Origin of the sequence: Paenibacillus camerounensis (assembly GCF_000723885.1) — a bacterium.
Taxonomy (GTDB): domain Bacteria; phylum Bacillota; class Bacilli; order Paenibacillales; family Paenibacillaceae; genus Paenibacillus_AQ; species Paenibacillus_AQ camerounensis.
In genome coordinates, this window is sequence record NZ_CCDG010000070.1 from 1 (window position 1) to 57,671 (window position 57,671).

Genomic DNA, 57,671 nt, shown 5'->3' on the forward strand with positions numbered 1-57,671 from the left:
CGCCGGTCCACTTTCGGCGGAATCAGAGGCATTTGTGCTCTTCATTCCGCCCGCCGATCCACTTTTGGCGGAATCAAAGGCATTTTTGCTCTTCATTCCGCCCGCCAGCCTACATTTGGCGAAATCAGAGGCATTTGTGTTCTTCATTCCGCCCGCCAGGCCACTTTCGGCGGAATTAGTGGCATTTGTGCTCTTCATTCTGCCCGTCAGCCCACTTTCGGCGGGATCAGAGGCATTTGTGCCTTTCATTCCGCCCGCCAGCCCACTTTCGGCGGAATCAGAGGCATTTGTGCCTTTCATTCCGCCCGCCAGCCCACTTTCGGCGGAATCAGAGGCATTTGTGCCTTTCATTCCGCCCGCCAGGCCACTTTCGGCGGGATCAGAGGTACTTTTGACCTTCATTCCGCCCGCCGGTCCACTTTCGGCGGGATCAGAGGCATTTTTGCCTTTCATTCCGCCCGCCAGCCCACTTTCGGCGGAATCAGAGGCATTTGTGCCTTTCATTCCGCCCGCCAGCCCACTTAAGGCGGAATCAGAGGCACTTTTGCCTTTCATTCCGCCCGCCAGGCCACTTTCGGCGGGATCAGAGGCACTTTTGACCTTCCTTTCAGCCGCCAGACCGCCTTAGGCAGAATCAAAGCTCTTCCTCCCCCGCACCAATAGCAAAAGCCGCCCAAAGGGCGGCTTCTATCTATTCAACCCATTTCACTCCAGCCCAAGCTTCTTCACCGGCCGCAGCACGGCATAGCCGTAGCCCTCCGGAAAATGGCGCTGGTAATCCTGCTTCTCTTCCTCATCCCAGACGTAACCCATCTGCTTCGGATCATAGTTCCAGGCTACCTCCTCGACCGTGCGCATGACTGCACCGTTATCCTGCAGATAATCAAACGGCGGGTGGAAAAAGACCAGATACTCCGAAGCCGGAATCTCCCGGCACTCCATTCCCTCCGGGATCTCACCGGTATAGTCAGCCGGTACCGGGATTCCGTACAGATAGCCCTTTTGCCCGTTCTCGTAGAACCAGCCGGCGGTCTGTCCAAGCTGCCCCTCCAGCGTATGGTGTGACATGCTCTCCAGTGTGCCCGACACCTCATCACAATCATGCCCGTTCTTCCAGAAACCTCCGTAATTGATTGAACCCGGATCACGGATGCCGATAAACTTATGGGCCGGTATGAACTCAAGCTTAATCTCCGCCGGCTGCAGATGAACCTCTCTCATCTTGTTACGCTCCTTCATCAGATAGTGATAAGGAGAGAAGACCTCGGCACGAATGGCGAGCGGAATGGGGCTGCGGGCTGTACGATACGCTCCGGGCGTCAGCTTAAAAGCCTTCATAAACGCCCGTGAGAACGCCTCCTGCGAAGAAAATCCGTACTTTACGGCTATATCCAGAATGCGGTCATCCGTATCGCGGAGCTCCAGGGCGGCACGGCTGATCCGCCGCAGCCGGATATAGTCCCGCACCGTCATTCCGGTCAGCGTGTGAAACTGCCTGGTGCAGTAATACGGCGAATAGCCAAGCTGCTCCGACATCCGCAGCAGCGTAGGCGCGTCCGTAAGATCCCTGTCGATCCAGTCAATCATCAGCTGGACCATTTCGTTCCATTCGTACATCGGTGCCTCTCTCCTTTCACTATGAAGCATAGCAAAGGCAGATTACGCAGATTTGACTTGAGTTGCAGTTAGGCTCTGTACGCCGCCGCCATCAGTTGGGCTGCTGCACAATCATTACAACAATCAGCCTGCCCTTAACCGGCTATATTTCCAGATCCAGCACCAGCACACTGACCGAGTTCGCCGGCAGCTTCAGGACCACCGGATTGCCGTCTATGGTGAGCTGCCGCTCCTGAGGCACGATCCGCTCATTATTCTTCTGATTCACATTAGGTACATGAACCAGCGCGGCATCGCCGGTCAGGGTAATCAGCTTCGCCGCTGCTTTTACGTTCAGATTCTGCAGCTGCAGTGCGGTCGCTTTTGCCACGGCATCCGGGTTGACCAGCTTCACATACACATGCTCCGCATCTTTAGTTACCGAGTTGAACACCTCGCTGTTGTAGGCCTCCAGCTTGTAATCCAGCACTCTGCTGCCTGTCTGCCCGTCTGTGTACGAACAGCTCAGCCTGCTGCCGTCCGCGCCGCCGTAGTTCACTGTAATCGTGTAGTCTGTGTTGTTCTCAATCTCTTCATAGCATGCCGCCCGCAAATTTCCAGCTGCCGTGCTGGAGGAGTAATCGCCAAGCGTGTACGCCTCTACGCCCTGCTTGAACACCTTAAGACCCGTAGCGTTTCCGCCGTAGCCGACAGCATACTCCAGAACATTCTTTGTCTCCGCAGCAATATCTGTTAAACCCACACCGACATAGAAGCCGTCTTCACCTTGTCTCCGGGATGCCTTAACCTCTACAGTATAATCTGTCCAGCTGTCATCCAGGAAATAGAGCCCGCTGCGGCCGCTGCTCTGCCCCTTCAGCAGCAGACCTTCGCCGCCCGGCACTACATGCTCCGCCGAACCGGGGATAATCTGCCAGCCGGGATGAAGCTCCCCGGTGAAGTCCTGCTCCAGCAGCACCCTTCCGTCCTTATTCGAGGTTACCTTGGCCTCTTTTACCAGAATATCCGCGCTGCCCGCAGCAAGCTCGATCCCGCCATGCGGAATGAGTGAAGACGGTTTGCCCTTCGCATACGCAGAGAAAGAGGTCGCAAGCACCTTAGTGCCCAGATATCTGGCGTACAGCTGCTGCACATAATAGTTCGGCGTGAACCAGACGGTCTCATCGTCAAACCAGATACAGTCCGGGGTCCAGCGGTAGGTTCCGTCGGTCAGCACTTTGTTGAACAGCGGGGCGTAGGCGGCCAGCCGCACAACGTCAGCATTATTCTCGAATCCGGTCATTACTGCGGCTTCGGCAACAGCGCCGGCCAGGGTGTTTTTATCCGTGGAAGCATATTCCCCAACGAATACCTTAGAGGTTGCTGTCCAGTCTATGCTGCCGTCCGCCTGATACGCCCGGTAGTAATAGTTGTAACGGTCCGCGTTCTTAAGCAGATATTCATTGGAACGGTAGTAATGCTCATCCGCAATGGTATCCATGTAGTCCGGCTGATTCCGGTACCAGGTCACCGTTTCTTCGATAACATTATGGCCGTCGGCAAAAGCCACCTCCGCCGTGCCGTGCAGATTGCCGCTGAGGAATTTCCATCCCTGCTGATAGGCATCATCGTCCGCCTGGGCGCCGACTGTCGAAATAATATGCAGCTCATAGCCCGGATAATGCTGCTCCATATACGCATCAATAGCCGCCTTGAACACCTCAAAGTTAGCAAAAAACTCCGTGCCCCAGTTCTCATTCCCGACGCCCAGATAACGCAGGTCAAACGGTGCCTCATGCCCCATCGTTCTCCGCATTTCAGCCCATTCGTTCTGCTCAAAATCCATGCTGAGCGCAAAGTCGATCAGATCGGTAAAGTTCTTAATATAATAGTCACGCAGCTCCCCGCCGGCCGGATGGGCGTAGTCTGACCGGGCCTGACAGAGCACACCGCAAGCCATAACCGGAAGCGGAACCGCATTCAGATCCTCAGCCAGCTGAAAATATTCCATATAGCCAAGGCCCATAGTCATCATGTAGCCCCAGACGTTAAAATTCTCCTTACGCAGCTCCACGCTGCCGACGGAATCTTTCCAGTCATAGACATTATCCCAGATGAAGGAGCCCTCGGAAATACAGCCGCCCGGAAAGCGCAGGAATTTGGGATGCATGTCCGCGAGCGCGTTCACGAGGTCTTTTCTCAGCCGGTAGTTAGGGTTACCCAAGTAATTGGCATGAGCCGTCTGCGAGCGTTCTTCTTTCCCGGCCCCCCATACCTCACGCGGCATTAGCGAGACCATATCAATGGAAATCTGACCGCTGAAGACCAGCTCCAGCTGAGCTAATACAGTAGCTGTTCCTGTCAGCACAACTTCCGGCCGGACTCCATACTTCTTCCAGGTGCTCCCGCCTTCCACCGTTACACTAACCTCATCACTGACCGGCCTTCCCTCGGCATCCTGCAGCTGCAGCACAATCGTCCCGCCAGCCTCCGACTTGGCCCAGACGGTAAAATCGTACCTTCCGCCCTGCTTAACCGCCATGGCACAATACCCGTTCGAGTCGGCAAAGCCGCGGTTACGGATGACCGCTCCGTCAGCTACTGTCACATATGTGGCGTTCACATCCTGATCGGTAAGGCCAAAAAATTCATTTAAGCCGCCCTGCTGCTGTGGTGCCATTTTGTCCGTATCTCCAGACCAGGCGAACAGCGGCTCACGGTTCCTTCCGGTTGAGCAGCCGCATTCGCCGGAGACCTGTGAGTATGTATCAAAAGCAAAAGACTCAAACGAACGGTTCTGCACCAGCTCTGCATAAATGCCTCCGTCAGCCGCATTGTTGATATCCTCATAAAATAATCCGTACATCACCTCACTGACATCCAGCACCTCACGGTCACCGTGGATCGTCAGCGTGTACGGGGGCAGATGCTCCGGCAGCACGGAGAGCTCAAAGCTTTTGCGGGCGGATACAGTGCCTTTGCTCAGCACCGCCGTTAGCGTTACCGCTTCAGCGCTGTCCAGCTGCCGGATTGCGCCCTGTTCAGACAGAACCTCAGGCTTGTCCGAGGTCCAGGCCACCTCTACGTTTCCGCCCATCAGCGCTGCCGGCAAGGACAGATCCTGCGTAACAATGGCAGTCGGCAGTGATAAATATTTGTCTGCTGCCAGCTGCACGATCTCGTCATCCGTCAGCGACTCGCACATCACCTCAATGACTTCATCCGCCGACAGGCCGGCTGCGTAGATCCGCAGATCGGACAACGCCCCGGCAAAATCAGAATCCACCGTATACTGCGAACGTCCGATATAGTTCCTGCTGTAGTTATCCGGATCGGTAAAGGTAGCAAACCATTTACGCAGCTGGGCGTAATTGCCGCTTGCCGTCTGGCTGATGGAGCCGTCGGCCGCCACCTCACCGTTCACATAGACCACCGGACCGGCGCTGCTCAGCGTTCCGCCCTGTGTTCCGGTAATGGACAGGGCAAAATGAATCCACTCCCCGTTCGCAAAGCCTCTCCCCGGATCAGCCGACAGGTCGCCTCCGGCCGTAAGCGTACCGCGTAAGCCCCGGGTCAGGAACAGATACGGCCCGGCTTCGCTTTTGCCAAAATCAAAGATGCGCTCCCATACATTCGTCCCCTTGCTGAAATTCACCCAGGCAGATACCGTCAGGCCGTTGTTGTCGCTTACATCTGTAAGCAGGCCCGCAGGCAGCTGAATATAGGAAGTACCGCTTGGCCCGCCCGCGAAGCTGGCAGCAGTCCTTCCCGCCACCTCGCATACCACTGGTACACTTTTGCCGGAAGCCGTGCCTTCCCGTTCATGTCCTGAGCTGTCTTTACCGGCATTTGCTGTGTTATCGAACTTATAATGGGCAATAAGCTGATCACGAAAATTTGTCATTGCGGATTCTCCCAACCTTTTATTTAATATTAATATAAATCAATTCATATAAATAAGTACTATAATGCTATACTACTCTATCCTGCGCCCATTTCTCAACTGTTATTTGCTGACGATGATATACCGCATAGCCGACTCCCTGCAAAAAAGCTTGCAGGCGTATACACATCCGCACAAGCCGTATCCAAATCCCTGTGTACTATAGTAGTAAACAGGAAGGCGAGGTGATCCTTGATGGGAAATTCGGCAAAGGTGCGCAGGCAGGCCAAGCAGTTAAAGGGCCGCAGGGTCTGCATTACGCTGCATGACGGACGGACGTATGTGGGATGGATAACCGGTTATGAAAAAGAAGCGGTGGTCCTCTCCGTCGCACCGCGCGCCCGCAAAAAAGCGGGAAGAGCCTCCACTGCCCGTACCAGGCAGGCGGAGGTATCCGCATTTATGCCGCTGCTCGGGCCGCTGCTGGGCGGTCTGGGCGGAGCAGGCGGCGGAGCTGCAGGACTCGGCGGGCTGATGGGCGGCGGAATGGGCGGACTGCTGGGCGGGGGCTTGCGCTTCTTCGGCATGGTCCGCAGGGCGATGCCGGTTATGAAGATGGGCTACGGCATGATTAAGCAGATCCGGCCGTTTATGACCGGTCTGCAGGGCTTAATGAATAAGGAATAACCGCCGCAGGCGGACACAACCCCAGAAAGGAGAGGCGCACACCTGCGCTTCTCTTTTCTATAAGAAATCCCTGTTCCCTTAAGCGGAACGCAGCTGATCTCCATGCCTGTGTTCTCGCTAGGATATATGGCTGGAATGGTCTGGCCGGAGCTGTCCTTTCACACCCTCGTTTATGCGGATATTGCCGTCAAGCTGGCCTGGGGCACAGCACTGCTTACTTCCGGCCGCCCGCCAGCTGCCGGAGCTTCTGCAAATGCTGCAGCAATAACCAAATGAACGATAACCGGACAACACAAGCAGAAGAATCATTTATCGCGCGAAATTTTTGAATGCTTATATCTCAAAAAAAAGACACCCTCAAGGTGTCTTTTTCTGAATGAGCAGCAGTCTTACTTCATGTACGTATTGACCAGCTCATAGCTTCTGTCCTTCGTGGTGCTTGCCAGCACAGCCACATATTCCAGCGGCTGCATCGTGCCGCCTTCATATTTAGCTGCTGCTTCCTCCGCTGTTTTATCCCGGTAGGTGATCCATTCCAGCTGCTTCTCCTTGAGGCCGTCCATTTCACTCTCGGAGAGCACGCTCTTGAGCGCAGTGTAAACCTCATTCAAAGCCTTATCCCAACGCTCGTATTCCTTAGTGGCAGCCTCGGTCATGGAGGCCGTTACTCCGGAATCATATTGCTCCTTCAGATCGCTGAGCCCCGCTTCCACAGCATCCAGCTTATCCAGATATTTTTGTTTAACAGAGGAAGCCGCAGGCGTCTGTTCAGCGGCAGGTGTAGCCGCCGGGGCTGTCGTTGCCGCAGCTGCCGTTTCTTCCGGTGCAGCAGTTACCGGAGCCGTTGCTGCCGGCGCAGCTGTCTCCTGTGCAGCCGGTTCAGAGCCGGCCGAATTGGTATTCTGCTGTGCGTTATTACCGCAGCCGGCCAGAGCAAGGCTGCACATTATTGTTGTTAGAAGGATTGCTTTTTTCATGTTGCATTCATCTCCCTTTAAGTTGTAGTCAGGTTGCCAGATTCTAAGCAGCTGTATATCTAAGACGGAACCGGGAGCCGGATAGTTGCTTACTTCTATATTAACCAAAAATAGCAGCAGGCACTCGGCTTCCGCCCGAGTGCCTGCTGCTATTATGCCTGAGAAGGCGCTGCGGCCTTATCCTACACCTGTTTAAATTCGACTGATTCCACCTGCATTCCCGGCTTCACGTGCTCAAGCGTCAGCTCATAGAGCCCTGCTTCCAGCTGCGCCTTAACCAGCTTCAGCTGAATCAGGCGGCCTTCGGTCCCGTTGGTCTGGACGGTTGTAACGGTCCGTCCGTTCAGGTTCAGATTGCAGGCGCTCTGCGCCAGCTCGGTATCCGGAGACTTCACGCGGGCGAACAGCCGGTACACTCCGGCCTGCTCTACGTTCAGCACTACCTTGGCTTCTCCAGCCAGTGTGACCTGTCCTTGTGCGGACAAGGCCTGCGCCTGTTCTGCTGCCAGCGACGGATTGGCGGTAAAGGATTCCACTGCCTCTTCAATGACCTGCTCCCTGGAAGAGACCGGCGCCTGCAGGATGAACTCCAGAATGTTAACCGCGCTGCGCTGCAGCTCTCCGCGGGTCAGCGTGCCGTTCGCCAGCGCTTCGATAGTATTGTCTCCGTAAGCATTAGTTTCCGCACCGAAGTTGCTGACAACCATATACAGGTCATTCTGGGCACGGACCATCCAGTTGGTCAGCTTGCGGTCTGCCGGCCCGCCCTCCGCACAATCGTTCATCACCGCCCACCAGTCGGTCATCACGATGCCCCTGAAGCCCCACTCGCCGCGGAGAATTGTTGTGTTCAGGTCATAATTGGAGGCTGCCCAATGTCCGTTGACCGGGTTATAGGAGGTCATAATCGAGTTCGCCCCGCCCTCCTTGACCGCAATCTCAAAGCCCTTCAGGTATATCTCGCGCAGAGCGCGCTCTGATACAACCGCATCAACCTTGCTGCGGTATTTTTCCTGGTTATTGCAGGCAAAATGCTTCAGCGTCGCACTCGATCCGCCCTTGCGTATCCCGCGTGTGCAGGCTGCGGCGAACACGCCGGAGACCAGCGGATCTTCAGAGAAATACTCGAAGTTGCGCCCATTCAGCGGACTGCGGCGGATGTTGAGGCCTGGACCCAGCAGCGTGTCAATGTTGTTACGCAGCAGCTCCTGACCTTCCATTACATACAGCTCTTCTACCAGATCCGCATTCCAGGTTGCCGCAAGCAGTGTTCCGATGGCGACCTGGGTCGCCTTCTGTCCGCTGTCCATCCGGATGCCGGACGGGCCGTCTGACGTACAAGCTACCGGAATACCGTAGCTGTACAGTGAATCCGTTACCCCGCCAAAGGCCGAAGCCGTTCCCGGCGTAACAAGCGGGCTGCTCATCCCTTCCCCTCTAACCAGTGCCGCCAGATCCTCATCACTGAGCTGGGCAATGAACGCCGCCAGGCTGACCTTGCCCTCCTGCACATCGCGCAGCTTATAGCCCCGGTCGCCGGTCTGCTCCAGACTTTGCGGCAGGTTCTGCTCTATCCGCCCGGCCAGATCAATCTTCCGCTTCGGCGCTTCAACGTAAGTCAGTTCATACGAACCGTCTGCCCGGCGGGTGCCCGGCACGATTCTGGTGAAGCTCTCTGAAGGTGCCAGCGCCTCCTGCAGCTGCTCCACTACTTCGAGCGCTTCCACGATATAGCCTTCTTGTCCTTCAAAAGCGATCGCCTGAGCGTTCCTCACGCTGGTTCCCGCATATAGACGGTACGTTCCTGCTTCCAGCACATAAGCGGATGGATGCCCTGTTACACCGGCGTCATCATAAGAAGCCATAGTCTGCAGCTCGAAGCCCAGTGCAATGGTCTCCGATTCACCCGGATACAGCACTCCGGTCTTTGCGAAGGCTGCCAGCGCTTTAACCGGCTGGCCCAGCTTGCCCTGCGGCGCTTCGTAGTAAGCCTGTACAACTTCTTTTCCGGCATAGGTACTGCCTGTATTGGTTACGGTTACGTCAATCCATGCATAGGTCTTCTCGTCCTTGGTAAACAGCCTAGCTTCACCCGGCTCTACACTAAACGTGGTATAGGACAGCCCGTAGCCGAATTCAAACTGGACCTTGTCCGGACAAAACGTCTCGAAATACCGGTAGCCCACATAGATATCTTCCTGGTATATATTCTTAAACTCATTACCATAGTTGACTGTCGACGGATAATCATCAATGGAATAAGCAATGGTATCAGTCAGTTTGCCGCTAGGCGTAACCTCTCCAACCAGCACATCGGCAATCGCATTACCGCCTTCCATTCCGCCCTGCCAGGAGTAGAGCACACCGGCAACCGGGTTGACATGGCTCTGGTCGTTCAGCCAGCTCATATCAATAATATTCGATACGTTCAGCACAACAACCGTCTGCTCAAAGGTGGCTGTAACCTGCTTCAGCATCGTCTTCTCATCTGCGGTCAGCTGGTAGCTTCCCGCCGCATCGGCATTGTCCTGATCTTCTCCGGCTGTGCGCCCGATAACAACGATAGCCTTGTCTGACCGGCTTCTGGCCTGCTTCACCAGCTCATCGGTCAGCGGCATCTCCTTCTGATGCCAAGGCTCAGCTGCCCAGCCGCCTCCGCCGTTGTCGAACGGATTCTGCTGAATCCACTCTTCATATATAGCCGCCAGCTCTTCATTGACCTTAATATTCTGTTTGCTGCGCAGCCCGTCCAGCAGATTAGTTGTATATGCCACATTCACGCTGCCGCCGGAACCCGTACCGCTGCGGTAGTAATTCACCTGGGTTCTGCCAAAAACTGAAGCGGTTTCGTTTTCACGGAGCGGCAGTACATTTCCTTCATTTTTCAGCAAAACTGCACCTTCTGCAGCCACTATTCTGCTGAATTCAGCAAAGCCCTCTAATGGAACGCCAATCTTATCTGTGCTCAAGTGTGCTTCCTCCCGTTTATCATATCTATATCTCTGGCAGACTCTAACCCTACTATAAAGAATACCCTTACAAGAATCAAAGGTTTGAGCTAATTTAATAACGTTTTCTGCAAAAAAAAACAGCCTTTCCAGTCCTGCAGGACCCGAAAGGCAGATAAATAATTATACCGCAGTCTTGTCCGGCCAAACATGAGCACGGCCGGAATAAATAAGAGTAGAGCTGCGTCAGCTGTCTGCCAGCAGCCCTGTTTAAGTAAGCCTGCTCCAGCTGCTGATCCCGCTAATGATGCCGGAACTGCCGGCTTCAGGCTCCTGGTCCAGCAGCTGAAGCGAGAGGTGGTCCGGCGCAAGGCTCAGCCGGAAGAGCTGCTCCAGATGATGAATCCCCGGCTTGTTATGCCCCTCCTGATAGATCGCTGCGGCCACAACAGCAGCCACGCGGGCGGTAATTTCCGCTTCCTTCAGTCCCTGAATAACATATTCGGAGCGGGCCGCAGCTCCGTCCTTCAAGCCGGCGGCCTCTATCTTGACAGCATAACGCTCTGTACCCCAGCGGACGCGCCCGAATGAGGCTATAGCGAGCTTCCGCAGCCGCCTGCCCTTCAGCAACCGGAGTGCCCCGAGCTTCTGCAGCAGCGCAATGCCTGCCGTGGCGGCTCTTGAATCAAAGCAAAGCCTGGTTGAGACAGTCGGGATACCCAGGGTCCGGGCCAATGTCTGCTGGTCCGCGAACGGGAAGCGGTAAGCCCTGCGGCGGCCGAGATCCGCGCCCCAATCCGTCAGCAGGCCGTCCGTATAGCTGTCCACCCTGGTGTTCCGGCCTTTCTGCATCACCTCAAACTGTGCTGACAGATTGTCCACCGTCCATTCAATGGCTGCCTGTCCGTGGCTGTCACCGAGCCCCAGCAGAATGCCGATATCCAGCTGCGTCACCTCATCCATGGAACGGACGGCTTCGCCCGCCAGCAAGTTCGTCAGCCCGGGCGCCAGCCCGACGCTCATAACTGCAGCAGCAGTATAGCTGCTGCCCGGGTTAAGCTGCGCCATTTGCCGGAAAAATTCAATATTTGCGGTAATATCAATGTAATGAATCCCCTCCCGGAGGCAGGCCTCAGCAAAGGAGGTATCCTGCTGGTCCAGACACATCACGATAAGCTTCACCTTACGCAGCCGCTGTGCAGGGAAGGCCTCAGCCGCATCGATCCGCATGGGCTTCACCCGTCCTCCGGTGCTTTGGCTGAACTGCTCCGCACGCGCGGCATTGCGGCCCGCTGCATAGACCGCTCCCGGAAATCTTTCACTCAGCAGCGTGCAGATCTGGCCTCCTACATGGCCGTACCCGCCGATTACAACAATCTCTGTCCTCATCCCGTTGTGCTCCTTATACCCGTATGTGTAATTAATCCGCTTCTCCATACTATGCAAGATTCTCCCTGAACCTCAGGGCTGCCTGACTGCTGTCCATCCATTAATTAGAAAAGAGCCGAAGAAGCCGGATAGCTGCGTGAATCCGGCTTGCTTCAGCAGCAGCTCCATTTCCGCTGCCGGAAGCGGATGGGAAGTCACTCCGAAGGAAGCCGCGAACTGCTCCCAGTCGCTCAGCTCTACACCCCCCTGCAGCATATGCACCTTCCAGCCGGCCATCTGCAGCTGCCAGGCCTGTGAAGCAGGGTCGCCATTAATGGCTGAGATAAACAATGGGGCACCGGGCTTCAGGCGGGCGGCAATAGCCTTCAGAAGAGCGAGCTTACTCTCCCGTCCCTGTACAAAATGCAGCACCAGCATACAGGTTGCCGCATCATATTGCCCGCCGCTGCTCCAGGAGCAGAGGTCCGCATGATGCAGGTGCACCCGGTCTGTAAGTCCGGCCGCAGCAATCCGCTGGCCGGCAGCCTCCAGCATGCCGGCGGACGTATCCAGGCCGCAGAACCGCCAGTCCGGATGGCTTGCGCCCAGTGTAATGATCTCCTGGCCGCCGCCCGCGCCGACGACCAGCAGTTCAGGACGCTCCTGCTTATCCAGCAGGGCTGTAAGCAGCTTATCTATCAGCTCATACTGCAGCTGGTAGCCGGGTATTTTGCGGCTGATATTACGCGTGTACCGGTCCGGGTCCGCCTGCTCCCATGGATTAACAGTTCCGTTCTTGCCGTCCTTCATAGAATCTCCTCCGTTTGATGATCTGCTCCGATCAGCTATAATTAGAACTATTCTTTATTATCCGGACTGCCGGTGTGTCAGACCATCCCACATCTATGGGATTTATAGCGTCGATCAGTAACAATCATTCACATACAACGAAAGGAACGGACTATGAAAGAGGCATTTGCCGCAGTAACGAAACTTCTGCAGGGGCTGGATCAGGAGCAGAAGCTGTCTTCGCTTATGTACCGGGAAATTATGCTGACGCGGATCAGAACAGCTCTCGGCTTCGATGCCGCCTGCTGCACAACCGTCGATCCGTCCACCTTACTGACTACAGGCGCTGTTACCGAGCAGGGGCTGGAGTCCATTCACGGCTCTCTTCTCGACAATGAATATTTGCAGGATGACTATAACAAGTTCACTGAGCTGGCCCGGTCTGCCGCGCCTGTGCGGTCATTACGGGAAGCCACAGCCGGACGGCCGGAGCTGAGCCGGCGTTACCGCGGGGTGCTGCAGCCTGCGGGATTCGCAGACGAGCTCCGGGCTGCGCTAACGGCAGGAGGCGCCTGCTGGGGCTTCCTGATTCTGTTCCGCAGAGAGGGGAATAAGCCCTTTCAGCCCGAGGAGCTGCAACTAATCAGCAGCATCGCGCCGCTGATTGCCGGCCGTCTGAAGGCTATGGCACTAAGCCCGGCCTCTCAGAATGACTCCGGTGTCCAGCCGGAGGAGGGAATTATTATCCTGGATGACCGGCTGGAGCCGGTAAGCCTTAATACGGGAGGACGCTACTGGCTGGAGCAGCTGCAGCAGATGGAACAGCAGCCGAAGCCCGGCCTGCCCGGTCCGGTCAGAGCGGTCTGCCTTAGGGCGCTCGGCGGGAGTTCGCCAGGCGGGGGTATTCCAGCCGAGGGTATGCCGGATGGGGAGCAGCCTGCCGTTAACGGACTGCCGCACGAAGTGCAGCCCGCCAACGGCAACTCTTCGGCGGCAATGCTGCGCTTCCGCGCTCTGGATGGCCGCTTCATGAACGTCACAGCCAGCAGACTGGAAGGCCCGTCCGGTCTGGTCCAGCTGGCCGTATCCATTACGGCAGCCAAGGCAGCTGATCTGCAGCCCCTGATTACTGAAGCCTACGGCTTCACGGACCGCGAGAAGGAGATTATCAGCCAGCTGTCCATGGGGCGGTCAACCAAAGAGCTCGCGCAGCTTCTGCATATTTCCGCCTACACGGTGCAGGATCATCTGAAGTCGATCTTCGCCAAAGCCGGGGTCAGCAGCCGCCGGGAGCTCATCTGGCTGCTCTACTCCAGGTACCAATAATCCCGTATCGCTGTTAACCGCACAAAGACGCCCGCAAGTAAGCCGTAAGACGGCTGCTTGGGGCGCTTTTTAGGATTACCCGGACAAACATACAAAAAAGAAACCCCTCTTAGATAATCCGGAAGCCGGCCAGACTGTTGCCAGCCTATTCAAAGGAGAGGTTTGCTTGCTGATAATTCTTAATAAAACCGTTTTATTTGCGCCTGGTCGCCTTCATCATCCGGTTGTACATAATCAGCGCAGCAATAATCATCGCAATCATCGCAATGCTGCCAGCCGACTCCTCTGTCATGCCGAACAACAGGCAGACTGTAGTTACCAGTGATCTCGTCACGAAGACAACCAGAATCAGCATAATCGGCCGCCAAATATTATATTTCCTCATTCCCGCAACACTCCCATTCTAAATGTAATCAAGCTCATTTTCTCTCTGTTAGTTGCTATTATAGCATAAGCAGGAATGCGGTTACATTTTAGACTCTTCTTATGTGCATAATTAACCCCGTTATTCCGGAAATAACGGCAGCTCAGTCCGTTAGAATTGTGCCGCAGGCTTTTTGCGAGTCATTATTTGGATTTTGACAGGAACATTTGTTCGGTATATACTTTCTTCAGGAGGAGTGTGTACCGATGGATATGATGGAGAAGCTAGAAATTTTGACGGAATCGGCCAAGTATGATGTCGCCTGCACCTCAAGCGGCTCCAAGCGCTCCGGCCAGGCCGGAAGCCTCGGAAATGCGGTCAGCTTTGGAATCTGCCACAGCTTTGCCGCGGATGGACGCTGCATTTCGCTGCTTAAGGTACTGATGACCAACGGCTGCATTTATGACTGCGCCTATTGCATTAACCGTAAGTCTAACCCTATCCGGCGGGCTGCCTTTACTCCGCAGGAGATCGCCGATATTACCATGCAGTTCTACCGCCGCAATTATATAGAGGGGCTGTTCCTCAGCTCCGGTATTATGCGCAGCTCCGACTATACGACCGAGCAGCTGATTGCCGCGCTTGAGCTGCTGCGCAATGAGTATAAGTTCCGCGGCTACATTCATGTAAAAGCCATTCCCGGTGCAGATGACGCCCTGCTGTCCCGGCTGGGCATGCTCGCTGACCGCATGAGCGTCAACATTGAGCTGCCCTCCCAGGAGAGCCTGCACCGGCTGGCTCCGGACAAGAGCAAGCAGTCCATCCTGCAGCCGATGAACCTGATTAAGAACAAGATTACCGAGAACAGTACGGAGCTCGTTAAATATAGACATGCACCGCGCTTCGCACCTGCGGGCCAGAGCACCCAGATGATCATCGGCGCCACGCCGGATACCGATTACCAGATTCTGAACCTTACAGAGGGGCTGTATAAGAAATACAAGCTCAAGCGGATCTTCTATTCCGCCTATACCCCGGTAGTTGAAGACTCCCTGCTGCCTTCGCTGGATACCAAGCCGCCGCTGCTGCGCGAGCACCGGCTGTATCAGGCGGACTGGCTGCTGCGCTTCTACGGCTTCGAGGCCAAGGAGCTGCTCGACGAGGCCGCGCCCAACTTCAACCCGCTGCTCGATCCGAAATGCAGCTGGGCGATCAATCACCGGGAGCAGTTCCCGGTGGAGGTCAACCGCGCTCCGTATGAGATGCTGCTGCGCGTACCCGGCATCGGCGTAAGAAGCGCCCAGCGGATTATCAAGGCCCGACGGGCCGGAACGCTCGATTTCCATGCGCTGAAGAAGCTCGGGGTTGTGCTCAAGCGCGCCCAGTTCTTCATCACCTGCAAAGGCCGGCCGCTGGAAGGACTTAAGGTTGGCGAGCACACGCTGCTCCGCTCGCTGATGTCCGGGCAGGAGCTGGCCAAGTTCCAGCAGCCGGAGATCGAGCAGCTCTCCTTCTTCGACGACAGCTATCTGGCCGCGCTGCCGGAAGCAGGGCGGGCCGCATCCTTCAGCTACGGAGGCTAAACGCCATGTTTAAGACGACTACCCTGGCTTATTCCTATGACGGCAGCTTTGAAGGGCTGCTGTGCTGTGTGTTCGAGAGCTACCAGTGGAAGGAAACCCCGCTGGCCATCCATTCAGAAGGCAGCGGACAAGGACTGCTGCTGGAATCCAAATGGATTGAGACCGACAGCATTAAGGCAGACCGGGTGCTGCGCTCCATTCCGCTGAAGATATCCCGTGAAGCGCAGGAGCTGGTCCGCCTCGGCTTCTGGTCTGCTGCAGCGGACAAAGAGATGCTGCTGCTGAATTTTCTTTATCTGGGCTTCACCCACGGCAGTGCGGTCATGAACATGCTGGCTGATGATACGGTCTGCGCCCTGAACAAGGCAGTCCGGCTGCTCCGCCGCGAGGGCCATCACTATCTTGGCTTCGTCCGGTTCAGCGTATACGGCCCTGTCATGGCTGCGGTCATAGAACCGCAGAGCTACATTCTGCCCGTTATTGAGGACCATTTCTGCGACAGATTTCAGAGTGAGAGCTTTATGATCTACGACCGCACCCACAGGGTAGCGCTGATCCATCAGCCGGGCCGGCACGCCATTGTACCGCTTGATGAATGGGTACCGCCGCAGCCGGATGAGACCGAAGCTGCCTACCGCAGCTTGTGGCAGGGCTTTTATCATGCCATTGGCATCAAGCAGCGCCGGAACGACCGGCAGCGCGCCTCCATGATGCCGAAGCGCTACTGGAAGCACCTGCCGGAGATGACCGGTATTCCGGCAGTCCGGCCGGTACAGGCTGTCCGGCAGCAGAAAGCCCCGCGCCGGATGAGGAGCCCGAAGCCGCGTGAACTACAGTAAAGAGTGCCTTCCCCGTTCATCAGGGACGGCACTCTTGTTCGGCTACAGCTCTTTCTGCATCGGGTTCAGCCGGGTTTCGCAGCATATTGTATATGACCTACAAAAGCACCCCGCAGGGTGCTCTTTTTTCTGTTATGAAGCTGATTTACATCTCTTCGTACTCGGCCGGGTTCTGCTCCCAGAGCCGCCCGTCCGGTTTGCTCATGCCTGAGATGATGCTCATCTCAGGCTCTGACAGCTCAAAATCAAAAATCTCAAGGTTCTCCTTCTGATGCTCTGCCGAGCCGGTCCGCGGGATCGGAACCGCACCCAGCTGGATATGCCAGCGCAGAATCGCCTGGGTTGGTGTTTTGCCATGGGCAGCCGCAATGGCTGCAATCTGTTCATTCTTCAGCATGCTGTGGCCGCGTCCAAGCGGGCTCCAGGACTCCGTTATTATACCGTGCCCGGCATCCTTTGCACGCTGCAGCTCCTGATTGAACAGCGGATGCAGCTCCACCTGATTGATGCTCGGCGCTACGCCGGTTTCTTTTATAATACGCTCGTTATGCTCCGGCAGGAAATTGCAGACCCCGATCGAACGGACATGCCCGCGCTTCTTCGCCTCGATCATCGCCTGCCAGGCCTCCACATACTTATCCGTCTTCGGATTAGGCCAGTGGATCAGGTACAGATCGTAATAATCCAGGCCTGCTCTATATAAGGATTCCTCAATCGTCTCAAGTGCCTCCTTATAGGCATGGTGCCGTCCCGGAAGCTTCGAAGTAATCCGCAGCTCTTCTCTCTGCAATCCGCTCTTACGGACAGCTTGTCCGACCGCCCCTTCATTCTCATAATTAAATGCCGAGTCAATCAGCCGGTAACCGGCCTCAATGGCTCCGGTCATTGCCTTCACTCCATCTGCGCCTTTCAGAAAGGCCGTACCAAAGCCTATAGCGGGTATTTTCAGACCGTCATTCAAAACCTTTTCGGGAATATGCTGGTTCACTTTGTATTACCTCCTTGGCTGGACTGGTTTAACTATAGCAGCGAAATGTTGTACACCTTTTTACTATACCCTTCTTTTACCCTCTCACCCGAAAAAAACACTTAGCCAGGCCGGAATACAGAAAAAGAGCACCCCTAAAGGTACTCTTTAACCGCTTCATGCCTCAGATGCTGTAACTGCTATCAACATCCTCGGCTTGTTCATTATTCGTTGGTGAGCTTCAGTACCTTCATCAGCTGATACAGCAGGACTGCACTCTCCTGACGCTCTGTTTTCTTGCCTGTCTGGAACTGGAACGGGCTGTCCGCCTGCAGTATTCCGCTGTCCTGTGCGAGCACATAGTATGGCTTCACCCATTCAGGCAGATTAGCAGGATACGCTGCTTGAGCAGCTTTTCCCTTAACGCTTGTTCCGCTATATTGTAAAGCATTGACCAGCATAACAACCATCTCCTGATGGCTGATTTCCTGATTTGGACGGAATGTACCGTCCGTGAAGCCGTTAATCAGTCCTGCATCAACAGCAGCATTTACTTGCACAGCATACCAGGCGCCGGACTGGACGTCCTTGAAGCTTTTGGATGCCTGCTGCTTCGGCAGAATACCCAAAGCGCGGTTAAGCATTGCGGCAAATTCAGCACGTGTGACAACTGCCTCCGCCTTGAAGCTGCCATCTCCGTAGCCGTTAATCACATTGCGGTTCGCCAGAGCCAAAATACTGTTTTTATAAGGACTGCTGCTGCTTAAATCTTTAAATTGCACCTGATTCTGAACAACAGTATATACAGAGTTCCCTTTGCGCTTCATGGTTACCTGCAGAACCCCATCCTTCCATTCCCACGTGGTAGGCACCGGAACAAAGGCCTGTGTGACCGGATCATAGGTTAATCCGCTGTAAACAGCATTTGTATCCTGGGCAACCTTAAAGCTGATACCATGGCTTACATAAGCGGAGAATGCGGACAGGATCTGATCCGTACCGCTGCCTGTCAGCTTAACCTCGTAGTCCACGGGGTTACCCAGCACTACAGCGGAAGATCCCTTTAACTGGTTATCCAGCTTAACCTTATAATCATTTGCCGCCTGGGCAATTGTGATTACAATCTCTCCTTCTGTCTTACTACTGGAAGACAAAGAATTGACCGGCAGCTGAAGCTTGCCTGACGCAGATTCCAGGATCAGCACAGCATCTTTTGCACTGCTATTAATACTATCCAGCACACTTGAACCAATCCGGAACTGGGCATGCTGCGTTACTGCGGTTTCATCAGCCTTGACAGTAATGACCGGATTCTTTTTGAATTCAGCATCAGTCAGAATCTTTGAAATATAAGCAGAAGAGATTTCCGTCAGTGAAGAACGGGTGCCGTCTGTATTCTCTTGCATTGTAGTCACGAGCTTGGCATCTACCGCAGGCGCAGCGCCAGAACCGCCGGTTGCACCGACATTTCCGGGGCCGCCCACGTTTCCAGGGCCCCCTACGTTTCCAGGGCCGCCGCCGTTTCCGGGTACGGTTCCTGCTCTGTCGTCAATAATAGCCGGCACAGTAACCAGAGTACCCATACTCTCAAATCTATTAACGGTCTGACGGGTAATTACAATCTTATCTCCAGGATTGCCGATATTTCCAACAGGAACGGTAATAGTTGAACTATTTGGAGCAACGATTCCATAACCATAGTAACGGTACTGCTTTTCATCGTACACACGGATAATATCTCCCGGCATCAGGTTATTCACGACAACCTTATCCGATTGAATCCAGTATTTATACACACTGATGGACGATGCCGCAATATCCGGCGTTACTTTTTCCAGAAATGCCGCCTTACTGTAGAACGGGGAAACAAAGCTGTCATTCTCCGTAAAAACACCGATTCCCAGCGCTTCATCAGGTACGGCTATATCGAGGGTAAGGCTATAATTTTTCTGTCCGCTGCTTACTACGGCTAAAGCTTCTCCTATGGGGCCTTCCGCATCAACAAAGTACAAAGAATATCGTGCGCCAGGCAGTTCTTCTGCTCCTGCAGTCCACTTCACTGTGCCTTTAAATACATTAATTGCCGGATCACTGTCTGTCAGCACTATATCTGACGGGAGATAGCCGGGTGCATCATAGAACGGTACGAGGAGATACATATCCAGCACACGTTCGCTAACAAAAAGACCGTCGCCTTTAAGAACCGGGAACACCCCTAAGCCTACTGTCCCTTTAGGCACATCACTGAAAGATATATCGTAGATAAATAATGAATCGGTTGATAATTCTCTCTCTTTAAGCGCCCAAGATGATTGAAGTTTTTTTCCAGTGCTGTCTACAAAATAAATCGAATACGCTAGAATATCTTCATCGCTGGCAGCCGGTTTGAAGGACAAGAATCCGCCAATCCGTCCGGCAGCCATATCATCATCTACAAACTCTCCATTCGAGGGCATCAGTGAAGCACTTCTTACATTCTGCATTTCTTCAAGACTGTCATACTTATATAATTTACTGTCTGTAGATAAGAAAATAGCCTGGTCATTCCCTACATAAGCTTTGTTGATAGTCATAAACAAATCATATGTTTGTGAAAAACTGTCTCTGTCGTAAACTTTAGTTTTGCTGAATACCAGGCTACCGCGCGCATAAATAATATCATCCTGATAAGTTCCATAAATAATAGAAGGTTTATCCAGGTCATATCTGGAGTATCCGTAATAAAAACTGTTACCATCCATCAGCAACGGATAATATGAACCGAACTGTCCATAGCTTTCAAGCAAATCAAAACTCTGGCTGTTGAACTTTTCGAAGCCCATAAAACCCATTCTATAGATAATTTCCCGATCCGGATCGAACGCAAAGCTGCTATACGTGGAACTAATATTGGTCTCAACTTCGTATACAGCATCCGAGACAGAGGTGTATACTGCTGAAGTAACACTTATACCGGGACTGAATGAACTTCCGCTATAAATAATCCGGTTATTATAATCAGGGAATACATTTATCGGATAATGTCTGGTCGTAACCTTGGCAATATCCGTTTCCTGCGGAATACCGTCGTGCAGATTGACAACATTAATATGATTTTCGCCTTCGAAGATTACATAGAGCTTGTTATCAAATAATTTGATTTGTCTCGGTTTGGAGCCGATGAACATTTTCTTTAACACACTCAGGTCCGCTTTGCTGATAACAGCCAGCTCATTGGTTTCTGCAAGAATGGCATAAATATAAGCCGAGCTGTCGTTCGTAATCCAGTCTGTAATGGCATAATCACTCTTAAGTAAATTAGCACCTGTTGTAAAAAGGGCTGACTTTTTAGGAGGGATCGAAAGATCTACTCTGGTAATTATTTTGTCCTCATAATAACTATTCGCTGTTCCGACAAGATAAGCTCGGCCTTTGGAATCAAGCAAGGCAAACTTAGGTTCATTGGCAAACGGAAGCAGTTGCGTGTAAGAATGCTTATCGTAAATCCCCTGAATTGTAACAACGTAGGAGTCTGTTATATACAAAACAACCGATTCAAGATGATCGTAACTATTGGCTGACCTCGGATAGCTTCCAGTGGCTTCAAGAACATTATGTTTATTAAATTGATGTCCGCCAAAATAAACCGATTGTTCATCTAAAAAAATATGCTTAAGCGCTAACGAGGGCCCGCCTATTTCCATATTGTCATAAGCATCCTGACTAAGGATAGCTCCTGTCTCTGCGTCCATAGCTGTTAATCCGCCATATGAGGAAATCCGGCCCGCGTATAGCACATTCGCGGACTCATCAATGGCCAGAGCCTCCGCATAATAAGAGAATTCACTGGTTAATATAGCAGATTTCCCGCTAGCCTTGTCATACTTATAAATCCCATTATCAGTGTCATAATACAGGTATTTAGAGCTGGCAGCGACTGAACTGGGAATCCCGGTTGTAATAATAGTACCCGTAACCTGTTGAGCAGAAAGGTCTACTGTCTTAATCATAGTCGCTCCGGAAAGGGCAATCTGTAAAAATTGTCCGTCCTTGGCCAGATACGAAGGCCTTGATCCTACATTTAACGTCTTCTCAATTTTAAAATCACTGAGCCGGATAAAATAGAGATTATTCTCACTGCTTGAGACGGCGTAGATATAGCCTGCCTCTTCATCCATAATCCAGTCCGTTAAGTCAGCGGGGAGTGAGAGCTCCACAGAGGATGCTGTTGGCTCTGCACTGGCTTGAGGCATAATCACCCCGAGCAGATTAAATACCAAAAGCACTAACAGAAATATTACTAGACATTTTTTCCCCGTTTTCATAAATCGAGCTCCTTATTGTTGGTTTTTACCAGATTTCATCATACTATGCAGTGGAAATTATTTCTATTAAACTTTAGGAGATTAGGCCCAATTATGATCAAATATGAACAAACAACAAGTACATAGACAAATATTAAAAAGGCAGGGGAGAGGAAGCACGGCACCCTGCCTTTTAGTCTATTTTTATAGCATCGCAATATAGATTCCGCAATAGAAATCGCAGCCGCACCATCAGAAAAAAGCGGCCCCGAAAGGCCGCTCTCCCACCCTACTCCAGCTTCATATAATACAAATTCGCCGTACTATCCTTGGTAATCGTATGTGCCCCCGCCGCAAGCGGAATCGTTGCAATCCGGTTGGTGATCGGATAGCTTGTTCCGTCTACTTTAATCTGCGTTCCTTCGTCGTTGAACACCAGGGTTAGAGTCGAAGCTTTAGCTGCTGTGAACTGGATGCTGGTTGAGCTCTCGATTTTCAGACATTGGGTCAGGGTCAGGCCATTGTAAACAACCGTCCCCTTGCTGGTAGAGAGATTACCCTGAATAGTATAGAAGCTGCTCGTTTTTCCGGATGCCGTAAAGTTATGGACAGACGCTCCCGCAGCCGGGGTGGCTGTCGGAACCGGACTTGAAGTCGGCGCTGGTGTCGCTGTTGGTGCAGGTGTTGCTGTCGGTGTCGGAGTGGTACCGGAATTGCCACCGACAGAGACAAGCTGAGTAGCATAACCCCGGATTGCCGACATCAGTGCGGCATTGAGCGCATACGAAGGATCATCCACTGCATTGTTAAAGGTCCAGCTAAAGTCACCGCCGCCCAGTCGCCCGGCTTTTGCTCTTACATTCTGCTCAACCGCACTTACGCTGTCAACCGCTGAGGCACTCACTCCCGTATTCACGGACGTATCAAAGTTGTTGTAGGCTGTTCCGCCTTTTAAAGCTTTGAACGAGCTTGGGACACTCTCACTTCTTGAGGATGCCAGATAAGCATCAAAGGAGGTTGCATTAGCCGCAGCAGTCCCTGTACCGGAGTTGGCATAGATCAGGCTGGCTGCACCCGTTACCTGATTGTTATACGCCTTGATCATTCCGCCGTTTTCGCCGGAGAAGGTACCTTCTCCAAGGGCATCCGTGCCCTGAAGGGAGATCATCATCGGATATTTGGCATTGCGGAAGACGTTGGATTCAACAAAGGCGGAGCCTCCGGTGGTAACACCTACTCCATATTTGGAGATTCCGTCAAAATAGTTGTTATAAATATGAACAGACGCTACGCGGATCCGCGGATGGCGGGAATCCGAGTGATCGAACCAGTTATGATGGAAGGTAGCATAGAATTCCGACGGTTCAGTCAGACCGACCAGTGAAGATTTTCCCGAATCCCAATAATGATTGTAGGAAATGGTGATATAGGAAGAACCGTTCTTGAGGTCGGTCGAGCCGTCACCTTTAGCCTGATCCGCATCCCCGCCTGCCGCTCCGTAGAAAATATCATTATTATGCACCCACACATTTGCATTTCCGGTATCCATCGATACGCCGTCGTCAGGGAACAGCATCAGCCCCAGGTTTCTTACTTCTACATTGCCTACATAACGGAGGAGCAGCCCCCAGCCGTATGCATAAGCATCCTTGCCGATTCCTTCGATGGTTATATTCATTTCCGAATAATTATTTTTGCCTTTGACCTGCAGATAACCGCTGCTGTTCAGCTGTCCGCTCAGATCCGAAGCCGTTACCTTCCCGATAAGCCGGATGGCCAGCGGAGTTGTATCATAACCCTTTTGCCGCAAATTCAAAATCTCACCCAGACCAACGCCGGTCTGCACCGTACCAGAGCTGCTCGTTTTGACAGGAAGGGTTACTGTTTGAGCGGTCTGCGAGGTAATATAAAGAACCTCCGCGCCAGTTCTCAGCGTTCCGCTCGCGTTATAAGCGCCGGAGCCTGTACCAAAGGGAGAGCTTGGTGAAAAGGCAAACCCTGACCGGTCATGCGCCGTTACATTCAGCGTGCCTGTTACGCTGTCCGCGGTTCCACCTCCTGACAGTACGGCCACTACCTTCATTACATAGCTTCCGGCGGCCAGCCCGACTGCATCTGCTCTCCAATAAGAGGCGTATTTGCGGATTAGCTGATTGTCCAGCTGCTGATACTGCGAGTCCGATGCGCTTGCCTGCTTCACATATACGTTATAACCTGTTGCACCGCTTACCGGCGACCACTCTGCATAAGCCGTTTCATTCCAGCCTCCGCTTCCGGTAATCGATAACCCTGCCGCATGTACTGTAGGGTTTGTCCAGTTGCCTGCCACCAAAGATAATGCCATTGAAAATAAAAGCAAAATGCCTGTTACCCTTACTATCCTCTTCTTCAATTCATTCCCTCCCATAAATTAGGTCCTAAAACACCCTCAGCATATCTTCATGTAAGCGGTTACGAAACAATCATTTACTCATATCGCAAGCTGCAATGCGGAATTCTGGCTTAATGATTATTTGACAGAGGGATGATCGTTTTCTTCCCTGTTTGCGGACTACGGGCGGGCGGGACCACAGCCAAATAACCCGCAAAGCGGGCCTGTAACCGGATGCTGACCCGTGTGCTTTGCGGGACCCCAGAACGCATTCATTTTTTATTACCAAAAAAAGCAGCCCGTTAAGGCTGCTGTTGGCTCTTTCGTCAATAGCTCCGCGAGTATTCCGCTTTCTCATGCAAATGAACCATATCATGGCCGGTCGGATTCTGGAATACCCGCAGCCCGAAGGTTGGGATAACCGCAAATATATGATCAAAAATATCTGCCTGCACCGACTCATACACACCCCACGTGGTGTCATTGCTGAATGCGTAGATCTCCAGAGGCAGCCCGTTGTCTCCCGGTGCCAGCTGGCGGACAAGCAGTGTCATGTCCTTATGAATCTTCGGATGATTCCGGAGATATTCCTGAATATAGGCTCTAAATATACCGATATTCGTAAGCTGCCGTCCGTTCACCTTGCTCTCCGTATTGACCTGATGCTCGATATTATATTCATTAATCTCACTTATTTTCGCCGTTACATAATCATTTAAATAGTGGATCTTCTGAAATTCCTCAATCATTTCCCTGGTACAAAAGCACACGCTGCTCGTATCGATATATACACTGCGTTTGATCCGTCTGCCGCCCGATACCTGCATGCCCCTCCAGTTTCTGAAGGAGTCTGAAATAAGCGCGTAGCTGGGGATCATTGTGATCGTTTTATCGAAGTTCATGACCTTTACAGTGTTCAGGGTAATGTCGATGACCTCACCGTCCGCATTATACTTGGGCATCTCAATCCAGTCGCCGACCCGCACCATATCATTGGAGGACAGCTGAACACCCGCCACCAGGCCCAGTATGGAATCCTTGAAAATCAGCATCAGCACCGCAGATAAAGCCCCCAGCCCGCTTAGAATGATCAACGGATTCTGCCCGATCAGGTTGGAAATTACCACAATGGCGCCAATGATGAACAGAATGATTTTGGCAACCTGAATGTAGCCCTTAATCGGTCTAATCTTAGAGACATCAAAGGAACGGTAAATATCATCAACCGCATCTAGCAGCGCATTCAGTACGGTGATCGTTACGATAATCATATAGGTCATTGCCGCTTTTTCAATCAGGGACTGATATGACGGAAAAATAGAGGCCGAGTAGTAGATAATGAAGGCCGGCGCCAGATGGGACAGCTTGTGGAACACCTTTTTCTCCAAAATAATGTTATCCCACGTATACCGGTTGTTATGGATGATATGAATAATGACCCGCAGCACAATCTTTTTGACTACAAAATTAGCCAGTACACAGAGCAGTGCTATAAAAACGGCCATGATTATACCCGAAAGATAATCCAGCATCACCCCGCCTACACCAAACTCCAACAGCTGATTCTTAATAAACTTCATAGCTTCCTCCTGTCTTCACGCACTGGCCTATCATTATAAAGGAGTGCCCGGAGTTACGCAAAAATCGGTCCATTGTATGTATATATTCAGCGCAATGCAAAACGATAAGTAAAAGCCCCGCGGTATTCACCGCGAGGCTACGTGTAACAGTCATAGCTGTCTTACAGGTCCAGACCCAGATCAAGCACGATATTCAGCATCCGCATGATAATCGTTACCGACTGATCACGGGTAGCTGTATCGTTCGGTGCGAACTTCCCATTGCCCATACCGGATACGATACCTGCTCTGCTAAGCTGCTCAATACTGTCCGCAGCCCAATGATTGCTAAGATCGGAAAATTCGGCTGCATTGGCAGGAGCGCTCATGTCGAGCACACGGGCCAGGATTGCAGCCATTTCAGCACGGGTGATCTGCTGATTAGGATTGAAGCTACCGTTGCCTGCACCGTTTACAATACCTGCGCGGTGCAATGCGCTGATATAGGTATCCGCCCAGTGGCCACTGGTATCGGAGAAGGAACCTGTTCCTCCTGCCGTATCCATGCCTAACGTGCGGACGATCATCGCGGCGAATTCAGCCCGGGTTACATTATTTGAACCGTTAAATGCACCGTTAGCATTGCCTTCAACAATGCCAAGCTGTGAAGCAGCCTGAATTGCTTTTGCAGCCCAATGCGCCGGCGGCACGTCAGAGAAGCTAAGCGGCTGGTTTGCCTGCAGGGATTGCTGCAGCTTAGCCTTTATCTGCTCTGCGTTTGCGAGGGTACTCTTGAATAACGGTTTGTCCGGTGTAGGCGTCTGTACAGGAGAGCCTGTATCTGTTCCAGAGCCAGGACCTGCTGTAGGAACCGGGGTTGGCGTCGGGGCTGCCGGATTAGGTGCCGGATTATTATTCTGGAACACCGTTACCATAATTTTTAAGTTAGCAGGCTCACCTGCGCTGAAGACGAAGGTCAGAATATCGCCATTCGACAGTGTCGCCAGATAGCTGTTCTTAATTGTAACCTCCTGCTTGCCATCCGGGGTTACAGCAGCAAGGCTGTAGTCGGTGTCAGCAAGTGCCGTTTCGCCTTTTTTGATTCCGCTAAGCGTATTGCCGTTTAATGTTACCGTTACCGTGATATCGGCTCCGGCATTCGAGTAGTATGTGGTCTCTGTTACAGACAGCATAGAATTCTCTGCCGGTGTCTCGTCCACTTCTACAGTGTAGTAAATGTTAGACACCGGAAGCTGCATATTCTGAACCTCATCCCGGATGTCTTCACCCAGGTAAAAGCTCAGATGCGCCGGCTGGTTATACATGGCGTTCTGCGAATTTGCCGCCAGACGATACTGCGGATCATGCATCAGCGTATAAATCACATTGTCTGTCGGAATATCCGTCGTGTAGATTCTCAGTGCATTATTGTCATCAGTACGGACAAGAACCTCATCACGCCAGTCGCCGAAAATGTCAGCAATCAGGCTTGGGTTTGCTTTGGTTCCGTTGTTGGAATACGTTCCGGTTAAGGTCTGGAGCGTTGTAAGCTCACCTTGCTCCGTTGCCGCATCATAATTAAATTTCGTAATCGAAGGAGCGACTGTTGAGTTGTAGTTATCCGGACCGTCAAAGAACTCGCTCAGCAGATCTCCGTCCCAATACAGGATAAAGTTAATAGGTGCCTTGTTAGAAACACCGATCCCGCCTACATCACTTGTAATCAGTTCTCCGCTTACAATATTATACATAGGCGTTCCTACAGCCCAAACCTCAAAGCCTGGTAGAGGAGTTACATTGGCTGCGACGCCGCGTCCAACATCGCCCAGGTTAGCTGAATATGTCCACACAGCCTCCCCTGTGGACCCGCGAACCAGGGTTACGTTGTTCGGCGGACTGGCTTCATGCGGCTGGAAAACATAGATTTCGTTGCTGTCAGGCACCATTGCGGCTACATGCAGCGCGTCACCGTGTCCTCCGGCCACTGTCCCTCTAGTACCGTTGGTGCTCCACAAGATCGTTCCGTCCTGGTCGATCGTGATGCCGCCAAGCACTACCTCGTTATAACCGTCATAATCGACATCGGCAACCTGTACATTGTGATTGCCCTGATTGTTGCCGGCATTCCAGTCAGCCAGCGTAAACGTCCATATCTCCACAATTGTACCGTCAATAAACTGATAGGCAGCTACGTACTGCGGGCCGTAGTGGGCACGCACCTCTATAACCGTAGGATAAGGCTCCGCGCCGTATTCACCATTTTTCGGCATATAGGCAACAGCTCCGTTAAAGCGGTCGCTGCGGTTATTATTGTTATCGCCCCAGTTTGCGCTAATACTGTACGGTGCAAAATAATCAACGGTATCAGCCGGCTTCCCGGTTTCTCCATTAAATACCGTAAAGGTTTCCGGGCCGGACGCCACTCTGCCCAGCGCCGTGTTATTGATCTGGTTATCTTTTGCCGGATTCTGAAGGCCGCCTACCCATACTGCTTCCGGGTCGCCCAACACCCAGGCAGGAGTGTCCGTCAGATCATCAATAGTGCCATCTGCTTTAGGCAGATATCCTCTTGTTCCGTCGGCTGTCTTAACGGAAAACTCCGCTTTTCCGTCCTGATCCAGATCGTAGAAATTAAAGGCACTGTGGTGCGCGCTGGATACGATATTAATACCCAGGTTAATTCTCCACAGCAATTTCCCTTCCAGCGTGTAGGCATCAAAGATCGTCTCGCCGGTGTGCCTGTTGGTGAGACCCGGATCTTGTGCCTGGGACGGATACCATTTTACAAGAATCTCATACTGTCCATCACCGTTAATATCAGCTACAGAGGTATCGTTAGCTGTATAGGTAATAGGCTCGGCATTCGATGTTGCACCATAGGCAAGTGCCGGATTGTCACGGTCTGCCGGTCTCTGCAGCGGAATATCAATATAGTTGTTGGCCCATGCCGTAGCAGGCTTACTCACCGCACCAGTGCTTATAGTCTGTACTTCGTATATATCTCCGGTTGTGCCGCCTGCATCCACATAATCCAGTACAGCAACCGGTGATGTATTGATTTTATCGCCGTTTCTGAATACGTTGAAGGTTAAGCCCTTGTTATACTCAGAGAAAAGCAAACGCCAGGTTACAAGCACACCGTTGCCGCTGTTCACTGGAACTGCTACTACCCCTCTATCCAGCCATTCCATTGAGATTGGCCCGGAGGTAAGCTTCTCTTTATGACGGTTCTCAATGTACAGCTTCGCCTTTAACCCCATCCGGTTAACTGCGATATCCGGAACACTCGTAAGCGTTCCTGCATAGGAGAATATGCCCTGCTTATCTGCTTTATACACCAGCTCTGCTGCCGGGGCAGACCACGGAGCTTCTGTTAATGCCCAGGTTACGCCTACTTCCGCAGTAGTCTCGTCCGCCAGCTTAACCTTAACGGTAGCCGGCAGATTAAGCCCTGCCTCGTCAGCTACATCCCCGATGTACACGGTCTTGAACCAGCTCTGCAAGGTATTGCTGTCTGCTGTTTCAGGACGCTCCGCCAAGAACTCGTAGGGCAGCACTTCGACAATCGTGTCAGCTGAAAGCTGCTTAGTAAAGAAATACAAATTATCTACGCCATTATCAACAACGCCAACGTTGTTTCCGCCTGCGCGCTCACCTGTAAGGACAAATGAGCTGATCTGGCTGCCCTCAAAGGGAATCGTCAGCACCGACGGCACTGCTTCAGCAGCATCTCTTGGAACAAGGGAAACTGTGGCGAGCATTGTATCAAAATCAAACTCTACACCTACCTTATACCACACATTCACTTCGTTATAAGTAAAGGCGTGGTAACGGTCACTGCTCCAGAAGTTAGCCGGGTTAGGTCCGGTCGGCCCCGGCAGGGTCCCTGCAAACGCCCCTATTGTTCTTGCCCCGTCATAGGTACCTGTTCTTAGACTAAGCAGAACATTGGCCCCGTCCTGGAAGCTCAGGTTAAACGTATTCTGCAGTGTAGTAACCGCTGGAACCTTCCAGTCTAAATGAACATAGACCTTACTGCCGGAGACAGCCTTGGGCAAGTCCCCCTTGCCGCCGCGGTTGCCTGAGCCGGACGCATCAAATCTGAAATAGTTATTAACCTGAGGCGTTTCCTCTCTGGCAATCGTGTGATAGTTGCCCCCGGCAAATATCCATAGCGGAGTTGTTCCGCCTGCAGCAAAATTGCTTCCGAACTCCTGCGTATATCCTTCTGCTAACAGAGCAGAAAAGTCCGGAGCCGGCTCTGAAACGGAAGGAACGTATTGTACTGTGACCGGCACGCTGTTCTTAACAGACCCATCCATTGTGGACACAGCTGTAAGAGTAGCCTCGCCTGCACCGATTGCGGTTACCGTTACACTCATATCCGGATTTACCGCTATCGCAGCAACCTTATCGTCGCTGATCGACCATGTAAACGTCCGGTCGGTCGCATTAACAGGCATTACAACCGCATTGTATGTGGCTGAATGCTTATCTGCCAGCGAACCCTCTCCATATTCCAGATTAGCAGCGGAAGAAGGAGATATCGTTAATTCGCCCGGGTTAATGACCGGTTTCACTCCCCCGGATGCTGCCGCCTTGAAGAGAATATTATCAACGCGCATGCCATAAGTGTCTTCATTCCAGTCAACGCCCGTTACTGCGTTAAATCTTGCCCAGTTCTGTCCGCTTGCCCGGCTTGCCCCGATGCTCATACTGGTCAGCTTGTCGGAACCAATAGCGATCGGCTGCGGCGAAGTGTATACTCTGGAACCGCCGTCGGTAATGCTGACTGACGCCACTTGGGCCAAAAGATCAAGACTCAGGGTTGCCGACAGTTTGGTCAGTCGCGGCACGCCTGTTAGCGCAGTAATGGACGCGCCTGTTGCCGGAGCATTGGCCGCGTTCATGTTACCGGCGTAATAGGATATGGCCGCCGGTGAGTCTGCATTCGTTCCGCCGCCGGCAGTCCGCAGCGTTATAACCTGATCTGTCCCGTTATTTAGGCGGACATCAAGCGAGTTGGCGCCGGGACGGGTAATATCAGCCCACCAGTCAAAGGATACTTCGACCTGATCCTTGCCGGTAAGATCATATTCACCGCTATTTAAGGGAAGCGTCCACCAGTAGCTTGCTTGTTTGGCCTCGTTTGAATCCGTATCGGATGGAGGCTGTACGCGAAGCGCCTTATTTGATTCATAGACAGCTACTGTAACAGACCCGGAGCCAGTGGCTGCCGGAGCACCGGTTACTGTCCCTGCCAGCTCGCCATCTTCAAAATCCAAAACACCGCCCACTTGTGTCAACGCTACTGCTGCAGTTAAGGGGCCGCCGCCTTCGGGTGCACCTAATACCATTGAGGGTATCAGCGTAATTGCCATTGAAGCTGTGAGAACTGCAGACATATACTTTTTAAGCCTTCTTTTCAATACCTTCACTCCTCTTTGTGTAATCATGAAGCTGCCAATTCCTGCTGAAAAAGTTCGCTCTCCGGACCCACTAAATTAAGCGCTTTCAAAACAAGTCTTAAAATAAAGCGCTTTCTATATTCTACTCACCTCACTTCTCTATGAATTTATTAGACCGGCTCCAGATCTTCTTGCATGGACTGCCAAAGATATGTCAGATTGTAAGCCATCGCTGAATGCGCTGTAAATCATGGCTACTGATTTCTATTATCATTTTTGATCATCTGTCAAAAGTGCAGGTTAAGCGCATATTCTGATCAATTTTAACGAATTTTTAAGATATTCACCCTGTAGCTGCCCGTGATCAACGGATTAGTAACAACCTGCATTTATGCATAATATCCCGGGTTGGACTTTTTAGAACGTTTACTACTATTTTGAATTCTCTATTAAAACAGCCCCGGCACATCAAAAAAAGCGGTAAGAGTTCTGCCTCCCACCGCTTTCTTACACACTATAGTATTCCTTCCGGCAGAGGCCGGGAACTATGCTCTTACTCGCCCCTATAAGCCTTATGCAATACTGCAAGGTCGAATTTCTTCATCTGCATAAAAGCCTTCGTCACACGCGCGATTTGCTCCGGTGTTCCTTTTCCCAGCAGCTCGTCCATCTCAGAAGGTACAATCTGCCACGAAATACCGAACTTATCTTTGAGCCAGCCGCACTGCTCAGCCTCGGGAACGGCCGACAGCTTCTCCCAGTAATGATCAATCTCCTCCTGCGAATCACATTTCACCATAAAGGAGATTGCCTCGTTGAAGCCGAATTTATGCTCATGCGCACTGTCCATTGCGGTAAACCACTGGTTGCCCAGCCTAAAGTCAGCGAACATAAGGGTCCCTTCCTGGTCAGGCTCCGAGCCTTTAGGATAGCGGGCAATCGTTCCCTGCTGTGAGTTGCCAAATACGGATAAATAGAGAGACATCGCCTCTTCCGCCTTACCGCATTGATCACCGACAAACAAAAAGGACGGAATGATAGCCGGCCGCTCCTCGCCCTCCGGATTCGTAAGCATCAGCTGCCAGGACACACCGAATTTATCCTGAATCCAGCCATACTGCTCACTGAACGGATATTTATCAAGCGCCATTAGTACCTGTCCGCCCTCAGATAGCTTGCTCCAGACCTCATCTATTTGCTCAGCTGCGTCCTTATCGCGTGACGGATCAAAGTTAACGAAGAAGGACACGGACGGATTTAACTTAAAATAAGGCCCTGCACTGATCGCCATAAACTTCTGTCCCCATATTTCAAAAGAAACCTGATCACAGTCGCCGGACGGTGTGTCACGCAGTGTATGAACACTCGTAACCTTGGATTCGGGGAACACAGCGGCATAGAAATTAGCGGCTTCTACCGCTTCTTTGTCGTACCATATATGCGGTACAATAGACTGATTAGAGTTGGTCACTCTTCTTCCTCCCCGGCTGCTTGCCCGTTCGGAGCAACATTCACCTGAAAAGTAACGCCGAACTTGTCCTTAACAATCCCATACAGCGGACTCCAATCCGTCTTCTGCAGAGGCATGACCACCTGACCGCCGTCTGCGAGCGCAGCAAAAATCTCCTGCCCTTCTGCCTCCTCTGAAGGATGAACCGCAATCTGAACCGTATCCCCGTCCGCCTGATGTTCAGTGCCCGGAAAAGTATCAGAAAACATAAGATCTGCATTACCCACCTTCAATTGTGCGTGCATAATGAGGGATTTCATCTCCTCCGTCAGCGGATGATCCGGATTCTCCGGCAGATCCCCAAACGTCATGATCCCGACCACGCTCCCGCGCAGCGCTTTTTCATAAAAATGCAGCGCTTCTCTTGTGTTTCCATTAAAAACAAAATACGGATTCAAACCGATTGACATCATTTTCATCCCCTTTGGAACAAGTTGGTCAGTCAGCTCTATTATACACAAAATTTTAAGGAAATAAACGAAAATCTACGAACATATGAACGCTTTTTATATTGTAATAGTAGATTTAGGAAATGGGGTGCTGTTGGGGGAAACACCCTTGCAGGTAGCGAGAGTTTTTGGAGTCTAAACGTTAGTTTTCGTACTCAACAAAAGTAAAATCGCGGTCAATGCCTATGAGAGAAACATCATGATTCAGCCACTTCAATATTTTCCGGGTCAATGTTCCAGGACCACATCCAAGATCGACTATACTCATTCCAGGCTGTAATCCCAATACTCTGATAAAACAATCCTTTCGGTCATCGCTGAATCTAAGCTCTTTTGCGTAATCTAAAGTCTTAGGACCTTGAATAAGGGTTGACCAATGGTTATCCATAAATTCGCCTCAATCACAACCGTTCCCATCAAGAGTATATTATTAAAACCCTTTTACTAAAATGTTCAATTTCACTGTTAGAAAATATAATACATTTATAGATATTTTTTTATTATTTATTTTGAAAATAAAAAAAGACACCCATTCGAGGCGTCCTTCAGTCTACTCCATATGGAGCCAAGGAGAGTCGAACCTCTGTCCGAAGATAACGGCACATAAGCTTCTACGAGTGTAGTCAGAGCTTTGATGTCACAAAATTCATGAATCCCGCCCGAAAATTGTTTTACGGTGTAGTTGTAATTCTAAACTCAAAACTGTGCTATAGCGAAAAATCGGTAACACCCTTTTTATAGGAAAATTTAAGACTATATGATTCTTCTTTTCCATAGGGCATTGTAGCAATTTTTATACGGGTATAATCAAGCCTGCTATCTCTTAAAACTCTCTTTACCAAGGCTATACTACGTTCTTCTTCCGTAATGATACAAAATATATTAAGAGCATATTTTTTCGGGTCGGAAATGCATTTGCCCATATCAAAGCCATCAACACAACCTAAGTTAGCATCTATTAGAAATATATCCAGGTATTCCATTACTTTATCTCTTAACCAGTTATCACGTTGGCTTCCTTTTTCACTTTTCAGAGGATACTGTACTACTAACCAAAATTTTTCACTTATTCATAATCACCAGCCAATGAAGAGATTATTGTAAAAAAAGCGTTATCAGTAAAAACTCTCATATAAATAATTATAACAAAGAAACTTTGCAAAAGGGTACCGTTAACAATAGTATGGGGAACCATCCTCATGCGGACGGTATTCGTGGTGGTAGAGAAATCCTTTGAAGTTTATAAAATGCATACCAAACATTCCGAAGACCTCATAGTAGACATGATAAACCACAAATACACGTTTGAGGAATTGGATGAAATCATTAATAAGCATTGCCTAACTTTAATTGTGAGGATACAAAAAAGCGCCCCTAAAGGTCGCTTTTTCTAAAACTCCATATGGAGCCGAGGGGAGTCGAACCCCTGTCCGAAGATAACGGCACATAAGTTTCTACGAGTGTAGTCACGGATTTGATGTCACCCGAGTATCGCCCCGTAACCGGCTATACGTTGGGTCAGCCTGATTATCTTCTTCTGCTGACCCCAGGCGGAGACCAGACAGCGTATCCCACTACTTGTTAGCCCCTATCCCTGTCACATGGGCGATGCAGGGTAGAAGCACGCACACAGGTTATTAAGCTGCGAAAGCGTAGTTGTTGTTTTGTTTGCCGTTTAATAGGCTTTAGCGTTGATGAAGCGGACGCGTCCCCACTACTCGCTGCTCATGCTCGAACTACCCCCGTCGAATCCAAGAACGGCCCCTCATTAAAAAGGGCGCTTCGGATCAAGCGGATCTTCTAAGCAAGAGAGATCCAATCTGCAGCCTCTAACCCGAGGTCTGCCACGAAGCAATAATCTTACTTAAACAGTATAGCACATTTATCAACACTTTAACACGAGGGTTAAAGGAATTGAAGGAGCAATCTGGAATTCGGGCTTCCGGTAACACCCGTCACCAGGTTATCTGGCGATTTTCTGCTTCTCACGCAGCGCGCGCTGGATATCGCGTTGAGCGTCCTTTTTGGCGGCAGAGTCGCGTTTGTCGTATTGCTTCTTACCTTTACCGAGGCCGATCAGCAGCTTGGCATAGCCGTTACGCACATAGACCTTCAGCGGCACTATCGAGTAGCCGTCCTGCTTGGACAAGCCGAGCAGCTTGTGGATCTGCACCTTATGCATCAGCAGCTTGCGCGTACGCGTCGGATCATCAGGATTAGAACGGTTACCCTGCTCAAAAGGGCTGATATGCATGTTGTGGATATGAATCTCGCCGTTACGGATGGTAGCGAACGCATCACCAATGTTCGCACGACCATTACGCAGCGACTTGATCTCCGTACCAGTCAGCACCATACCCGCTTCAAAAGTGTCCTCGATAAAATAATCATGGGAAGCTTTTTTATTCTGGGCGAGCACTTTCCCGTCTGCTTTTTTACCCATGAAAGTCACTCCTTGAATCGATTTCCCCGCCAAGAGGCGGAGTTAGTGTCAGATCTATATTGTATCAAAATGGATCCGGTGAACGCAAGGAAGGACGGCTTTCCGATTACACCTACTCTCGCAGTCCAACCTTTCTATTTTGACAACTGTATGTCAGTAAGTTTATCCAAAACAATTAATTCGTCTACTCAATAAGATCAGCAGATACCAGTGGCGTTATTTAGCGGTTTTTCCGGCAGTGTGGCTTACCTTATGTGGCTGAGGTAAGCATACCCTTCCGTATTTACAAACCAATCAGTTGTCATGTATCTGCGTGCTCGTCTCTTATACGCTAAAAGAGCGCTGGACGCGCAAAAGCGCCCCAAGCAGCCGTATGCGCTGCTTGGGGCGCCCTCAGTCTCAGTCTACTCCTGAGACTTCTTCTTCTTTTTCTTGCGGCGCACGGCGTTCTCCGCGTTGCCGCTACCCTGGCCGCCCGGCGTTGCCTCCGGGCTGATGAAGACGCCGCCGTTTTTCTTGCGGCGGCCCTTATCCTTGCCGCTGCCGTTGCTACGGCTCTCAAACCCGCGATCCTCCCGGCTGGTGAACCGGGTGCTCGCATCAACCCCGCGCAGCTCGCCGCTGCCCGCGCCGTAGCCGCCCTTGCCGGAGCCGAAGCCGAAGCTGATGCCGCGCCCTGCGGCATCTCCTCCGGCCGCTCCGCCGCGGCCTTTTCCCCCGCCGCTGCGCTCACGCGGCGTACTGCTGCCGCCCGCTTCGCCGTTCAGGGCGGCAAAAGCACGGCGTGCGGCCTCAGCCGGGCCGCCGCCCCCGCGCTTGCCGCGCGCAGGCGCACTATTCTGTGCGCCGCCAGGCTCCGCCGCATCGCTGCGCGGCGTCGTCTCCCAGGCGCCGGTGCCCGCAGCGCCGCCCTTGAACCTGCCCTTGCCCGCAGCTCCACCTGCCTTACCCGCAGCGCCTACGGACTTGCCTTTACCGGCAGCTCCTTTGCCAACACCTGCAGCACCGCCCGGTTTGCCTCTGCCCGCGCCAGCAGCGCCGGGCTTGCCTTTACCCCCGCGGCCGCCTTTACCTCCGGCGGAGCCGCCGCCCTTGCCGGATCGGCCGCCGTAGCTGCGGTGCTCGCCCGCCGCGCGCGGCTTCATGTCGAGCAGCTCGAAGTCAATCGTATGATCGTCCATGTTCACCTTGGCGACACGGATCTTCACCTCGTCGCCGATTCGGAACACCTTGGAGGTACGCTCGCCGATGAGCGCCATATGGCCTTCGTCGAAGTGGTAATAATCGTCCGTCAGCGCACTGAGACGAATCAGACCCTCGACAGTATTATCAAGCTCGATGAACATTCCGAAGCTGGTCACACTGCTGATCATTGCCTCGAATTCCTCACCGACCTTATCCAGCATATATTCAGCCTTCTTCAGCTGTTCTGTGTCGCGTTCTGCCTCAACCGCCACACGTTCACGCTCGGAAGACTGCTGTGCAATATCGGGCATCCGGCTGGCCAGATATTCATGCCGTTTCTCAGTCAGCGCCCCGCCGTTCTCGATTACCTCACGCATTACCCGGTGAATGACAAGGTCAGGATAACGGCGGATCGGTGAAGTAAAGTGGGAATAATATTCTGCAGCCAGGCCGAAATGGCCTGTGCTTTCAGCATCGTATTTCGCCTGCTTCATCGAACGCAGCATCATCGTGCTGATCACCGTCTGTTCCTTCGTACCCTCAATCTGCTCCAGCAGGTCCTGCAGGGCACGCGGATGAATAGAGTTGCCCCGGCCTTTGACATGATAGCCAAAGTTGGCGGCAAACGCCATAAAGTTCTGCAGCTTCTCCTGATCCGGGTCCTCGTGAATCCGGTACAAGAACGGCACCTTAAGCCAGTGGAAATGCTCGGCAACCGTCTCATTGGCAGCCAGCATGAATTCCTCGATAATCTGCTCAGCCACGGAACGCTCTCGCTTAACAATATCGACCGCCTTACCGTTTTCATCCACAATAATCTTGCTCTCTTCAAAGTCAAAATCAACCGCTCCGCGCCGCATCCGCGCCCCGCGCAGCTTCATGGCCAGCTCTTTCATCAGGCGGAAATCCTCAATCAGCGGACTATAACGCTCCAGCAGCTCAGGGTCCTCATCCTCAACGATTTTGCGGACATCGGAATAGGTCATTCGTTCTTTGGTCCGGATTACGCTCGTAAAGACATCATGCTTCACGACCTTCATATGCTCGTTGAACTCCATCTCACAGGACATGGTGAGCCGGTCCACTTTAGGATTAAGACTGCAGATCCCGTTCGACAGCCGGTGCGGCAGCATTGGAATAACCCGGTCTACCAAGTAGACGCTGCATCCACGGTCATATGCTTCCTTGTCCAGCTCGGAGTTTTCACGCACATAGTAGCCAACGTCGGCAATATGAACGCCCAGCTTGTAGTTACCGTTCTCCAGGCGCTGCACATTAACCGCATCATCAAGGTCCTTGGCATCTGCGCCGTCAATGGTCACAATATTCAGCCCGCGCAAATCACGCCGCCCTTGCTGAATGATCTCTTCATCCGTAATGGAATCGGGAGCCTGCTCCGCTTCCCGCATCACCTCAGCCGGGAAGGCCTCCGGCAGCTGATGCTTGCGGATGACGGACAGAATATCAACTCCCGGATCATCCTTATGCCCGAGAATCTCAATAATCTCTCCCTCAGCCGATGCCCGGCCTTCCGGGTAGTTCACGATGCGCACTACAACCTTCTCACCGTCAACGGCTCCGCCAAATGACTGCTTCGGAATAAAAATATCGCGGTTAATCCGCTTATCATCCGGCAGCACGAATCCATAGGTATCCAGACTCTGGAAGACACCTACAGTCTGCAGTACACCGCGCTTAACGATCCGTACCACTTCACCTTCCATCCGTCCGCCTGACGGGCTCTTGGAGGTAATACGAATCAATACGATATCTCCGTTCATTGCACCTTTAAGGTCATTGGCGTGAATATAGACATCCGGATGATCACGGTCATCGGGAATCAGAAAAGCAAAGCCCTTGGCATGGGCCTGAAGACGTCCGCGCAATAGATCCATCCGTTCCGGCACACCATAGCGGCTGTTACGGGTCAGCACAATCCGGCCGTCCTGCTCCAGCTCAGACAGCAAATCCTCAAACGCCTTAAAGGCAGCGCTGTCCTCTATTGCAAAATGACTGACCAGTTCGTCGTACGTCAGTGGTTTATAAGCGGTTTCCCGCATGAAATCAAGTAGGATTTCCTGTGTTATCAATTAAGTCACCTCGGCCCTTTCGCAGCACTCATTATGCTGCCGGCAAATATGTATGTCTTGTCCTTTTCTGACTGTCAATCCTCAAGCAAATTTTACCTCTATATACTTCATACCCTAGTATACACGAAATCAATCCGGGTCATCCCTGTTATCATGATCTCAAGGTTAACGCAGGCTCAAAATCACAAAATAAAAAGCCCCCGCCCCATTCCTTACAGAACAGGGCAAAGGCTTAGTGTATGCAGATTTAGTCAACAAAAACGGCAACAACGATCGACATAATGAAGAATCCGGCTGCCAGTCCAACTGTTACACGCTGCAGTACGAGCTCCATACCGCGTGCTTTGGTTTTACCGAAGAGATGCTCAGCACCGCCGGAGATGGCACCGGAAAGACCTGCGCTTTTCCCTTTTTGCAGAAGAACGACCGCAATCAGACCGACGGAAAAAACCAGGAGCACAATTTTCAAAAAGATATCCATTCACTTCCACCTCCTACGTCCAAGCATCACTATCTATGGTAATTTTGATTTCACGAATTCATAAACAGCATTTTTATTTTATCATAGCGATAAAAGTATTACAACCATTCATCTGCTAAGGTTTACGCCCTGCATCTTTGCTCCGCCCGATAGTCCAGTAATCGCCGTATAATAGATCAGCCAATACCATACTAAATCACCTTCTATAAATGTATATTATTAGAATACATTCTAAGATAGGCCGATGCAATCTAACCGTACAATATAAAAAGCCTGCCGGAAACCGGCAGGCCCGCAAGCTTATATCAAAAGAAATTATCTTTTGAGGTTGTAGAAGGATTTCAGGCCGTTGTATTGAGCCAGTTCACCCAGTTCGTCTTCGATGCGAAGCAATTGGTTGTACTTAGCAACGCGGTCAGTACGGGAAGGAGCACCTGTTTTGATCTGGCCAGCGTTGGTAGCTACAGCGATGTCAGCGATAGTACTGTCTTCGGACTCACCGGAACGGTGGGAGATAACAGCAGTGTAGCCGGCGCGTTTAGCCATTTCGATTGCATCGAAAGTTTCAGTCAGTGTACCAATCTGGTTAACCTTAACCAGGATGGAGTTACCGATACCTTTTTCGATACCAGTTGCAAGACGCTCAGTGTTAGTAACGAACAGGTCGTCACCAACCAATTGAACTTTATCGCCCAATTTTTCAGTAAGCAATTTCCAGCCATCCCAGTCGTCTTCGGACATACCGTCTTCGATTGTGATGATTGGGTATTTCTCAACCCAAGAAGCCAGAAGATCAACATACTCAGCGGAAGTGTAGGATTTGCCTTCACCAGCCAGTGTGTATTTACCATCTTTGTAGAACTCAGTGGAAGCTACGTCCATACCCAGGAATACGTCAACGCCTGGTTTGTAGCCTGCTTTTTCGATCGCTTCGATGATTGTAGTGATTGCTTCTTCGTTCGAACCAAGGTTCGGTGCGAAGCCGCCTTCGTCACCTACAGCTGTGTTAAGGCCTTTGGAGCTCAGTACGGATTTCAGGTTGTGGAAGATTTCAGCGCCTACGCGAAGAGCTTCTTTGAAGCTAGGAGCTCCAACTGGAAGAACCATGAACTCTTGAACGTCGATGTTGTTGTCAGCGTGCTCACCACCGTTGATGATGTTCATCATTGGTACTGGCAGTGCTTTAGCGTTGAATCCGCCCAGGTATACGTACAAAGGAATGTCCAGAGCCGCTGCAGCTGCGCGGGCTACTGCCATGGAAACAGCCAGGATTGCGTTAGCGCCCAGCTTGCCTTTGTTGTGAGTTCCGTCCAGAGTGATCATCAGCTTGTCGATGCCCACTTGGTCAAGAGCGTCCATACCGATTACTTCTGGAGCGATAATTTCGTTAACGTTCTCAACAGCCTTCAGAACGCCTTTGCCCAGGTAACGGGATTTGTCGCCATCACGAAGCTCTACAGCTTCATGAGCGCCGGTGGAAGCGCCGGAAGGAACGATAGCGCGGCCTTTAGCGCCGGATTCCAGATAAACGTCAACCTCTACAGTCGGGTTACCGCGGGAGTCAAGGACTTCGCGTGCATATACATCAGAAATAATAGTCATGTAAGTTAATCTCCTTTTAACAATGGTTTTGGTTATTGCAAAGCATTCTTTAAGAACCCCTGCTTATTTACGGCTGGCAATCATGGATTGTCCGGTCATTTCCGCAGGCTGCGGAAGTCCCATCAGATCAAGGATTGTCGGAGCAACATCGGCAAGGATACCGGATTCGCGCAGAACAACATTCTCAGTGGTTACGATGAAAGGAACCGGATTGGTGGTATGAGCAGTGAATGGCCGGCCATTCTCGTCAAATACCATATCAGCATTACCATGGTCGGCAATGATGATTGCAACACCGCCCTTGGCAACAACAGCATCCACAACTTTACCCACACATTCATCCGTTACTTCAACGGCCTTGATTGTAGGCTCCAGTATGCCGGAGTGCCCTACCATATCAGGGTTCGCAAAGTTCAGGATAATCGCATCCTGTCTGTCCGCTTCGATCTCCGCTACGCAGGCCGCCGCCACTTCGTATGCGCTCATCTCAGGCTGCAGATCATAGGTTGCTACTTTTGGAGAGTTAATCAGGATACGTGTTTCCCCCGGAAGCTCTTCATCGCGTCCGCCGCTGAAGAAGAAGGTTACGTGCGGGTACTTTTCAGTTTCCGCAATACGCAGCTGCTTCTTGTTGTTCTGAACCAGCACTTCACCCAGGGTATTGTCCAGGTTCTTCGGCGAGTAGGCTACATAGCCCTGCACCGTTTCACTGAACGTAGTCAGGCACACGAAGTGCAGACCCTGCGGGAAGAGCGGTCCACGGTCGAAGCCGCGGAAATCGGAGTTGGTGAATACCTGTGACAGCTGAATTGCACGGTCAGGGCGGAAGTTCAGGAAGACGACGGAATCGCCGCTTTCCACTACCCCTACCGGCTTATCGTTGCTGTCCACGATTACACTTGGCTCAACAAATTCATCATACACAGAGTTCTGGTAGGATGCAGTGATTGCCTGCAGAGCATCGGAATATTTAGGGCCTTCGCCATATACCATTGCACGGTAAGCCTTCTCTACACGCTCCCAGCGTTTGTCACGGTCCATTGCGTAGTAACGCCCGGATACCGTAGCAATTGTACCTACGCCAACTTCTTCGATTTTCGCAACCAGATCCTGAACGAACTTTTGTCCGCTGTCAGGCGCTACGTCGCGGCCGTCCATGAATGCATGGATATACACTTCGTGCATATCTTCTTTCTTGGCCAGATCGAGCATGGCGAACAGGTGGTTAATGTGGCTGTGCACGCCGCCGTCGGAAACGAGCGCATACAGGTGAAGCTTTTTACCGGTGGACTTAGCGCTTCTTACAGCAGCTACCAGTGTTTCGTTATCAAAGAACTCTCCGTCACGGATCGACTTATCGATACGGGTCAGATCCTGGTATACGATCCGTCCTGCACCGATATTAAGATGACCCACTTCCGAGTTGCCCATTTGTCCTTCAGGCAGTCCTACAGCTTCGCCGCAGGCGGTAAGTGTAGTGTTCGGATATTGCTTCAGGTAACGGTCGTAGTTAGGCTTGTTGGCTTGGGCAACTGCGTTGCCTTCATCCGTATTACGCAAACCGAAACCGTCCATGATAATCAGAGCTACAGGTCTTGGAGATGACATCCTTACACTGCCCCCTCAACGAGTGAAACGAAGGAAGCAGGCTGCAGGCTGGCACCGCCGACGAGAGCGCCGTCGATGTCGCTTTGACTCATGTACTCCGTTACATTCTCAGGCTTCACGCTGCCGCCGTATTGAATACGGACAACTTCAGCTGTTGCTTCATCGTACAGATCTTTTACAAGAGTACGGATGTACGCAATAACTTCGTTGGCATCTTGGGAAGTGGAGGATTTACCAGTACCAATCGCCCAGATTGGCTCATATGCGATAACAACCTGAGCTGCCTGCGCAGCACTCAGACCGGCAAAAGCACCTTCAGTCTGCACTTTGCAAACTTCCTTAGTCTGGTCAGCTTCGCGCTCTTCGAGCTTTTCGCCGACACATACGATAGGAGTAATGCCGTGGCGGAATGCCGCATGCATTTTTTTGTTTACAATTTCATCTGTTTCGCCGAAATAAGCACGGCGCTCGGAGTGGCCGATGATTACGTAGTCTACGCCAAGGTCCTTCAGCATAACGCCGCTGATTTCGCCTGTGTAAGCTCCGTTATCTTCAAAGTGCAGGTTTTGTGCACCGATTTTGATGCTTGTGCCTTTAACCGCTGCTACCAGGGCAGGCAGGTTAGTAAAAGGAGCGCAAATTACAGTTTCCACGCCTTCCACTTCCGCCTTACCTTTAACTTCAGCGATGAAGCCTTCAGCTTCCGGAACGGTTTTGAACATTTTCCAGTTGCCTGCGATAATAGGTGTTCTGCTCATAATCTTGTATTGCCTCCTTCTGTGCCTCTTACTTGTCGTTCAGTGCTTCTACGCCAGGAAGTGCCTTGCCTTCCATGAACTCCAGGGATGCGCCGCCGCCAGTGGAGATGTGATCCATTTGGTCAGCCAGGTGGAATTTTTCTGCTGCCGCTGCGGAATCACCGCCGCCGATAACAGTGTAGCCTTCAGTTGTTGCGCAAGCCTGCGCTACAGCCTTGGTTCCTTCAGCAAAGATATCGATTTCGAATACGCCCATAGGTCCGTTCCACACAACCAGCTTGGAATCTTTGATGATATTGGCGTAGATTTCACGAGTTTTAGGGCCGATGTCCAGACCTTCCCAGTCAGCAGGAATATCAGTTGCATCTACAATCTTGGTGTTGGCATCTGCACCGAACTTGTCAGCGACAACTACGTCAACCGGAAGTACGAAGTTTTTGCCCAGTTTTTTAGCCTTCTCGATGAATCCGAGCGCAGCATCGATTTTATCGTTGTCTACCAGCGATTTACCGATTTCATAGCCTTGAGCTTTGGTGAATGTATAGGAAAGGCCGCCGCCGATCAGAACATTGTCAGCCAGGTTCAGGAGATTGTCGATAACGTCGATTTTGTCCTTAACCTTGGAACCGCCGATGATGGCAGTGAAAGGACGCTCAGGATTTGAAAGAGCTTTGCCCAGAACGGACAATTCTTTCTCCATCAGTAGACCGGATACAGCCGGCAGGAAGTGAGCGATACCTTCAGTAGAAGCATGTGCACGGTGAGCCGCGCCGAACGCGTCATTTACGAACAGGTCAGCCAGTTCAGCGAACTGCTTAGCCAGCTCAGGATCGTTCTTTTCTTCGCCCGGATAGAAACGGACATTCTCAAGCACAAGCACGTCGCCGTTATTCAGTTCAGCGATTTGCGCTTTAACAGCTTCGCCGACAGCTTCATCAGCTTTGGCTACCGGTTTGCCGAGCAGCTCGGACAGACGCTCAGCTGCACCTGTAAGGCGCATAGAATCAACGAATTGACCCTTCGGACGGCCCATATGGCTGGCCAGAATGACCTTTGCACCGTTTTCGATCAGGTATTTAATCGTTGGAAGGGTTTCGCGGATACGGGTATCATCAGTGATCTTGCCGTCTTCCACCGGAACGTTGAAATCGACGCGCACGAATACGCGTTTGCCTGCTACTTCTACATCACGGACGCTTTTTTTGTTCATGATTAGTCTTCCTCCACACCCAAATTTAGAAAGAGCGGAAACAAGGAACCTCTGTTTCCGCTCTATAGATGCTGCTTATGTTAAGCCGGTCTTACTTAGCCAGTTTTGCGAAGTGCTCCAACGTGCGAACCAGCTGTGCAGTGTAGGACATTTCGTTGTCATACCAAGCAACGGTTTTAACCAGTTGTTTGTCGCCAACAGTCAGGACTTTAGTTTGTGTTGCATCGTACAGGGAACCGAAAGTCATACCCTTGATGTCGGAAGATACGATTTCATCTTCAGTGTATCCGTAAGTTTCTGGGTCAGAAGCTTCCTTCATTGCTGCGTTGATTTCTTCAACAGTAACGGATTTATCAAGAACAGTAACCAGCTCAGTCAGGGAACCTGTAGCAACAGGCACGCGTTGTGCTGCTCCGTCAAGTTTGCCTTTCAGTTCTGGAATTACCAGACCGATTGCTTTTGCAGCACCGGTAGTGTTAGGGATGATGTTCTCAGCAGCTGCACGAGCGCGTCTGAAGTCACCCTTGGAGTGAGGAGCATCCAGAGTGTTCTGGTCGCCAGTGTAAGCGTGAATAGTAGTCATCAGGCCTTCAACGATTCCGAACTTGTCGTTCAGTACTTTTGCCATTGGAGCCAGGCAGTTAGTTGTGCAAGATGCGCCGGAAATTACTGTTTCGGAACCATCAAGGATGTCATGGTTAACGTTGTAAACAACAGTTTTCATGTCGCCAGTAGCTGGAGCAGAGATAACTACTTTTTTAGCTCCGCCTTTAAGGTGCTTTTCAGCAGCTTCTTTAGTTGTGAAGAAGCCTGTGCACTCCAGAACGATATCTACGCCGAGGTCGCCCCAAGGCAGTTCTTCTGGGTTACGGTTCGCAAGAACCTTAACTTCTTTACCGTTTACTTTGAAGAATCCGTCATGAACTTCAACGTCTCCCTGGAATTTACCTTGAGTTGTATCATATTTAAGCAAATGAGCAAGCATCTTAGCATCAGTCAAGTCGTTGATTGCTACCACTTCGATACCTTCTACATTTTGAATACGGCGGAATGCAAGGCGTCCAATACGTCCAAAACCGTTAATACCAACTTTTACACTCATTGAATAGTTCCTCCTAGATTTCGTTTTATTTATTCAAGACAAGCCGTGAAGCTCGTCAAGACAACAATGTTAAGTATAATGCAAAATAACTGCGGGCGCTCCCCATATCCTGGAATCTATAGCATTTGCTGCAACTGTATGTCGATTTCTTTGCCGATTTCGACAGCCGCCGCCTCATCAATAACCAGAATATCCTCTTGCCCGAAGCGCAGCATTGCGTGAATAGCTTTGGCTTTGCGTTTGCCTCCTGCGATACCGATAACAACCTCCGTACGGATAATATCCTCTAACCGGAGTCCGATCGTACGCATAGTATGGACAACCTCGCCAGCCTCGTTAAAATAGTAACCGAATGATTCGGCAACCGCGCCTTCAGCCTGAATCTCCGAGACTGTAGCCTCATCCAGCTTGCGGCGGCGGGTCATTTCAAGGGCATCACCGATCCCATGAACAATAATACGCGATCTGCGGATGATTTGTACAATCTCCCCGATGTTGAGGTCATGCCCCAGCGACTGGTAAGCTTCCTCGCTGAGCAGATCAGGCACATGCAGCAGACGGTAATTAGCACCGATTCGCTTAGCCATGGTGGATGCAATCGTATTGGCCTGAATCTCCATACTCTCTCCGAGTCCTCCGCGTGCAGGGACAACCCATGCATTCTTATAGGAAGCGGATAAAGCCAGAGTCAGCTGATCGGCCATCTCAGCTAAGGTAGAGCCGCCAGTTACGGCAATGGTATCGTCGCCGCGCAGTACACCGAGAAAAGCCTTGGCTCCTGCACGCCCGAGCTCACGCTTTGTGAACGGCGATGACTCGCAATCACCTGGCACAATAATAACTTTACTAAGATCATACGTTGAGCGGATCTTCTCTTCCAGATCGTCCAGGCCGAACAGGCTCTTGGCGATCGGCTCCAGCAGGTCAAGCGTTCTGCGACCGGCATCGCTGACGCGCATGCCGACACTCTCGATCTCAATGAGCCCTTGCGATTTCAGAAGATCCGTCTCGGCGCGCAGTACCCGCTCGGTCATATCCAGCGACGCGGCCAGTGTTCTGCGTCCGATAATATCGGACAGCATGATCTGATGTAGAATCGTGTAACGTCTCTTAAGGGTTTCCATGAGATCAGGCAGAAGCTGCTTTTGGATTTCCAATAAATTGCGCATGCTTTCACTCCTGCAACTTCGTCTTTCTCTATTCCCTTGTTCGTGGTCTCAAAATGTCCCGGGTTAACTTTTTAAGTCCCACTCATATTCTAACCAAATATTACGCGGAGTGCAAGTCATCCGAGAGTATAATTCTCAACCGCTTTTCATCTTATACATCTGACAGAGGGTGGAAGAGACAGGCAACTCAGCCGGGACACCCAAAACAGCCGGTTTCTCCTCTCCCATGAGAGGCCGGGTCTTGCTTTTCAGCTTATAAAGTTATTTTTAAGGACAGCTTCTTAGGTGATTGCATTTATTAGTTTGATGTATTATAATAAATTCTGTTGCGCCCGTGGTCCAATGGATATGACGTAGGCCTCCGAAGCCTGAGATCCAAGTTCGATTCTTGGCGGGCGCGCCATTAATTTCATATTTGTACATAATTTAGCAGTTGTCCTACTGTTAATTAACCAAAGAGCCGCTTGTCGGCTCTTTTTTTAAAAACTAAGTTTGACTTTCTTTGACTTTTTGTTTGATTTTGTTTATCATGTGGTTAATACGGTAACAGTAAAAATGAACACATTCGAAGAACACATTCAAGGAGGTTTTACACGTGAGTTATATTCCTATGGTAGTAGAACAGAGCAACCGCGGCGAACGCGCTTATGATATCTATTCCCGCCTGCTGAAGGACCGCATTATTTTCCTTGGAACGGATGTTAATGACGTGGTAGCCAATTCCATCATCGCACAAATGCTGTTCCTGGCTGCCGAAGACCCGGACAAAGACATTCACCTGTACATCAACAGCCCGGGCGGTTCGATCACAGCCGGTATGGCTATCTTTGATACAATGCAATACATCAAACCGGATGTATCCACGATCTGTGTGGGTATGGCTGCTTCCATGGGAGCGTTCCTGCTGAACGCCGGTGCGAAGGGCAAGCGCTTCGCGCTGCCGAACAGCGAAATTATGATTCACCAGCCGCTGGGCGGCGCTCAGGGACAGGCAACGGACATCGAAATCCGCGCCCGCCGGATCCTGAAGCTGCGCGACAAGCTGAACCGTATCCTTTCCGAACGTACCGGCCAGCCGCTGGAGAAGATCGAGAAGGATACTGACCGCGATTACTTCATGAGTGCTGCTGATGCGGCTGAATACGGTATCGTTGATAAAGTTATCGAGAAGACACTGCCAGCTGGCGTGTAACTGCATAACAGCACAGAAGGCTGCCGGAACCCTTGAGGGTCCCGGCAGCCTTTTTTTGTTCAGATATATTCACTTCTACCTGTTTAGCCTTTAACCCAGCCGTCCATACCCCAGACCATCCAGCTTGCCGGCTATAACCCGGTAGCCTCTGCTGTTAGGATGAATATGATCAAGAAATAATAAGCCGCGCTCATTGCCGGCAAATTCATTATAGATGGAGGCAAACCCGCAGACCCGGCTGCTGTAGCCGGAGGTATACCGGTTAAACTGCCGGACCCAGTCCGTTGCCTCATCTATTTGCGGATACGGATTATACAATCCGACAATCCGGATAATATAGGGCTTATTCATACCCGCCTTGAGCTGCCCCAGCGTACCCATAATATCGCTGATATTGCGTTTGCAGCCGCGAAGCGCCTTCTGCAGCAGCGGAGACAGATCACCGGGGCGGGTTCCGGCCGCCTTGGCTGCCTTAATCAGATCATTTCCGCCAATTGATATCGTTATCAGATCTGCTTCCTGCACAGCCAGGCGAAAGGTATAGTCACCCTTCAGCCGCTGCTCCAGCCCGTCCGTGGTCAGGCCGTTTACGCCGAGATTCGCCAGGCGGACGGAAGTCCGCAGCCGGGCCTCCGCCATTCTGCGGTATACCGGCACAAAGCCATTCCCCGGCAGCGCTCCGAAGCCTGTCGTCAGCGAATCCCCGATTGCCGTGTACTGATAGCTCATCCTATTCTCCCCCCTCCTGCTGAGTGTTACCTTTCTACAGCTTATGAACAGGAAGGGCGCCGCGTAACGGCAGGACGTCCTAATATGCGCTGCAGGCGTCAAATAAGGGCAAAAAGCCCCGGTTCCCTTACGGGACACCAGGGCTCTTTCGGCTTCATTCACATATGGTCTCTGCCTTACTTCAGCGTTGCGAACGGGCTGCTTCCATCAGGCAGCAGTTCCTTGAACGTAAAGGTAAACTGCGGGAAGCCGGAAGCGTAGGCGGTATACTCATACAGCTGGAAGAACACAACAAGCTTGCCCTCCTTCAGGTAGAAGTATTTCTCCGAGTTCAATCCGGTGAATCCGCCCAGATAACCGCCCTCCGCCTTGATCTGCTTGGCCAGCTTGGCATTCAGCTCTTTTTTATAATTCGGATTAGCCTTCAGCAGGTCACCGATCAGCAGCCGTTTGCCGTCCTTGAGCGAGAAGGTAAAGGCATTGCGGAAGGTCATGCCATGGGCCCCTCCTGTATAGCCGTACTGCTCAGTGACGAGACTCAGTACGCCGTCCTTGTTATATGTAACAACATAACCTCCCTCGAATTCATAGGGCCGGTCTTCCTCTGATTTGTTGGCAATCTGCTTTTGGGCGTCCTCCGCATAGCTAAGAATCTGCTGCTTGATCATAGCGTTGATCTTTTTCTGCGCATCTGCATTAGCCAGCCCGCTCACCTGCGGGTAATCCAGCCTGATCGGAGCATCCTCGGACTCCTTGATGAAGCTCTCGGTATTAATCGAAATGGCGTTCTGCTTCTGCTTCATTATGTTCAGGCGGCCGGTAGAAGCGCTCCAGTCCCCCTGATAGCCGAGATAATCGGTCATCAGATCAAACGGGATGTATAACCGGTTATTTATATTTTTCGCTTCATAATCTCCGAGAAAATAATTATTCACAGAAATAGCGGTGCTGTAATCGGAAACCATCAGCTTAGTTAATGTGTTACCTTTGCCGATTGAGTAAGTTTTTTCAGTCTGATCATAGGTGACCGGCATTTTCAGGCTATCCCGCAGAAAGCTGACAGGCACCCATACTTTTCCTCCGCTGTAGATACCGGCCTGCGGCGTAATGACTCCGTTCCATTTCAGCACAACTGAAGACTGGAGGGCCTTGGCCTGTGCTGCAGCCGGTGCAGCATGAGCAGCTTCTGCAGGCAGCAATCCGCCTCCGAGCAGCAATCCCGCCGCCATCATTCCTGTTCCCCATTTACGGATCTGTTCCTTAAATATAATGTTCATAACCGTTTCCCCTTCCGCTGGTACGATGATTGACTTGATGTTTGAATCCAAGACCTGGAAAGCCCGCTGTCCCCGGCTCACTCTCCTTATTATAAAGAGCCCCGCCACCGCGGTTGTTACAATTTCCCTTACAGTTTTTTAAGCATTTACAGCAAATTTAAAGGGTCTTATTACAATTCCTTAAACAAAATGAGAGAATTTCTATCCTTCAGCAGCTGATTAGCTATAAAAAGACCCCGCCGCGCCGTTGAAGGCAGAAGCAGGGTCTCTTTATTCCGTTTCCTATTTCAATTCGTACACTACGCTAAGCTGGGTAGTAACCTTAACCTGGCCCGGCTCAACCGATGTGCCTCCGGCAGTGTCTGCAGAAGCCTTGCTCATTGCCGCATTTTCCATATAGTATACAGGGTTGTTGCCGTCTTCATTCTGGGTTACAGTAACGACCTGGCCCAGGCTGCGTTTTGCCGCTTTGGCAATAGCTGCGGCCTTTACATCCGCATTAGCCATAGCCTTCTCGATAACCTGTGCTTCAAAGGCGGAAGGATCTTCAATCGCAAACTGTGCGTTGCCGATGTTATTTGCGCCAGCAGCTGAAGCCGCATCCAGCAGTGCGCCGACCTTGGTCAGATCACGGTAAGCTACCTGCAGCGTGTGCTGTGCGATGTAGCCTTTAACCTGTTGTCCATCCTTCTCGGTGTACGTGTAGTTAGGTTGAACGTTGAACTGGGTGGTCTGAATGTCCTTGTCAGCAATTCCCCATGTTGTTTTGAGCTGTGCCGTTACCTTGGCAATCTTAGCTGCATTGGCCTTCTGCGCATCCTGCGCTGTTTCAGCGGATGAATTGGCACCAATCGACAGATAGACGATGTCCGGCTTGATCGACAGCTCGCCTTTACCTGATACGCTGACAATATTACGGGTGATTTCTTCAGCCGCGTAAGCCTTCTCAGGACCCTTAAACACACTGCTCAGCCCCATTCCTCCAACAATTAAACTTCCTGCCAGCAATACCGCTCCAACTGATTTGCCCCATTTCTTCATGCTTAACTTCCCCTTTCAGATCCTTTATTTGTTTGGTACCCTCTAGACGGGCCTCATTGGCAAAAGTTGCATCTGACAGTCCGCAATTAAAAGAAAATTTGTAGCAAATTAAAAAAAGCCCCGAAGGGCTTTTTATCATGCATTAAGGTTAGGCATGGACAACTGTTACTGGTTCTCCAGCTCTTCCTTGCTTACAAGACTTGTCAAAGCGGTTACAGCCTGATCCGCATCCGCGCCGTCCGCGCTGATATAAATCTCCGTGCCGGAACTAATCGCCAGGCTCATAATGCCCATGATGCTTTTAGCGTTAACTTTTTTATCGTCTTTTTCCACGAAAATCTCCGACGAAAACTTGTTGGCTTCCTGCACGAACAATGCTGCCGGCCGAGCGTGGAGCCCTGTCTTCAACCGAACAACTACCGGGTGCTTTGTCATGAAACGCTTACCCCCTATTTGAGATCTGCCCAAAAATTTCACATTAATTTTATAATATTATATCATTATAACCGCATCCACACTAGAAAAAAAATAATTAGCCGCCGCGGACCTTCTCCGCCAGCTCATCAATTTTGCGCAAACGGTGGTTTACTCCTGATTTACTGACGCTCCCCTTCAGCATCTCTCCGACTTCCTTCAGGTTGATATCCGGATGCGCCAGCCTGATTTCTGCGACCTCGCGCAGCTTATCCGGAAGACTTTCCAGCCCTACCTCGCGCTGCAGCAGCTTAATATTCTCAATCTGCCGTACCGCTGCGCCGATCGTTTTGTTCAGGTTCGCGGTTTCACAGTTGACGATGCGGTTGACGGAGTTGCGCATGTCGCGCATGATCCGCACATCCTCAAATTTGAACAGCGCCTGGTGCGCCCCGATCAGACTCAGGAACTCGATAATTTTCTCGCCTTCCTTAATGTATAGGATGAAGCCTTTTTTGCGCTCTATGCAGCGGGCGTTCAGGTGAAATTCACCAGCCAGCTCCACCAGCGCCTTGCAGTGCTCCTCATACATGGAAGCGATTTCCAAATGATAGGACGAGCCTTCTGGATTATTTACCGACCCTCCGGCCATAAATGCCCCCCGGAGATAGGCCCGTTTACAGCAATTTTTCCCGACGATCTCCTCGTCTATTCCGTCATTAAAGATGAAGCCCTCGGATACAATATGCAGATCCTTCAGGATCTCCTGCACCCGGTTGGGGATGCGGACAATATAGACGTTATTCTTCTTCAAACGCATTTTTTTACGCACGAGCAGCTCGATATGGACCTGGTAATATTTCTTAAGCAAAGAATATACCCGCCTTGCAATCGCGGCGTTCTCCGTCGAGATGTCTAAGACCACCTTTTTGCTCGAAAGCTGCACAGAACCGTTCATCCGGATCAGCGCTGACATCTCCGCCTTCTCACAGCAGGGCGGGCTCTCCACCATCGTCAGCTCTTTCTTCGTAAGGGCCGCAAAAGACAAGGGGCTCACCTCTTTCATGTTCATTGAAGCTTAATTATCTGGAAATCCAATCCTTAACCAGCTGGTAAATATGATGGCTTAGCTTATCTGTATCATGCCTCAGATAAGTCTTGAACAGCACCAGTTTATCAGCAATGACCTTATACCCGTTGCCGTCAAGCGCCTCCCGGTCAAGCAGTACGGGACGTGCGCCCTTCTCGGCATATTTGACCTGAACCTGCTCCGGGATCTCTCCGTCGTTGACTATAACATAATCGAACAAATGCTGGCCGATATGATCATACACGGCTTGAAGATGATCGCTGACGGTATAGTTATCCGTCTCGCCCGGCTGAGTCATGACATTGCAGACAAAAATTTTGATCGCATCCGACTCTACAACAGCTTCTGCCAGCTTAGGCACCAGCAGATTGGGCAGGATACTGGTGTACAGGCTGCCCGGTCCGCATAGTATGGCATCGGCACTGCGGATCGCATCCAGTGCCTCAGGCAGCGGTTCCACATCAGAAGGCTCCAAAAACACCCGTTTGATCCGGCCGCCGGCCTCGGGAATCTTAGACTCGCCTGTCACAATAGTTCCGTCAGCCATCTCGGCATGCAGCACAACCGCTTCTCCGGCAGCAGGCAATACCCGCCCGCGGACGGCGAACAGCCGGCTCAGCTCGCGTACAGCAGTGACGAAGTCACCAGAGATGTCGGTTAGCGCCGCAAGGATCAGGTTGCCGAGACTATGTCCCGCAAGCCCTTCTCCCGTGCTGAAGCGGTATTTCATAATCTGCGCCATCAGCGGCTCAACATCAGCCATAGACGTCAGCACGTTTCGGATATCACCGGGAGGGGGCATCTGCAGCTCACTGCGCAAAATGCCGGAGCTGCCCCCGTCATCCGCTACTGTTACGATTGCTGTAATATCAAGCGGTTTTTCCTTCAAACCGCGAAGCATAACAGAAAGCCCTGTACCGCCGCCCATAACGACGATACGCGGACGCTTCTCTTGTTCTTCGGACACTTTGATCCCTTCTCTCGTTAATGCCGGTCACGCTCAGAATCCCGATGGCTGACCGCTACCGTCTCCGTCTCGCTGACTCCCAGCATTTTGCCCAGATACTCTGATATCGCTACTGAGCGGTGTTTGCCGCCGGTACAGCCGATGCCGATGATAATCTGGGATTTACCTTCTTTACGGTACTGGGGAATCAGGAAATGGAGCATATCCAGCAGCTTAGTCAGAAACACCTGCGTTTCGGGCCATTTCATTACATAGTCATATACATCGCTGTCTTGGCCGGTCTTTGGCCGCAGTTGATCCACATAATGCGGATTAGGCAGAAAGCGGACATCAAACACGAGGTCTGCGTCAATCGGAATACCATACTTGAATCCAAATGAAGTAATATTAACGGAGAGTGTACTCTTTCCAAGGTGTGAAAATCTTGAAACAATCTTCTCCTTCAGCTGAACCGGCTTCATACTGCTCGTATCCAGACACAGGGTAGCTGAGTTCTTCAGCTCCTCCAGCATCTGGCGCTCCAGCCGGATGCCATCCAGCGGCATCCCTTTGGGAGCCAGCGGATGATGGCGGCGGCTCTCCTTGTAGCGCTGCACCAGCACAGAGTCTGTAGCGTCAAGGAACAGAATTTCGCAGCCGATCGTTGACTCGTTTTTGATATAAGTCAGCGATTCGGACAAAGCTGTGAAAAACTCCCGCCCCCGCAGGTCAATCACGAGTGCTACTTTGGCGATCTTTCCCTTGGACTGCTCAATCAGCTCGGCGAACTTCGGAATCAGCACCGGCGGCAGATTATCGACGCAGAAGAATCCAAGGTCCTCCAGGCTTTGTACAGCAATCGTTTTTCCTGCGCCTGACATGCCTGTAATAATAATCAGGGTGGCGCCGCCCGTTTCGGAGTGCTCCAATTCGGTCATGAGAGCGTTCCCTCCCTATGAATAGTATATGAATAATTCCAGTCTTTTAAGAACGCAGCAGAAGACCTGCTGCCCCGATAATACCGGCATCGTTGCCAAGCTCTGCAGGCACAATAGTAACACCTTTCTGCAGCGGCTCAGGAGCCAGCTTGGCAAATACACGGCGGACTTCATCAAACAGGATATCGCCCGCTTTGGAGACGCCGCCGCCGACAATGAATACTTCCGGGTTCAGCACGGCAGCGACTGCAGCCATCGATTTGCCTAAGTAGAATGCCGCGCGGTTAACGATACGCAGTGCTACCTCATCGCCGGCTTTTGCAGCATCAAAAACTTCCTTCGCCGCAATCTTCTCCACAGTGGAGAGTGAAGTACGGTCTCCACGTGATACAGCGTCGTTAGCCATACGGATAATGCCCGTAGCAGAGGATACAGTCTCCAGGCAGCCCATATTGCCGCAGCCGCACTGAATGGCTTCCAGATCAGGCACAACCGAGATATGGCCCAGCTCTCCGGCCAGACCGGCGAAGCCCTGATATACCTTGCCGTTAATGATGATGCCGCCGCCCACACCGGTTCCCAGCGTATAGCAGACACAGTTTTCAATGCCGCGGCCTGCGCCGCTCCAGGCTTCACCCAGTGCAGCTACATTAGCGTCATTGTCTATTTTGACAGGCTTGTTAAGGCGTCCTTCCAGAATGGAACGGATCGGCACATCTCTGAACCCTATGTTAGGCGCAAGAATGATGATTCCTTCACGAATGTTTGTAAATCCGGCCAGGCCTGCTCCTACACCGGCAAGCTGTTCCCAGGAATACGGAGACTCCTCCACAATCTGGCGAACGTATTTCTCGATGTTGTCGATGACGGTATCGACGCCGTCCGCAGTCCCCGTAGGCCCTTCAAATGTGTGAAGCAGGGTCCCTTCGGCATTGCAGATTCCAACTTTAATCGTGGTACCACCTAAATCCACACCAACGTAGATATGTTCAGACATGTAACAAGCCACCTTTTTCTATGCTAAAATAGTTAATCCTACGTACCCACTATAATAGAAGCCTCTCCTGCGGTCAAGGAAAGGCGGCACACCCGGGTTCCCGTATCAGCCCGGATTTAACCGGGGAAAAACCGGCCTCTTCCTTCAGAGACTTGCGAATCCGTTTTTCACACCCGATAACGGTGTATGCGTTATCATTTTATTCGATAACTTGTACACTAATGCTGCTTTTGATCAGGTTCTACACAAAAAGGCACGGGCTCAGCGCCCGCACCCTATTGAAGTCAGCTCTATTCCGACAAAATCCGTTTCTGGCCTTCCAGCGCACGGATCGGGGCAATATTCTGGGTGAATTCCAGCGTTCCCATGTAACGGCCTGTCTCATCACGGACTGCGAAGTAACGGATGTAAATGAACTTATCCTTGATATTGATCCAGAAATCCTCGGCATCCTTGCGTCCTGCCTTGAAGTCCTCCAGCAGCTTCTCAACTACATGCACACTTTGCGGCGGATGGCAGTTCTGAACGGTACGGCCGATAACCGCCTTGGTCCGGGCAAAGATCCGTTCCTTGCCATGGGAGAAATAACGGACAACGTCATTCTCGTCAATGAAGGTAAGGTCCACCGGCAGATGGTTCATCAGAGTTTCCAGCTGATGCAGAGACAATAGACCTGTCTCGAAGCGGATAAAGCCCTGCGGGCTCTCGCCGGCCTGCTGTTCTTCGGCTGAGACTGAAGCTCCTTCCGGTTCAGCTGCGCGTTCAGGAATCCACTCCTGCTCCGGAGCAGCCAGGCAGAAGCCGATCTCGTCGCTTTCGCGGGCGATTTTGACCCACTCATCCTCAGTAAGCTTGTCGAGCGCCATCGGCAGCAGAATATTTTCTTCTTTAAAGATCATCTCATTAACTTCCTGGATAATGTTCGCCAGCTGCTCGCCAATCTCTTCCTTGTTGCCGCTGTAAGAGCTCAGTGCCGCCTTGGCTCCCTTAATCATTGCGCGGATGCCGTCATCGACACCCCACATTACCTTGGTCGGACCGTAGATGCCGTACTTCTCCAGGTAAGGGAACAGCAGATTTTCTTTGCGGCTGTAGTGCTTGTCAAGATCAAGCAGCAGGCTCAGATCCTCCAGCAGCTTGAAGATAATCTCCTCACTGTCATTTTTCTGAAATTTACCCGCGTGCAGCTCCAGGCGGAAGTTAACCAGCTTCTCAATTTCGCGGTTCTCCAGCTTAAAAGTGTGCACAGGATGGCCCGGCTGCTCCTCCGGCTTTGAGGAACGGTGAATCTGCTCGATTGAGCCTTTGAAAATGGCTGTATGCACTGAACACAGGCGCTGGACCTCTGATACAGGAATACCCTCCTCGGTCATCAGGGAGTGCTCCATTGCCGAAATCTCTGCAACCGTAACATCGCCTACCGCTTCTGCGAACCTCGCTTTTACTTCATCCACACTTTTACCGGCATGCAGCTCCTTGATTATCTCTTTAAGCATGGCCTGGCGGCGGGTCTGTTCCGGTACGTCTACTTCACGGTTGTTAATTAATTCGCTCATTGTGATCTCTCCTTTATATAGATAATGCTTCTATTCAACAATCTCGAAGCCATGGCGGATAAAGGTCTGACGCACGGCTTCCGGATCCATTTTCTTTAATTTAATGCCTTTGGACAGGGTCATGAACCGGCCTGCGGTCTGCAGCATCCCCGGCTTTGCAATATCCTGAAACCCCAGCTCCACCATAATGCCGGTTACCTCGGGATGCCGGCTCACCAGCTCGAATATGGACTCATCCATTCTAAGCACCTTGCTCATGAACACCATTCCTTCGACGACTTATTGAGAACTCTTCTCAACATCAGCTTAGCATAGGAAATAACCGTATATTGTGATTGCAATCACTAAGTTACAGCTGCTATCTATTTTATTTTTTAAATAATTGAACGGTCTCCCGGCTTTGCCCCTGCTTAAGTTACAATCCGGGATAAGCCGCCGGTGCAGGCACACAAAAAAACCGGCACCCCGCAGCAGCGGAATTACCGGTTAACCCTTAGAACCCTTTCAATTCTGGTATTTCACCTCACTTATCGAGGCTTTCGCTCCAGTCATGTACCATTGTGCCTTCAAGGTACTTCTCAGCATCCATAGCCGCCATACATCCTGTTCCGGCTGCAGAAATAGCCTGCCGGTAACGGGTATCCTGGACATCGCCGCAGGCGAATACACCCGGGATGTTTGTCTCCGTTGTACCCGGATTCACTACAATGTACCCGTTAGCATCAGTCGTAATCTGGCCGCCCAGGAACCCTGTGTTAGGGGTATGTCCGATTGCCACGAAGACACCGTCTGCCTCAACCAGCTCTTCCAGGCCAGTCTCGTTATTGCGCACAGTCAAGCCTTTAACTCCTGTCTCCCCGACGGTCACAGCCAGCGGTGTGCGGTTAAGCGCCCACGTCACTTTACTGTTCTCACGTGCCCGGTCCTGCATAATTT

General features: G+C 51.4%; 43 protein-coding genes, 1 tRNA gene and 1 other RNA gene (1 of these 45 running past the window's edge). 7 read left to right on the forward strand and 38 right to left on the reverse strand.

The window, feature by feature from the left end; translation table 11 throughout:
- The 3 genes from BN3772_RS24000 to BN3772_RS24010 form a co-directional block, all read right to left on the reverse strand.
- Positions 1 to 555, reverse strand: a 555-nt coding sequence (locus BN3772_RS24000; protein WP_042202836.1) for a hypothetical protein, incomplete at its 3' end; no start/stop codon positions are given.
- 150 nt (positions 556 to 705) lie between these two features.
- Positions 706 to 1,617, reverse strand: coding sequence for an AraC family transcriptional regulator (locus BN3772_RS24005; protein ID WP_042202837.1), 912 nt, complete (start codon positions 1,615 to 1,617; stop codon positions 706 to 708).
- Between the two features lie 142 nt (positions 1,618 to 1,759).
- Positions 1,760 to 5,500: an alpha-L-arabinofuranosidase C-terminal domain-containing protein gene (locus tag BN3772_RS24010; RefSeq protein WP_042202839.1), complete on the reverse strand. Its 3,741-nt coding sequence runs from the start codon at positions 5,498 to 5,500 to the stop codon at positions 1,760 to 1,762.
- A 234-nt stretch (positions 5,501 to 5,734) separates the two neighbouring features.
- Between BN3772_RS24010 and BN3772_RS24015 the strand changes: the two genes are divergently transcribed.
- Positions 5,735 to 6,166, forward strand: coding sequence for a hypothetical protein (locus BN3772_RS24015; protein ID WP_042202840.1), 432 nt, complete (start codon positions 5,735 to 5,737; stop codon positions 6,164 to 6,166).
- Positions 6,167 to 6,301: 135 nt separating this feature from the next.
- Complete coding sequence (locus tag BN3772_RS30745; RefSeq protein WP_157643641.1) at positions 6,302 to 6,442, forward strand: hypothetical protein; 141 nt, start codon at positions 6,302 to 6,304, stop codon at positions 6,440 to 6,442.
- A 113-nt stretch (positions 6,443 to 6,555) separates the two neighbouring features.
- Here BN3772_RS30745 and BN3772_RS24020 read toward each other — a convergent pair whose 3' ends face one another.
- The 4 genes from BN3772_RS24020 to BN3772_RS24035 form a co-directional block, all read right to left on the reverse strand.
- Complete coding sequence (locus BN3772_RS24020) at positions 6,556 to 7,143, reverse strand: lysozyme inhibitor LprI family protein (RefSeq protein WP_052380670.1); 588 nt, start codon at positions 7,141 to 7,143, stop codon at positions 6,556 to 6,558.
- A 182-nt stretch (positions 7,144 to 7,325) separates the two neighbouring features.
- Positions 7,326 to 10,112 carry a glycoside hydrolase family 3 protein gene (locus tag BN3772_RS24025; protein ID WP_042202843.1) on the reverse strand — a complete coding sequence of 929 codons (2,787 nt, stop codon included), beginning with the start codon at positions 10,110 to 10,112 and terminating at the stop codon, positions 7,326 to 7,328.
- 249 nt (positions 10,113 to 10,361) lie between these two features.
- Positions 10,362 to 11,480, reverse strand: a complete 1,119-nt coding sequence (locus tag BN3772_RS24030; protein WP_042202896.1) for a saccharopine dehydrogenase family protein — start codon at positions 11,478 to 11,480, stop codon at positions 10,362 to 10,364.
- 72 nt (positions 11,481 to 11,552) lie between these two features.
- Positions 11,553 to 12,269 (reverse strand): class I SAM-dependent methyltransferase, encoded by a 717-nt coding sequence (locus BN3772_RS24035; protein ID WP_042202845.1) that lies wholly within the window; start codon positions 12,267 to 12,269, stop codon positions 11,553 to 11,555.
- 153 nt (positions 12,270 to 12,422) lie between these two features.
- Between BN3772_RS24035 and BN3772_RS24040 the strand changes: the two genes are divergently transcribed.
- Complete coding sequence (locus tag BN3772_RS24040) at positions 12,423 to 13,574, forward strand: helix-turn-helix transcriptional regulator (protein ID WP_042202847.1); 1,152 nt, start codon at positions 12,423 to 12,425, stop codon at positions 13,572 to 13,574.
- Positions 13,575 to 13,767: 193 nt separating this feature from the next.
- Here the strand turns inward: BN3772_RS24040 and BN3772_RS24045 are convergent, their stop codons facing one another.
- Complete coding sequence (locus BN3772_RS24045; protein ID WP_042172067.1) at positions 13,768 to 13,959, reverse strand: hypothetical protein; 192 nt, start codon at positions 13,957 to 13,959, stop codon at positions 13,768 to 13,770.
- A 245-nt stretch (positions 13,960 to 14,204) separates the two neighbouring features.
- Here BN3772_RS24045 and BN3772_RS24050 point away from each other — a divergent pair, with 245 nt between their 5' ends.
- Positions 14,205 to 15,521 carry a putative DNA modification/repair radical SAM protein gene (locus BN3772_RS24050; protein WP_042202849.1) on the forward strand — a complete coding sequence of 439 codons (1,317 nt, stop codon included), beginning with the start codon at positions 14,205 to 14,207 and terminating at the stop codon, positions 15,519 to 15,521.
- A 5-nt stretch (positions 15,522 to 15,526) separates the two neighbouring features.
- Entirely contained in the window at positions 15,527 to 16,360 is an 834-nt protein-coding gene (locus tag BN3772_RS24055) for a TIGR03915 family putative DNA repair protein (protein WP_042202850.1), read from the forward strand.
- 145 nt (positions 16,361 to 16,505) lie between these two features.
- Here the strand turns inward: BN3772_RS24055 and BN3772_RS24060 are convergent, their stop codons facing one another.
- The 19 genes from BN3772_RS24060 to BN3772_RS24155 all read right to left on the reverse strand — a co-directional run bounded on the left by BN3772_RS24060 (position 16,506) and on the right by BN3772_RS24155 (position 46,555).
- Positions 16,506 to 17,348 carry an aldo/keto reductase gene (locus BN3772_RS24060; protein ID WP_042202852.1) on the reverse strand — a complete coding sequence of 281 codons (843 nt, stop codon included), beginning with the start codon at positions 17,346 to 17,348 and terminating at the stop codon, positions 16,506 to 16,508.
- A gap of 203 nt (positions 17,349 to 17,551) precedes the next feature.
- On the reverse strand, positions 17,552 to 21,631 hold the full coding sequence (locus BN3772_RS24065) for an S-layer homology domain-containing protein (RefSeq protein ID WP_042202855.1): 4,080 nt from the start codon (positions 21,629 to 21,631) through the stop codon (positions 17,552 to 17,554).
- 268 nt (positions 21,632 to 21,899) lie between these two features.
- Positions 21,900 to 23,954, reverse strand: coding sequence for a pectate lyase family protein (locus BN3772_RS24070; RefSeq protein ID WP_425280459.1), 2,055 nt, complete (start codon positions 23,952 to 23,954; stop codon positions 21,900 to 21,902).
- 353 nt (positions 23,955 to 24,307) lie between these two features.
- Entirely contained in the window at positions 24,308 to 25,561 is a 1,254-nt protein-coding gene (locus tag BN3772_RS24075) for a mechanosensitive ion channel family protein (RefSeq protein ID WP_042202859.1), read from the reverse strand.
- A 161-nt stretch (positions 25,562 to 25,722) separates the two neighbouring features.
- A complete protein-coding gene (locus tag BN3772_RS24080; RefSeq protein ID WP_052380671.1) occupies positions 25,723 to 30,969 on the reverse strand; it encodes a rhamnogalacturonan lyase family protein in 5,247 nt (1,748 codons plus the stop codon).
- Positions 30,970 to 31,501: 532 nt separating this feature from the next.
- Positions 31,502 to 32,419 (reverse strand): VOC family protein, encoded by a 918-nt coding sequence (locus tag BN3772_RS24085; RefSeq protein ID WP_042202861.1) that lies wholly within the window; start codon positions 32,417 to 32,419, stop codon positions 31,502 to 31,504.
- Positions 32,416 to 32,868, reverse strand: coding sequence for a VOC family protein (locus tag BN3772_RS24090; protein WP_042202862.1), 453 nt, complete (start codon positions 32,866 to 32,868; stop codon positions 32,416 to 32,418). The genes BN3772_RS24085 and BN3772_RS24090 overlap by 4 nt, the downstream gene beginning before the upstream one ends.
- A 181-nt stretch (positions 32,869 to 33,049) precedes the next feature.
- A complete protein-coding gene (locus BN3772_RS24095) occupies positions 33,050 to 33,295 on the reverse strand; it encodes a class I SAM-dependent methyltransferase (protein ID WP_042202863.1) in 246 nt (81 codons plus the stop codon).
- Between the two features lie 319 nt (positions 33,296 to 33,614).
- The gene (locus tag BN3772_RS24100) at positions 33,615 to 33,890 is read right to left on the reverse strand and encodes a hypothetical protein (RefSeq protein WP_244444826.1); all 276 of its coding nucleotides are present in this window, start codon (positions 33,888 to 33,890) and stop codon (positions 33,615 to 33,617) included.
- 417 nt (positions 33,891 to 34,307) lie between these two features.
- Positions 34,308 to 34,672: a transfer-messenger RNA gene (ssrA, locus tag BN3772_RS24110) on the reverse strand.
- 198 nt (positions 34,673 to 34,870) lie between these two features.
- The gene (gene smpB / locus BN3772_RS24115; RefSeq protein ID WP_042172047.1) at positions 34,871 to 35,350 is read right to left on the reverse strand and encodes an SsrA-binding protein SmpB; all 480 of its coding nucleotides are present in this window, start codon (positions 35,348 to 35,350) and stop codon (positions 34,871 to 34,873) included.
- Between the two features lie 404 nt (positions 35,351 to 35,754).
- Entirely contained in the window at positions 35,755 to 38,625 is a 2,871-nt protein-coding gene (rnr, locus tag BN3772_RS24120) for a ribonuclease R (protein ID WP_042202866.1), read from the reverse strand.
- A gap of 247 nt (positions 38,626 to 38,872) precedes the next feature.
- A complete protein-coding gene (secG, locus tag BN3772_RS24125; RefSeq protein ID WP_042172045.1) occupies positions 38,873 to 39,106 on the reverse strand; it encodes a preprotein translocase subunit SecG in 234 nt (77 codons plus the stop codon).
- Between the two features lie 315 nt (positions 39,107 to 39,421).
- Complete coding sequence (gene eno / locus BN3772_RS24130) at positions 39,422 to 40,708, reverse strand: phosphopyruvate hydratase (protein WP_039869073.1); 1,287 nt, start codon at positions 40,706 to 40,708, stop codon at positions 39,422 to 39,424.
- 63 nt (positions 40,709 to 40,771) lie between these two features.
- Entirely contained in the window at positions 40,772 to 42,316 is a 1,545-nt protein-coding gene (gene gpmI, locus BN3772_RS24135) for a 2,3-bisphosphoglycerate-independent phosphoglycerate mutase (RefSeq protein ID WP_042202867.1), read from the reverse strand.
- Positions 42,317 to 42,318: 2 nt separating this feature from the next.
- Positions 42,319 to 43,074, reverse strand: a complete 756-nt coding sequence (gene tpiA, locus BN3772_RS24140; RefSeq protein WP_042202870.1) for a triose-phosphate isomerase — start codon at positions 43,072 to 43,074, stop codon at positions 42,319 to 42,321.
- A 28-nt stretch (positions 43,075 to 43,102) separates the two neighbouring features.
- Positions 43,103 to 44,284 (reverse strand): phosphoglycerate kinase, encoded by a 1,182-nt coding sequence (locus BN3772_RS24145; protein ID WP_042202871.1) that lies wholly within the window; start codon positions 44,282 to 44,284, stop codon positions 43,103 to 43,105.
- Positions 44,285 to 44,375: 91 nt separating this feature from the next.
- Positions 44,376 to 45,386 (reverse strand): type I glyceraldehyde-3-phosphate dehydrogenase, encoded by a 1,011-nt coding sequence (gap, locus tag BN3772_RS24150; protein WP_042172033.1) that lies wholly within the window; start codon positions 45,384 to 45,386, stop codon positions 44,376 to 44,378.
- A 116-nt stretch (positions 45,387 to 45,502) separates the two neighbouring features.
- A complete protein-coding gene (locus BN3772_RS24155; protein WP_042172031.1) occupies positions 45,503 to 46,555 on the reverse strand; it encodes a sugar-binding transcriptional regulator in 1,053 nt (350 codons plus the stop codon).
- A 328-nt stretch (positions 46,556 to 46,883) separates the two neighbouring features.
- Here BN3772_RS24155 and BN3772_RS24160 point away from each other — a divergent pair.
- Both BN3772_RS24160 and clpP read left to right on the forward strand, forming a co-directional pair.
- A tRNA-Arg gene (locus BN3772_RS24160) sits at positions 46,884 to 46,958 on the forward strand.
- A gap of 192 nt (positions 46,959 to 47,150) precedes the next feature.
- A complete protein-coding gene (gene clpP, locus BN3772_RS24165; protein ID WP_042172029.1) occupies positions 47,151 to 47,747 on the forward strand; it encodes an ATP-dependent Clp endopeptidase proteolytic subunit ClpP in 597 nt (198 codons plus the stop codon).
- A 90-nt stretch (positions 47,748 to 47,837) separates the two neighbouring features.
- Here the strand turns inward: clpP and BN3772_RS24170 are convergent, their stop codons facing one another.
- The 11 genes from BN3772_RS24170 to trxB form a co-directional block, all read right to left on the reverse strand.
- Entirely contained in the window at positions 47,838 to 48,476 is a 639-nt protein-coding gene (locus BN3772_RS24170; protein ID WP_042202873.1) for a GDSL-type esterase/lipase family protein, read from the reverse strand.
- A 176-nt stretch (positions 48,477 to 48,652) separates the two neighbouring features.
- Positions 48,653 to 49,753: a PdaC/SigV domain-containing protein gene (locus tag BN3772_RS24175; RefSeq protein WP_042202899.1), complete on the reverse strand. Its 1,101-nt coding sequence runs from the start codon at positions 49,751 to 49,753 to the stop codon at positions 48,653 to 48,655.
- Between the two features lie 282 nt (positions 49,754 to 50,035).
- Positions 50,036 to 50,794: an SIMPL domain-containing protein gene (locus BN3772_RS24180; protein ID WP_042202875.1), complete on the reverse strand. Its 759-nt coding sequence runs from the start codon at positions 50,792 to 50,794 to the stop codon at positions 50,036 to 50,038.
- Positions 50,795 to 50,959: 165 nt separating this feature from the next.
- Positions 50,960 to 51,229, reverse strand: coding sequence for an HPr family phosphocarrier protein (locus BN3772_RS24185; RefSeq protein WP_019914358.1), 270 nt, complete (start codon positions 51,227 to 51,229; stop codon positions 50,960 to 50,962).
- Between the two features lie 97 nt (positions 51,230 to 51,326).
- Positions 51,327 to 52,256, reverse strand: a complete 930-nt coding sequence (gene whiA, locus BN3772_RS24190) for a DNA-binding protein WhiA (RefSeq protein ID WP_042172023.1) — start codon at positions 52,254 to 52,256, stop codon at positions 51,327 to 51,329.
- A 34-nt stretch (positions 52,257 to 52,290) separates the two neighbouring features.
- Positions 52,291 to 53,226, reverse strand: a complete 936-nt coding sequence (locus BN3772_RS24195) for a gluconeogenesis factor YvcK family protein (protein WP_209443701.1) — start codon at positions 53,224 to 53,226, stop codon at positions 52,291 to 52,293.
- Positions 53,227 to 53,282: 56 nt separating this feature from the next.
- Positions 53,283 to 54,182, reverse strand: coding sequence for an RNase adapter RapZ (gene rapZ / locus BN3772_RS24200; protein WP_042172020.1), 900 nt, complete (start codon positions 54,180 to 54,182; stop codon positions 53,283 to 53,285).
- A gap of 46 nt (positions 54,183 to 54,228) precedes the next feature.
- A complete protein-coding gene (locus BN3772_RS24205; RefSeq protein ID WP_042172018.1) occupies positions 54,229 to 55,179 on the reverse strand; it encodes an ROK family glucokinase in 951 nt (316 codons plus the stop codon).
- A gap of 290 nt (positions 55,180 to 55,469) precedes the next feature.
- The gene (locus BN3772_RS24210; RefSeq protein ID WP_042202878.1) at positions 55,470 to 56,735 is read right to left on the reverse strand and encodes a DUF438 domain-containing protein; all 1,266 of its coding nucleotides are present in this window, start codon (positions 56,733 to 56,735) and stop codon (positions 55,470 to 55,472) included.
- Between the two features lie 30 nt (positions 56,736 to 56,765).
- On the reverse strand, positions 56,766 to 56,993 hold the full coding sequence (locus BN3772_RS24215; protein WP_042202879.1) for a DUF1858 domain-containing protein: 228 nt from the start codon (positions 56,991 to 56,993) through the stop codon (positions 56,766 to 56,768).
- A gap of 265 nt (positions 56,994 to 57,258) precedes the next feature.
- On the reverse strand, positions 57,259 to 57,671 hold the end of the coding sequence (trxB, locus tag BN3772_RS24220; protein WP_042202880.1) for a thioredoxin-disulfide reductase. It continues 541 nt past the right edge of the window; the window shows 413 of its 954 coding nt (coding positions 542-954); its start codon lies off the right edge, out of view; it ends in the stop codon at positions 57,259 to 57,261.

Bases quoted from the DNA above. Each gene is read 5' to 3' on its own strand.
- BN3772_RS24210 (WP_042202878.1), bottom strand. From the start codon at position 56,735: ATGAGCGAATTAATTAACAACCGTGAAGTAGACGTACCGGAACAGACC.
- BN3772_RS24185 (WP_019914358.1), bottom strand. From the start codon at position 51,229: ATGACAAAGCACCCGGTAGTTGTTCGGTTGAAGACAGGGCTCCACGCT.
- BN3772_RS24205 (WP_042172018.1), bottom strand. From the start codon at position 55,179: ATGTCTGAACATATCTACGTTGGTGTGGATTTAGGTGGTACCACGATT.
- eno (WP_039869073.1), bottom strand. From the start codon at position 40,708: ATGACTATTATTTCTGATGTATATGCACGCGAAGTCCTTGACTCCCGC.
- BN3772_RS24040 (WP_042202847.1), top strand. From the start codon at position 12,423: ATGAAAGAGGCATTTGCCGCAGTAACGAAACTTCTGCAGGGGCTGGAT.
- BN3772_RS24155 (WP_042172031.1), bottom strand. From the start codon at position 46,555: ATGCGCAATTTATTGGAAATCCAAAAGCAGCTTCTGCCTGATCTCATG.
- BN3772_RS24030 (WP_042202896.1), bottom strand. From the start codon at position 11,480: ATGAGGACAGAGATTGTTGTAATCGGCGGGTACGGCCATGTAGGAGGC.
- BN3772_RS30745 (WP_157643641.1), top strand. From the start codon at position 6,302: ATGGTCTGGCCGGAGCTGTCCTTTCACACCCTCGTTTATGCGGATATT.
- BN3772_RS24175 (WP_042202899.1), bottom strand. From the start codon at position 49,753: ATGAACATTATATTTAAGGAACAGATCCGTAAATGGGGAACAGGAATG.
- BN3772_RS24065 (WP_042202855.1), bottom strand. From the start codon at position 21,631: ATGAAAACGGGGAAAAAATGTCTAGTAATATTTCTGTTAGTGCTTTTG.
- BN3772_RS24090 (WP_042202862.1), bottom strand. From the start codon at position 32,868: ATGTCAATCGGTTTGAATCCGTATTTTGTTTTTAATGGAAACACAAGA.
- BN3772_RS24005 (WP_042202837.1), bottom strand. From the start codon at position 1,617: ATGTACGAATGGAACGAAATGGTCCAGCTGATGATTGACTGGATCGAC.
- BN3772_RS24095 (WP_042202863.1), bottom strand. From the start codon at position 33,295: ATGGATAACCATTGGTCAACCCTTATTCAAGGTCCTAAGACTTTAGAT.
- smpB (WP_042172047.1), bottom strand. From the start codon at position 35,350: ATGGGTAAAAAAGCAGACGGGAAAGTGCTCGCCCAGAATAAAAAAGCT.
- tpiA (WP_042202870.1), bottom strand. From the start codon at position 43,074: ATGAGCAGAACACCTATTATCGCAGGCAACTGGAAAATGTTCAAAACC.
- BN3772_RS24010 (WP_042202839.1), bottom strand. From the start codon at position 5,500: ATGACAAATTTTCGTGATCAGCTTATTGCCCATTATAAGTTCGATAAC.
- BN3772_RS24075 (WP_042202859.1), bottom strand. From the start codon at position 25,561: ATGAAGTTTATTAAGAATCAGCTGTTGGAGTTTGGTGTAGGCGGGGTG.
- rapZ (WP_042172020.1), bottom strand. From the start codon at position 54,182: ATGACCGAATTGGAGCACTCCGAAACGGGCGGCGCCACCCTGATTATT.
- BN3772_RS24045 (WP_042172067.1), bottom strand. From the start codon at position 13,959: ATGAGGAAATATAATATTTGGCGGCCGATTATGCTGATTCTGGTTGTC.
- BN3772_RS24145 (WP_042202871.1), bottom strand. From the start codon at position 44,284: ATGAACAAAAAAAGCGTCCGTGATGTAGAAGTAGCAGGCAAACGCGTA.
- gpmI (WP_042202867.1), bottom strand. From the start codon at position 42,316: ATGTCATCTCCAAGACCTGTAGCTCTGATTATCATGGACGGTTTCGGT.
- BN3772_RS24015 (WP_042202840.1), top strand. From the start codon at position 5,735: ATGGGAAATTCGGCAAAGGTGCGCAGGCAGGCCAAGCAGTTAAAGGGC.
- gap (WP_042172033.1), bottom strand. From the start codon at position 45,386: ATGAGTGTAAAAGTTGGTATTAACGGTTTTGGACGTATTGGACGCCTT.
- BN3772_RS24020 (WP_052380670.1), bottom strand. From the start codon at position 7,143: ATGAAAAAAGCAATCCTTCTAACAACAATAATGTGCAGCCTTGCTCTG.
- BN3772_RS24070 (WP_425280459.1), bottom strand. From the start codon at position 23,954: ATGGCATTATCTTTGGTGGCAGGCAACTGGACAAACCCTACAGTACAT.
- BN3772_RS24215 (WP_042202879.1), bottom strand. From the start codon at position 56,993: ATGAGCAAGGTGCTTAGAATGGATGAGTCCATATTCGAGCTGGTGAGC.
- BN3772_RS24195 (WP_209443701.1), bottom strand. From the start codon at position 53,226: ATGGGCGGCGGTACAGGGCTTTCTGTTATGCTTCGCGGTTTGAAGGAA.
- BN3772_RS24035 (WP_042202845.1), bottom strand. From the start codon at position 12,269: ATGAAGGACGGCAAGAACGGAACTGTTAATCCATGGGAGCAGGCGGAC.
- BN3772_RS24055 (WP_042202850.1), top strand. From the start codon at position 15,527: ATGTTTAAGACGACTACCCTGGCTTATTCCTATGACGGCAGCTTTGAA.
- BN3772_RS24180 (WP_042202875.1), bottom strand. From the start codon at position 50,794: ATGAAGAAATGGGGCAAATCAGTTGGAGCGGTATTGCTGGCAGGAAGT.
- BN3772_RS24100 (WP_244444826.1), bottom strand. From the start codon at position 33,890: ATGGAATACCTGGATATATTTCTAATAGATGCTAACTTAGGTTGTGTT.
- BN3772_RS24050 (WP_042202849.1), top strand. From the start codon at position 14,205: ATGGATATGATGGAGAAGCTAGAAATTTTGACGGAATCGGCCAAGTAT.
- BN3772_RS24170 (WP_042202873.1), bottom strand. From the start codon at position 48,476: ATGAGCTATCAGTACACGGCAATCGGGGATTCGCTGACGACAGGCTTC.
- secG (WP_042172045.1), bottom strand. From the start codon at position 39,106: ATGGATATCTTTTTGAAAATTGTGCTCCTGGTTTTTTCCGTCGGTCTG.